Genomic DNA, 57671 nt, shown 5'->3' on the forward strand with positions numbered 1-57671 from the left:
CGCGCAGGCACCGGCGCCGGCTCCCGCCGAGGCCGCTGTCGAGGCTCCGGCCCCGGCCCAGCCCGCGCCCGCCGCCGCTCCGGCTCCGGCTCCGGCCGCCGCCCCGGCCGCTCCCGCCCCCGCCGCCCCTGCCTCGGGCGACGCGGACGGCGCGTACGTGACCCCGCTGGTCCGCAAGCTCGCCGCCGAGAACGGCGTCGACCTGGGCTCGGTCAAGGGCACCGGCGTCGGTGGCCGTATCCGCAAGCAGGACGTCGTGGCCGCGGCGGAGGCCGCCAAGGCCGCCGCCGCCCCGGCTCCGGCCGCTGCCGCCGCTCCGGCGGCCGCTTCCAAGGCTCCGTCCCTGGAGGCGTCCCCGCTGCGCGGCCAGACGGTCAAGATGACCCGCATGCGCAAGGTCATCGGCGACAACATGATGAAGGCGCTGCACTCGCAGGCCCAGCTGACCTCGGTCGTCGAGGTCGACATCACGAAGCTGATGAAGCTGCGCAACAAGGCGAAGGACGCGTTCGCCGCCCGCGAGGGCGTCAAGCTGTCCCCGATGCCGTTCTTCGTCAAGGCCGCGGCCCAGGCGCTGAAGGCCTACCCGGTCGTCAACGCCCGGATCAACGAGGACGAGGGCACGATCACCTACTTCGACACCGAGAACATCGGTATCGCGGTGGACGCCGAGAAGGGTCTGATGACCCCGGTCATCAAGGGAGCGGGCGACCTCAACCTCGCCGGCATCTCCAAGAAGACCGCCGAGCTGGCCGGCAAGGCCCGCTCCGGCAAGATCAGCCCGGACGAGATGTCCGGCGCGACCTTCACGATCAGCAACACCGGTTCGCGCGGTGCGCTGTTCGACACGGTCATCGTGCCGCCGAACCAGGTCGCCATCCTGGGCATCGGCGCCACCGTCAAGCGCCCGGTGGTCATCGACCACCCGGACCTCGGCGAGACCATCGCGATCCGCGACATGACCTACCTGGCCCTCTCCTACGACCACCGTCTGGTGGACGGCGCCGACGCGGCCCGTTACCTGACGGCCGTCAAGGCGATCCTGGAGGCCGGCGAGTTCGAGGTCGAGCTCGGCCTGTAACACTCGTCTCACCAGCACCCGCGCCCCCGTCCGGAGTCATCCGGGCGGGGGCGCCGCCGTATGGTCTAGAGACCGAACACGGCTTGAAGGAGCGCTTCATGACCCCGCCCGTCGTCCACTCGCTGCGCGAGCAGATCCGCGAGCACATCGTGGAGGGGATCGTCAGCGGACGCTGGAAGCCGGGCGAGCGCATCGTGGAGCGCCGGATCGCCACCGAGCTGGAGGTCAGCCAGACGCCGGTACGGGAGGCGCTGCGCGAGCTGGAGTCCCTGCGCCTCATCGAGTCGGCGCCCAACAAGGGCGTACGCGTACGGAACCTGACGGCGGCCGACCTGGAGGAGAGCTACCCCGTACGGGCCGGTCTGGAGCAGATCGCGGCCGAGCTGGCGGCGTCCGCCCTGGCGGAGGACTGCTCGGCGCTGGAGCCGCACGTGGCGGCCCTGTACGAGGCGGACCGCACGGCGGACGGGACGGCGCAGGTGCGTCACACCGTCGCCTTCCACCGGGAGCTGGTGCGCGCGGCGCACAACAGCGTCCTGCTGCACACCTGGGAGGGCCTGGGCATCGAGGTCTTCACCGCGCTGTCCATCCGCTGGCTGGGGACGGTCCAGAAGTCGTACGCGGAAGAGCACGAGGCCCTGGTGCAGGCCTTCCGCCGCCGCGACCCGGCCATCGGCACCCTGGTCAAGGCCCACGTCCTGGGCTGCGCCCCGCGCGCGTAACGCGTACTGCCTGCCGCCCACCCCTCCCTCCTCCGCCCCGTGCCCGAAATGCCGCATACATCTCGGCACCGCGTGCCCCATTTCGCGGCACGGAATGCCAATTTCGTTGTACGGAGAAGTTTTTTCGCCCCAGGCTTTGATCGATCATCGATCAGAGACTTACAGTCGACGACGGGTCCACCCGACCCGTGCTCCACCGCCCTGTCCTGCCAGACAAGGCCCCCCTTTTTCTCCACCCCCCTCCTGTCCGGAAGGCGGCCATCGTGACCGACCCCGTAGGCATTTCTCCGAGCGAGCTCGACCAGCTCCCGGACCGTGACACCGAAGAGACCGCCGAATGGGCGGCCTCTCTCGACGCCGTCACCAAGGCCGCAGGCCCCCATCGGGCCGCGTATCTGATGCGCCGCACGCTCCAGCACGCCGAAGGCGCCGGCATCGCGCTGCCGAAGCTGCTGGAGACGGACTACGTCAACACCATCCCGACCTCCGCCGAGCCCGCCTTCGACGGCGACGAGGCGATGGAGTCCCGCATCACCGCCTGGAACCGCTGGAACGCGGCCGCCATGGTGACCCGCGGCTCGCGCTTCGGCGTCGGCGGCCACATCGCCACCTTCGCCTCCGCCGCCTGGCTGTACGAGACCGGCTTCAACCACTTCTTCCGCGGCAAGGAGGGGGACGGCTCCGGCGACCAGCTCTACATCCAGGGCCACGCCTCCCCCGGCATCTACGCCCGCGCCTTCCTCGACGGCCGGCTGAGCGAGGACCAGCTCGACCGCTTCCGCCAGGAGGCCGGCGGCGACGGACTGCCGTCGTACCCGCACCCGCGACGCCTGCCCTGGCTGTGGGAGTTCCCGACCGTGTCGATGGGCCTCGGCCCGCTCTCCGCGATCTACCAGGCGCGCTTCAACCGCTACCTGCAGAACCGCAACATCAAGGACACGTCCCACTCCCACGTCTGGGCGTTCCTCGGCGACGGCGAGATGGACGAGCCCGAGTCGACCACCGCGATCACCCTCGCCGCCCGTGAGCAGCTCGACAACCTGACCTTCGTCATCAACTGCAACCTCCAGCGCCTCGACGGCCCGGTCCGCGCCAACTTCCGTGTGGTGCAGGAGCTGGAGGCCCAGTTCCGCGGCGCCGGCTGGAACGTCGTCAAGACGCTGTGGGGCTCCGCCTGGGACGAGCTGTTCCGGCTCGACACCCAGGGCGCGCTGCTGCGCCGCCTGCGCGAGGTGCCGGACGCCCAGTTCCAGACGTACGCGACCCGTGACGTCGCCTACATCCGCGAGCACTTCTTCGGCGCCGAACCGGCGCTTGCCGAGCTCGGGAAGCTGCTGACCGACGCGAAGATCGCCGAGTGCTTCTTCACCTCGCGCGGCGGCCACGAGGCCCGCAAGGTGTACGCGGCGTACAAGGCGGCCGTGGAGTTCAAGGGCGCGCCGACCGTGATCCTCGCGCAGACGGTGAAGGGCTACACGCTCGGCCCGGGTTTCGAGTCCAAGAACGCCAACCACCAGATGAAGAAGCTGTCCGGCAAGGAGTTCCGCGCCATGCGGGACCTGCTGGACCTGCCGATCCCGGACGCCAAGCTGGACGAGGAGCTCGTACCGTACGGGCACCCCGGCCCCGACTCCCCCGAGGTCCGCTACCTCCAGGAGCGCCGCGCCGCCCTCGGCGGCCCCGCCCCGGCCCGCCGGGTGCACGCGGTGGCCCTGCCCGAGCCCGCCGAGCGCTCCTTCAGCGCCCTCCTCAAGGGGTCGGGCAAGCAGGAGATGGCCACCACCATGGCCTTCGTGCGCCTGGCCAAGGAGCTGATGCGGGACAAGGAGACCGGCAAGCGCTGGGTCCCGATCGTCCCCGACGAGGCCCGCACGTTCGGCATGGAGTCGCTGTTCCCGTCGGCCGGCATCTACTCGCCGCTGGGCCAGACGTACGAGCCGGTCGACCGCGACCAGCTCATGTACTACAAGGAGGCCAAGGACGGCCAGATCCTCAACGAGGGGATCACCGAGGCCGGTGCCATGGCCGACTTCATCGCCGCCTCGACGTCGTACGCGACGCACGGCGAGCCGATGATCCCGTTCTACATCTTCTACTCGATGTTCGGCTGGCAGCGCACCGCCGACCAGATGTGGCAGCTCGGCGACCAGCTCGGCCGCGGCTTCATCGTGGGCGCGACGGCCGGCCGTACGACCCTGACGGGTGAGGGCCTCCAGCACGCGGACGGCCACTCGCACCTGATCGCGTCCACCAACCCGGCGTCGCTCAACTACGACCCGGCGTTCGCGTACGAGATCGCCGTCATCGTCAAGGACGGTCTGCGGAGGATGTACGGCCCCGAGGCCGAGAACGTCTTCTACTACCTGACCGTCTACAACGAGCCGAAGCCGCAGCCCGCGATGCCGGAAGGCGTCGAGGAGGGCATTCTCAAGGGTCTCTACCGCTTCAAGGAGGCGGCGAACTCCCCCGAGCTCTCGGCTCTGCTCGAGCAGGGAGGCGCCCCCACCGCCGAGACCCCGCGCATCCAGCTGCTCGGTTCCGGTACGGCGATCCACTGGGCCCTGGAGGCGCAGGAACTCCTCGCCGCCGACTGGGGCGTCGCGGCCGACGTCTGGTCCGCCACCTCGTGGGGCGAGCTGCGGCGCGACGCGCTGGAGTGCGACGAGGCGCTGCTGCGCGGCGAACTGCGCACGCCGTACGTCACCCGCGCGCTCGAAGGCGCGCCCGGTCCCGTCCTCGCGGTGAGCGACTGGATGCGTCAGGTCCCCGACCAGATCAGCCAGTGGGTCGAGCAGGACTACTCCTCGCTCGGTACGGACGGCTTCGGCCTCTCCGACACCCGCGAGGCGGCCCGCCGTCACTTCGGCGTCGACGCCCAGTCGATCGTGGTCGCGGCGCTCGCCCAGCTCGCCCGCCGGGGCGAGGTCAAGGCGGAGGCGGTGGCCGAGGCCCGCGAGCGGTACGGCCTGTAGGAACGGTCCGTCGGAGGCAGCGTGCATGATGACGTCATGCGCGCTGCCCGCCTGATCAAGATGGTGCTCCTGCTCCAGTCCCGCCCCTCCATGACCGCGGCCGAGCTGGCCCGTGAGCTGGAGGTCTCCGAACGGACCGTCACCCGGGACGCGCAGGCGCTGTCGGAGGCGGGCATTCCGGTGTACGCCGACCGGGGCCGGACCGGCGGTTACCGGCTGAGCGGCGGGTACCGCACCCGGCTGACCGGGCTCGCCCGCAGTGAGGCCGAGGCGCTGTTCCTGTCCGGACTGCCCGGCGCGCTGCGGGAGATGGGGCTCGACGACGCCGCGTCGGCCGCGCGGCTGAAGGTGTCGGCGGCGCTGCTCCCCTCGCTGCGGGACGCTTCCGACACGGCCGCGCAGCGGTTCCACCTCGACGCGCCCGGCTGGTACCAGGAGCCGAGGACGCCCGAGTTGCTGCCGGCGATCGCGGAAGCCGTCTGGGACGACCGGACGATCACCTGTCGCTACCGGCGCCGCCAGGGCTCCGAGACGGAACGGGAACTGGCACCGTACGGCCTCGTGCTCAAGGCCGGCGTCTGGTACCTGTGCGCCCGCGCGGACGGTGGTTTCCGGGTGTACCGGATCGACCGCTTCACCGCGGTGGTCGTGTCCGAGGAGCGTTTCGTACGGGACGCGGGCTTCGTGCTCCCGGAGTTCTGGGAGGAGCGGGCCGCCGATTTCGCCCGCTCGATCCTGCGCACCGAGGTGGTGGTGCGGCTGTCGGAGGCAGGGGCACGGCAGCTGCCGTACGCGACGGACCGCGCCGCGGCCCGCGAGGCGCTGGACGCGGCGGGGCCGCCCGACGCGCAGGGCCGGATCACCGTGACCCTGCGCGTCGAGTCCCCCGAAGTGGCGCACGGCCAGCTCCTGCCCCTCGGCCCCGAGGCGGAGGTGCTGGAACCGGGCGAGCTGCGCGACCGGTTCGCGCGGACGGCGAGGCGGATGCGGGAGCTCTACGCGTAGGCGCTACCGGTAGTCGTCCGCCGGGGCGTCCTTGTCACCCCAGACGACCTCCTCGAAGTAGAGCCAGGCGTCCGGCCGGGAACCGTCCGCGTCGGTGAAGCCGTACTCCTTGGCGAGCTGTCCGCTGGACAGCGACCGGCCGTTCCAGCGCCGCCTGCCGGGGTCGGCGGCCAGCGCCGCCACCGCGCGCCCCACCAGGACCGGGGACTCGGCGATCGCGAACTCCGGGACCTTCTCGACGGCGTCCCGCCAGGTGTCCTCGGTGACGCCCAGCATGTCGAGCATCTGCTCGGAGCGCAGGAAGCCGGGGGTGAGGGAGACCGCCGTGCCGTCGAAGTCCCTCAGGTCCTCGGCGAGACAGAACGCCATGCGGATCGGGGCGTTCTTGGTGAGGTCGTAGTAGAAGTTCTCGCGGTAGCGCCGGTTGGACTCCGCGGTGCCGTCGGTGACCTCGACGACCAGGCCGCCGGGGTTCCGCACCAGCAGCGGCAGGGCGAGACTGCTGGTGATGATGTGGCTGCGGACACCGAGTTCGAGCATCCGCATGCCCTTGTCGAGGTCGTACTCCCACATCCTGGGCTTGTTCTCGAGGACCTCCCCCACCAGGTGCTCGCCGCCCCAGACGTCGTTGACCAGGACGTCCAGCCGCCCGTGATCCCGGTCGATGCGCTCCACCAGGGCGCGCACCCGGTCGCGCTCCAGATGGTCGGTGGGTACGGCGATCCCGGTGCCGCCCGCCGCGGTGACGAGTTCCGCGGTCTCCTCGATGGTCTCGCCTGGCCGCCCGACCTCGCTGACCTTCTCGCGGGTGGTGCGCCCGGTCACGTACACCGTCGCCCCCGCCGCCCCCAGCTGCACGGCGATCGCCCGCCCCGCGCCCCGGGTGGCCCCGGCCACCAGGGCGATCCTGCCGGTGAGTGGTGCGTCCTGCTCGCTCATGTCCGCTCCTTCGGTACCGCTGTCCGTGCTCTTCGTCCCGTACGGGGAACAACCCTGGCAGCGAAAACCGACATCTCCTGTCGTGATTACTCCTCTCGACGTGTGTCCGGTAACGACACAGCCGCATCCGGGGGACAGGGCGTGCACGGGGCCGGGCCAAGGCCGATGCTTGTCCCGTGATGGACGAGACGGAATTCTGGGAGATCATCGACGCCACCCGCGAGGCCGCCGAGGGCGACCCCGAGGACCACGCCGACCTGCTGGTCGAGCAGTTGCTCCAGCGGGACCCCGATTCCGTGCTCGACTTCGCCAGACACTTCGAGGCCCGCTACAACCGCGCGTACCGCTGGGACCTGTGGGGCGCGGCGGCCGTACTGCTCGGCGGTGCGAGCGACGACGCCTTCGACTACTTCCGCTGCTGGCTGATCGGCCGGGGCCGGGAGGTCTTCGAGGGGGCGTTGCACGATCCGGACAACCTGGCGGGCCTCCTCGACGAGTTCGACGAGGAGGTCGACGGGGACGGCGAGGAGCTGGGGTACGCGGCGGACGAGGCGTACGAGCAGCTCACCGGCGCGGTCGCGCCGGACCTGGGGGTCCCGGCGCAGGCACCCGAGCCGGAGGGCGCCCCCTTCGACTTCGAGGACGACGCGGCCCTGGCCGACCGCTACCCCCGGCTGTGGGAACGGTTCGGCGGGTACCGGTGAAAAGGCGGGTGGGAAGCTACCGGCCGTCGACGTCCCCGGGCTCCAGCACGAGCAGGGCCACGTCGTCGTGCACGTCCTCCGTCCTGCCCACGTAGCGCACCAGGTCCCGGTGCACGGCCTCGTTGAGGGCCAGCAGGTCGTCCTCCGGTACGGAGGCGGCCAGCGCGGGCAGCCGCCGGGCGAGCGGGAAGAAGGCACCCGAGGTGTCGCGCGCCTCCGTCACCCCGTCCGTGTGGGCGAGGATCCGGTCCCCGGGCTCCAGCGGTACGCAGACCACCGGGGCCAAGGCCGCCCTGGCCAGGCCGAGGCCCAGCGGCGGCGCCGGTTCCACCGGGATCTCGTGCGCCGCCCCGTCCCGCAGCAGCAGCGGCGGCGGGTGGCCGCAGCTGACCACCCGTACGACGGCTTCGCCGTCCGGGAACTCCAGCACGACCGCGGTGGCGAAGAGCTCCGCGTGTTCCACGACGGTGGAGTCCACGACCAGCCGCCTGTCCAGCCGCGCCGCCACCCGTGCGAGGTCCTCCTCGTCCAGTACGGCTTCGCGGAAGGCGCCCAGCAGCGCGGCGACCGTGGAGACCGCCTCCAGCCCGTGCCCCTGCACGTCGGCCACCAGGGCCCGTACGCCGTGGGCCCCTTCGCGTACGTCGTACAGGTCGCCGCCCACCAGCGTCCCGCGCTGCGCGGCCCGGTACAGCCCCGCGCACCGCACCCGGCCCACGGCGGCGGGCAGCGGCGGCAGTACGGCGAGCTGGGCGGCCTCGGCCACCGTGCGGACCGTCACCAGCTGCTGTTCGCGGCGGGTGCGCACCCGGGCGATGATCACGCTGAGCACGACGACGACCACCACCGCGAGCAGGTCCGGGGTCTCGACGTCCCAGATCCGGCGGCCGTACGGCAGGCTCAGCGCCACCAGGGTGAGGCAGCCGAGCACCGCGACGGTCACCGGGCCGTAGGCGAGGGCCGCGACCGGTGTCACGGCGACGACGAAGTAGCCCAGTTCGAGGGTCTGGGGGGTGACGAGCTGGGCGAAGGTGAGGAGCGCGAGGATCACCGCGGGCAGAACCCTCAGCCAGCGCGGCTGCGGCGTTCCGCGCAGCCCGCCGGGGGTCTCTTCGACGCCTCTGGCCCGGACCGAACTCATCGGGCGAAGGGCCCGCGGCCGGTCGCGCGGGCCGCCGGCGAGGCAGGGGGAGTGGGCGGCATCCGGAGCTCCTTCATACCTCTCCCACTATGGCTCAGGCAGTCAGCGCCCGCCCCATGAACACGTCGTCGACGTACTCCCCCCTCAGGTGGAACTCGCCCGGCAGCACGCCCTCGACGACGAATCCCTCGGCCTCGTACAGCGCACGCGCGGGCGCGTTGTGGCCGAGCACCCGCAGTGTCATCCGCACGGCGCCCTGGCGCCGCGCCGCGTCGAGGGACGCGCGCAGCAGCGCGCGCCCGGTCCCGCGGCCCCGGGCCCGCTCCGCCACGGCCAGGCCCTGGATCTGCCGGACGTGCGCGTGGGAGGCGAGCGGGGTGGGCCGGACCGTCCGGACGTATCCGACGATCACGCCGTCCGCCTCGGCCACCAGGATGTCCTCGGGGCGGTCGCCCTCGCCGAAGAACGGGCCGTACGGCGGCTGCGGCCTCGGCTGCACGGAGTGCACCGGCGACCAGGTCTCCCGGTCGAGCGCGGCCAGCTCCTCGTCGTCGGCCCGCGTGGCGGGACGGATGGCGGGACGGACGGGTGCGATACGGGGTTCCGTCATGGCTGTCACTGTGCCCCGCGAACACGTCCGGACACGTCCGGGCCCGGACAGGGCCGGGCAGGCCCGGAATGGGGGCAGGATGGACGGCATGCGGATTGCGGTCACCGGCTCGTCCGGTCTCATCGGTACGGCGCTCGCGCGCTCCCTGCGCGCGGACGGACACGAGGTCGTCAGCCTGGTGCGGCGCGCGGCGCGGAGCGCGGAGGAGGTGACCTGGGACCCGGAGCGGCAGTACGTCGACGCCGACGGGCTCGCCGGGTGCGAGGCGGTCGTCCATCTCGCCGGGGCGGGCATCGGCGACCGGCGCTGGAGCGCGGCGTACAAGAAGAAGATCCGCGACAGCAGGGTCCTCGGTACGGCCGCGATCGCCGAAGCCGTCGCCTCCCTGGACGTGCCGCCGAAGGTTCTGGTGAGCGGTTCCGCGATCGGCTTCTACGGGGACACCGGGGAACGCGCGGTCGACGAGGACGCGCCGCCCGGTGTCGGTTTCCTGCCGTCCGTGTGCGTGGAGTGGGAGGAGGCCGCCGCTCCGGCCCAGGATGCGGGCGTACGGACGGTCTTCGCCCGCACCGGGCTCGTGGTCGCACGCGAGGGCGGCGCCTGGGGAAGGCTCTTCCCGCTCTTCAGGGCGGGGCTCGGCGGGCGGCTGGGGTCGGGCCGCCAGTACTGGAGCTTCATCGCGATGCACGACCAGATCGCGGCGCTGCGTCATCTGATCGACACCGAGTCGCTCTCGGGTCCCGTGAACCTCACGGCGCCGCGACCGGTCACCAACCGGGAGGTCACGGAAGCGATGGGGCGGGTGCTGAGACGGCCGACGCCGTTCGCCGTGCCGGCCTCGGCGCTGCGGCTGGCGCTGGGCGAGCTCTCCGTGGACGTGCTGGGCAGCCAGCGGGCCCTGCCGCGGCGGCTGGAGGAGTCGGGCTTCTCGTTCGCCTTCCCGGAGATCGACGACGCGGTGCGGGCGGCGCTGCACCGACCCGAGCCACGCTGACCGATTCGGATCGTCCCTGTCCGCTATGCGACCGTGCCCGACCATTGTGCTCCGGTTGTGCTCCGATGCTCCGGTCGGTGCGCGACTGCGCCCTCCCCCCGTCCGCTTCTACGCTGCACCTCGATTGCGGGCATTCCGTGGACCTGCGAGGGCATGAGTCCCCCACAGTCACGCCGACCTCGGGGAGGGGCACGTGCTCACCACCGCACACCACGCGGACGTCGTCATTGTGGGGGCCGGGGTCGCCGGACTCTCCGCCGCCCATCAGCTGACCAGCGCCGGTGTGACAGTCGGCGTCCTGGAGGCGGCCCCTCACGTCGGCGGGCGGATGGCCACCGAGGAGGTCGACGGATTCCGGCTCGACCGCATCGGCCAGGTCCTCAGCACCGCGTATCCGGAACTGCTCCGCACACCGGGGCTCGAAGGGCTCGCGCTGCGCACCTTCTCCCCCGGCGTCCTCGTGCACAGCGAAGGCCGCCACTACCGCGCCGGGGAGGCAGGCAGTGCGCGGGGCGCGCTCAGCGCCGCGCGCGCCCTGGCGAGCGCCCCGCGGCCCCCCTTCGGCGGCGCACTCGACCAGGCCCGCCTGGGCGCGGCGCTCGGGCGGTTCGCGGCCACCCCGGTGCACCGCCTCACGGCCCGCCCCGAACGGACCACCGCCGAGGCCCTGTCCGGGCGCGGACTGCCGTCCCGTACGGTCGACGGTTTCCTGCGCCCGCTGCTCTCGGCGCTGCTCAGCGACCCGGACCTCACCACCTCCAGCCGGTGCGCCGACCTCGCGCTGCGCGGTTTCGCGCGCGGCAGGCTGTGCGTACCGGCGGGCGGGGCCGCCGCGCTGCCCGAGCTGCTGGCCGCCACGCTGCCGCCGGGAACCGTGCGTACGGGCGTACGGGCGACCTCGGCTTCCACCACCTCCGTCACCACCGAGGAGCACGGCACGTTCGGCTGCCGCTCCCTCCTGCTGGCCACCGGCGCCCGCGCCGCCGCCGGCCTGCTGCCCGGCCTGCGGGTGCCGCCCTTCCACCAGGTGACCGTCCTCCACCACGCCGCGCCCACGACCCCGCTGGCGGACCCGTCCCTCCTGCTGGACGCCGACCGGAGCGGCCCCGTCTCGCACACCGCCGTACTCAGCGAGGTCGACCCCTCACGCGCGCCGCGCGGCCGCTCGCTGATCTCCTCGACGGTCCTGGGCACTCCCCCGCCGGACGCCGACCGCGTGGTACGCGCCCACCTGGCCAGGCTCTACGGCGCCTCCACGGACGACTGGGAACTCCTCGCGGTCCACCACGACAAGGAGGCGGTCCCGGCCATGCCGGCGCCGCACGACCTGCGCCGTCCCGTACGGCTCCTCTCGGGCCTGTACGTCTGCGGCGACCACCGCGAAACGAGCACGGTGCAGGGCGCGCTCCACTCGGGCCGCCGGGCCGCGCGGGAGATCCTCCGCGACTTCGGCATCCAGCCCGGTTACGCGGCCGGGGAGCTGCGCGGGGCCGCCTGAGCCCCCGACGTCCGAGCCGCGGCAGGACCAGGGCCGGCGGCGCGGCCCTGCCCGGCCGAACGAGCCGACGAAGGCTCGGGCAGGAGGGAACCGCACCGACCGGCGGGTGCTCCGGGGTGGTTGTCCCCCGGAGCACCCGCCGGTGTCCGGGGAAGGGCGCTCCTCACCCCAGCGCCGCGACCCGGTCCCGGTAGGTGCGGACCGCCGCCGCGTCCCGGTACGGCTCGAGCCGCTTCTCGAAGTCCCTGACGTACTCCAGAGCCCGGGCCGACCGCATCTCCGTGGCCTGCTGCGCCGACTCCGCCGCCAGCGCGCACGCCTGGTCCAGCTCCCCGAGCCCGAGCCGCGCCGACGCCAGTACCACCCGGCAGAACAGCCGACTGCGCGCGTAGCCGGGCGCCCGCAACTGCAACGACCGCTCCGCGTGCTGCGCCGCCGCCCGGTGCTGCTGGAGGTCCCGGTGGCAGTGCGCGAACTCGTCCGCCAGCTGCGCCTCGTCGAAGAAACGCGCCCAGTGCGGCAGCTCGTCCCCCGGCCGCGCCGCCTCCATCGCCCGCTCCGCCCGTGCGAGCGAGGCCGTGCACGCCCGGACCTCCCCCAGCACCCCGTGCCCGCGCGCCTCCACCGAGTGCAGCAGCGCCTGCACGACGGCCGGCGCCGTGCTGCCCACGCCCTGCTGCGCCACCCGGGCCAGTTGCACCGCCTCCCGCCCGTGCCCCAGGTGGACGGCCTGCCGGCTCATGGTGGCCAGCACGTACGAGCCGTACGGCCGGTCGCCCGCCGCCTGCGAGAGGCGCAGCGCCTGGACGAAGTACCGCTGGGCGAGGCCGTGCGCCGCGATGTCGTACGACGTCCAGCCGGCCAGCCGGGTCAGGTCGGCGGTGGCCGCGAACAGCCTCCGCCCCGTCGCCTCCCCGTACGTGCCGCGCAGCATCGGTTCCGCCTCGTGCTCCAGGTAGCGCACCAGGGCCTGCCGGGCGTGCCCACCGCCGTAGGCGTCGTCCAGCGTCCGGAACAGCTCGCCGACCGAGCGCAGCGCCGCGATGTCCCCCGTCGAGACGCGCTGCCCCGGGCCCCGGTCCGTCTGCCGCTGGCGGGGCATCACGGGGCGGCCCGGGACGGAGACCCGCGCCCCGTGCGTCCCGCCGGTCCCGTTCGCCGGCGGATCGGGGCGCGCGACCCGGTCGTCCGCCCGCCCGATCAGCCAGTCCCGGCTCGGGACGACGAGCCCGGCCGGGGTGAACGCGATCTTGCGCAACTCGGCGTGGCTGCCGGAGTCCTTGCGCCACAGCCCGCTGACGATGTCGACGGCTTCCTCGGGGGTGGCCGCGAACTCCAGTCCCGCGTAGACGGGCGCACAGGCGTCCAGCCCGAGGTCCTGGGCGGACAGCCGCCGTCCGAGGCGCCGGGCGAAGACCTCGGCGATCAGCGCGGGCGTGGTGCCGCGCGGCTGCTGACCGCGCAGCCAGCGGGTCACCGAGGTCTTGTCGTACCGAAGGTCCAGGCCGTGCTCCAGACCGAGCTGGTCCACCCGTCGGGCAAGGCCCGCATTGGAGAATCCCGCTTCCGCGATGAGCGCGGCGAGCTGGCGGTTGGGGGTGCGCTGCGGAGGTCGTTCCGTCATCAGCTGTGCGGTCTCCTGCCTTCTGGGCTCCGGGAGCAGCCCTCATGGAACGGCGCGAATTTAGCTTTACCCGCAGATCGCTCCGGCACCTTCCACCCACATTCATCCGATCGTGTGAGGATTTATGGGAACGCTGACGAACACTGACGAAAACGACCTGCCCGGCGGCCGGAACCCTCACGGCCGTACAGTGGCCGGGGCGCGATACGTGCACGGTGAAGGTTCTAAGGAGGCGTTGCCGTGAGTGAGCTGCGGTTTGTCCGACTGGGGTTCGGCGAGGAAGCCGTCGAGTACCAGGAGGCCTGGCAGAAGCAGCGCGAGGTGCACGCCGCACGGTTCGCGGACGAGATCCCGGACACGTGCCTGCTTCTCGAGCACCCGCCCGTCTACACGGCGGGACGGCGTACGGCGGACAGCGAGCGGCCGCTGGACGGCACGCCCGTGGTGGACGTGGACCGCGGCGGCAAGATCACCTGGCACGGCCCCGGCCAGCTCGTCGGCTACCCGGTCATGAAGCTGCCGCGTCCGGTCGACGTGGTGGCGCACGTGCGCCGCCTCGAGGACGCCCTGATCCGTACATGCGCGGAGTTCGGCGTCGAGACCTCCCGGGTCGAGGGCCGCAGCGGCGTCTGGGTGCTCGGCGACCCGGTGGAGCAGCGCACGCTGTCCGGCGGGCTCTCCCTGGACTTCGACCCGAGGCTCCAGGACGAGGAGTTCGACCCGAGGCTGAACGGCCCCGAGTACGCCCCGTCCAACGCCGGCCAGCGCCGCGAGGACCGCAAGCTCGCCGCCATCGGCATCCGCGTCGCCAAGGGCGTCACGATGCACGGTTTCGCGCTGAACGTGAACCCGGACAACACCTGGTTCGACCGGATCGTGCCGTGCGGCATCCGCGACGCGGGCGTCGCCTCGCTCGCGGGCGAGCTCGGCCGGGACGTCACCGTCGACGAGGTCCTGCCGGTCGTCGAGAAGCACCTGCGGGACGTACTGGAGAACGCTGATCCGGCCCCCCGGGTCATCGAGAGGGCCTCCGCCTAGGACGCCCCGGGAATGCGCGCCTCTGGCCACAGGTTGGCGGGACGTAATCCCCGTACAAATATCGGGCGTACCCTGGTGGGCGCCGAAGAATCGAAGTCGTAGGGAGCCGGACGTGTCCGCAGTCGCACCCGACGGACGCAAGATGCTGCGCCTGGAGGTCCGGAACAGCCAGACGCCCATCGAGCGCAAGCCCGAGTGGATCAAGACCCGGGCGAAGATGGGCCCCGAGTACACCAAGATGCAGGCCCTGGTGAAGGGCGAAGGACTGCACACGGTGTGCCAGGAGGCCGGCTGTCCGAACATCTACGAATGCTGGGAGGACCGCGAGGCCACCTTCCTCATCGGCGGTGATCAGTGCACCCGGCGCTGTGACTTCTGCCAGATCGACACGGGCAAGCCCGCCGCGCTCGACCTGGACGAGCCGCGCCGCGTGGGCGAGTCCGTCGTCACGATGGACCTGAACTACGCCACCATCACCGGCGTCGCGCGCGACGACCTGGAGGACGGCGGCGCCTGGCTGTACGCGGAGACCGTGCGCCGGATCCACGCGATGACGTCGGAGCGCGCGGAGGGCCGCACCAAGGTCGAACTCCTCATCCCCGACTTCAACGCGGTCCCCGAGCAGCTGGCCGAGGTCTTCTCGTCCCGCCCCGAGGTGCTCGCGCACAACGTCGAGACGGTGCCGCGCATCTTCAAGCGCATCCGCCCCGGTTTCCGCTACGAGCGCTCCCTCGAAGTGATCACGCGCGCCCGCGAGGCGGGCCTGGTCACCAAGTCGAACCTCATCCTGGGCATGGGCGAGGAGCGCGAAGAGGTCAGCCAGGCGCTCCAGGACCTGTACGACGCGGGCTGCGAGCTCATCACGATCACGCAGTACCTGCGCCCCTCCCCGCGCCACCACCCGGTCGAGCGCTGGGTGAAGCCGCACGAGTTCGTGGAGCTGAAGGAGGAGGCCGAGGAGATCGGCTACTCCGGTGTGATGTCCGGGCCGCTGGTCCGTTCCTCGTACCGCGCGGGCCGGCTCTTCGGCCAGGCGATGGAGCGGCGCGGCGCACTGTCCGCCGCCCCCAGTGTGTGAATCCAGGCACAAGCGATTACCGGCCAGTAGCGGCCAGGGCGACGCGGCCCGTACAGTCCCCGCAGGTCGGGGGAGTGTACGGGCCGTACGCGTGTCACGGACGTACGGGTCGAGGATTCATGGGCGTTTGACCGCCCGGCCATGCGCTGGTAACACCAATCAGTGATCCTAGGTTTACACACGGCTGCACTCCAGCTGCCCGCGCCTGCGCCCGCACGCGCACCCGCACATCCCGCCCGTTCCCGAGTCACCGCTCCCGAGGGGGATCCCCACCATGCAGGCCGCGACGCCCGTCCACGCAGCGACGACGCCAGTCACCCGCGCCACCGCCATCCCGTCCGTCACCACCGCCCTGCGCGCCGTCGAGTCGCTCCTGATGGGCAGCGGACACCGCACCGCCCGCCGCAACGCCTGGACGTCGGTGCTCGAGGACCGGCGCAGGGCCATGGACAGGGTCGAGGCCGAGCGCGTACTGGAGGCCGGGGCGGCCCGTACTTCCCGGGCAACGTAAACTTCAGGGCATGGCGAGGAAGGAACGCGCAGACAACGCGGACACTGCGAACCCCGGGCGACTCAAGCAGATTGCCCTGACCTACAAGATGACCCGTCGGGCCGACTCGAAGGTGGGTCTTGTCGTCGCGGCTGTGGGCATCGTCACCTTCGGTGTCTTCCTCGCGATCGGCTTCTTGATCGATCACCCGGTCTACCTGGGCATCCTCGGCTTCCTGCTGGCTTTCCTCGCGATGGCGATCGTCTTCGGGCGCAGGGCCGAGCGAGCGGCGTTCGGGCAGATGGAGGGGCAGCCGGGCGCTGCGGCCTCCGTACTGCAGAACGTCGGCCGGGGCTGGTCGACGACTCCGGCGGTGGCGATGAACCGCAGCCAGGACGTCGTGCACCGGGCGGTCGGCAAGGCCGGCATCGTCCTGGTCGCCGAGGGCAACCCGAACCGGCTCAAGGGTCTGCTGGCGGCCGAGAAGAAGAAGATGGCGCGGATCGTGGTGGACGTACCGGTCCACGACATCATCGTCGGCAACGGCGAGGGTCAGGTGCCGCTGAAGAAGCTGCGCACCACGATGCTCAAGCTGCCGCGCGTCCTGACCGGCCCCCAGGTGACGAAGGCCAACGACCGGCTGCGCGCGATGGGCGACCTGATGTCGAACATGCCGCTGCCCAAGGGGCCCATGCCCAAGGGGATGCGCATGCCGCGCGGCGGAAAGATGCGCTGAGCGCCTTCCGCTCCCGTACGACGCCAGAAGCAACAGGACATACGGACATACGCCGAAGGGCGGCCCGGAACCGAGAGGTTCCGGGCCGCCCTTCCCTCGTCCGCCCCTACGGGCCTACGGGCCTACGGGTACATCAGAGCCGGACCTGGACGGCGCGCGCGAGGCGGTCGTGCAGGCCCCGGCCGTCGCGGTCCCAGACCAGGGCCGGGATCGCCAGGCACAGGAGCACGCTGCGGACGAACGTCCGGCCGAAACCGAGACGGTCCCCGTTCTCGGCGACGACGCGCAGGCCGAAGAGGCGCTTCCCGGGGGTGGAGCCGATCGTGCCGACGGTGAGCACGCTCAGGACGAGCAGCACGCCCAGCGCCCAGTTGCCCGACGCCTGCGCGTCACCGCCGGTGAGCAACCCGTATGCGATCAGCATGCAGAGCGCCCAGTCGACGAAGAGGGCGCCGAAGCGCCGGCCGAGCGGGGCGACGGCGCCCGGCCCGTGCTCCGGCAGTCCGAGCCGCTCGCCGCGGTACCCGGTGTCGGCACCCATCTGCTTCACGGCTTCGCCCGGCCCGGAGAGCCACGATCCAATTGCTTGCCTGTTGTCCACCCGTCCACGGTACTGCGCCCGCTTTCGTACCCTGGAGGCCGGGGCGGTCCGGAGCCGGTCCGGTTAACTTGGGCGAAACAAATGGGTCATGCTTGAGAAATCCGGTCTGCCTATGGTCGGGTCCAGCGTGTGCCACCGCACTGGCCGCACGGAGAGCTGCAACCCCATCCCCACCGGGTGGGAGTAGGAGGAGTTGGATGTTCCAGAACGCCGACGAAGCGAAGAAGTTTCTCGCCGAGAATGACGTCAAGTTCGTCGACGTCCGGTTCTGCGACCTGCCCGGAGTGATGCAGCACTTCACGATCCCGGCTGCGGCGTTCGACCCGACCGAGGAGCTGGCCTTCGACGGATCGTCGATCCGCGGTTTCCAGGCCATCCACGAGTCCGACATGGCACTCCGCGCGGACCTGTCGACGGCGCGCATCGACCCGTTCCGCAAGGACAAGACGGTCAACATCAACTTCTTCATCCACGACCCGATCACGGGCGAGCAGTACAGCCGTGACCCGCGGAACGTGGCGAAGAAGGCCGAGGCGTACCTCGCCTCCACCGGCATCGCCGACACGGCGTACTTCGGCCCCGAGGCCGAGTTCTACGTGTTCGACAACGTCCGCTTCCAGACCTCCGCGAACGAGTCCTTCTACCACATCGACTCCGAGGCCGGCGCCTGGAACACCGGTGCGGTCGAGAACAACCGCGGCTACAAGGTCCGCTACAAGGGCGGCTACTTCCCCACCCCGCCGGTCGACCACTTCGCCGACCTGCGCGCCGAGATCTCCCTGGAACTGGACAAGAACGGCCTCCAGGTCGAGCGCCAGCACCACGAGGTCGGCACGGCCGGCCAGGCCGAGATCAACTACAAGTTCAACACGCTGCTCGCCGCGGCCGACGACCTGATGCTCTTCAAGTACATCGTGAAGAACGTCGCCTGGCGCAACGGCAAGACCGCGACCTTCATGCCGAAGCCGATCTTCGGTGACAACGGCTCGGGCATGCACGTCCACCAGTCGCTGTGGTCCGGCGGCAACCCGCTCTTCTACGACGAGCAGGGTTACGCGGGCCTCTCGGACATGGCGCGGTACTACATCGGCGGCATCCTCAAGCACGCCCCGTCGCTCCTGGCCTTCACCAACCCGACGGTGAACTCCTACCACCGCCTGGTGCCCGGCTTCGAGGCCCCGGTGAACATGGTCTACTCGCAGCGCAACCGCTCGGCGGCCATGCGCATCCCGATCACGGGCTCGAACCCGAAGGCCAAGCGCGTCGAGTTCCGCGCCCCGGACCCGTCCTCGAACCCGTACCTCGCCTTCTCCGCGCTGCTGATGGCGGGCCTGGACGGCGTGAAGAACAAGATCGAGCCGGCCGAGCCGATCGACAAGGACCTGTACGAGCTGGCTCCCGAGGAGCACGCGAACGTCCAGCAGGTCCCGACCTCGCTCCCGGCCGTCCTCGACGCGCTGGAGGCGGACCACGACTACCTGCTGGCCGGCGGTGTCTTCACCCCCGACCTGATCGAGACGTGGATCGACTACAAGCGCGTGAACGAGATCGCCCCGATCCAGCTCCGCCCGCACCCGCACGAGTTCGAGCTGTACTTCGACCTCTAAAGATCACGAGATCATGCCCCGAGGGCCGTCACCCCCGCGTCGCGCGGGGGTGACGGCCCTCGGCCGTTCCCGGGTCAGCGGCCGTAGCGGATCAGGGCGCGCACCATCCGGCAGGTCGTGTCCGACGGCGGGCGGATCCCGACGAACTCCGCCATGGTGCGTATCTTGTCGTTGGACGCCTGCGCCGGGTGGTACACACCCGTGTCGAGCAGCGCGATGGCGAGGCGCATCGCCTTGAGACGGCGGTTGTGGGTCTCGTACCACGCGCGCGGCCGCCCGGCCGGCAGTGGGGTCTTCGACAGGGCTTGCGGAGCGATCGGAAGCAGTGCGGCTGCGGCCATGGGCGTCCTCCTGGGGGCGCTCGGGAACCCTCTCTGACTCCCTCGATTTTACTGTCCGGCACTGACAATCGGCCCTGGCCAGACCTTGTTCGGCGAGTGCTGGAAGATACGGTTGGGGCCATGGAGATCTGGATCAATCCCGCCTGCTCGAAATGCCGCGGCGCGGTGCGGCTGCTGGACGAGGAGGGGGCGCAGTACACGGTGCGCCGCTACCTCGAGGACGTACCGACGCGGGACGAGATCCGTGCGGTACTGGAGCGGCTCGGGCTGGAGCCGTGGGACATCACGCGCACGCAGGAGGCCGCGGCGAAGGAGCTGGGGCTCGGGGAGTGGGCGCGGGACGCCGGTTCGCGGGACCGGTGGATCGCGGCGCTCTCGGAGCATCCGAAGCTGATCCAGCGGCCGATCATCACGGCCGAGGACGGTACGGCCGTGGTGGCCCGTACGGACGAGGCGGTACGGGACGCCATGTCGCGGCGGTGAGGTCCCGGGCCGGCGTACGGGCACGGGACCTCACCGCCGGCCGGGTCAGGAGACGCGTTCGTCCTCGCCCGCGATCTTCGCCGTCGCCAGTGCGATGCGGTTCCAGGTGTTGATCGTGAGGATCAGGGCCAGGAGCTGGGCCAGTTCCCTGTCGTCGAAGTGGGCGGACGCCCGTGCGTACACGTCGTCCGGCAGCCCGCCGTCCGCGATCAGCGTCACCGCGTCCGTGAGGGCCAGGGCGGCCTGCTCCTTCGCGGTGAAGAAGTGCGCGGCCTCCTTCCACACCGCGACCATGTGCAGCCGCTCCTCGCTCTCGCCCGCCTTGCGCGCGTCGGAGGTGTGCATGTGCAGGCAGTACGCGCAGTGGTTGAGGTGCGAGGAGCGGATCTGCACCAGCTCCACGAGCGCCGGGTCGAGGCCCTCGCGGGCGGCGGCGTCGAGACCGATCACCGCTCTGAACGCCTTGGGTGCCGTCTTGGCGAAGTTGAGACGGGTGGAGGGAGGGGCTGAGGGGGCGGAAGGGTTCTGGTTGATCTCTGCCGTCGTCATGGATACGAATCTACGAGCGCAGGCGACCGGAGAAGGGGTGCATTCGAGTGGCGAGACCATGGGTCAATTCCGCGGAGGGGCTCGGCAGCGATCTGCACCTGGAGCTGGAGAAGGCGGGTGCCGGCAGCCGGCGTGCCGTGCTCATGCGGGCGCTGCGGGAAGCGGTGCGCGGCGGGCGGCTCGCTCCGGGGACGCGGCTGCCGCCGTACCGTTCCCTCGCCGCCGACCTCGGGCTCGCCCGCAATACCGTCGCCGACGCCTACGCCGAACTGGTGGCGGAGGGCTGGCTGACGGCCAGGCAGGGTTCCGGCACCCGGGTCGCGCAACGGGCGGAGCCGGTCGAGCCCGTGCGGCGGGCACGCACTCCGGCGCGGACCGCCCGCCCGGCGTACGACCTGGTCCAGGGGAGGCCGGACCCTTCCGTGTTCCCGCGCGGCGCCTGGCTCGCTTCGGCCCGCCGGGCGCTGACCGCCGCGCCCCACGACGCCTTCGGGCCCGGTGATCCGCAGGGCAGGGCGGAGCTGCGGCAGGCGCTCGCGGAGTATCTGGCGCGGGTGCGCGGGGTACGGGCGGACGCCGGGCGGATCGTGCTGTGCTCGGGGGCCGCGCACGCGCTGCGGCTGCTGGCGGAGGTGGTGGGCGGGACATGGGCGGTCGAGGAGTACGGGCTGCCGTTCCACCGCGCGCTGCTGGCCGACGAGGGGGTGCGTACCGTGCCGGTCGGGGTCGACGAGGGCGGGGCCAGGGTGGACGAGCTGGCCGGGCCGGGGGCGGTGCTGCTCACTCCCGCGCACCAGTTCCCGACGGGCGGGCCGCTGCGTCCGGAGCGGCGCGCGGCCGTCGTGGACTGGGCGCGGGCGACGGGCGGGCTGGTCCTGGAGGACGACTACGACGGTGAGTTCCGTTACGACCGGCAGCCGGTGGGCGCGGTGCAGGGCCTCGATCCGGACCACGTGGTGCTGATCGGGTCGGTCAGCAAGAGCCTCTCCCCCACCCTGCGGATCGGCTGGATGGTGCTGCCGGAACGGCTCGTGGACGACGTCGCGGCGGCGAAGGGCGAGCGCGAGCAGTGGTCGAGCGCGACGGAACAGCTGACGCTGGCGGACTTCGTCGCGTCGGGCGCGTACGACCGTCATGTGCGCAGGATGCGACAGCGTCACCGGCGCAGGCGCGACCGGCTGGTCGCGGTGCTGGCCGAGCGTGCGCCGCACGTGCGCGTGACGGGGATCGCGGCGGGGCTGCACGCCGTGCTCGAACTGCCGCCCGGCACCGAGCGGGCGGTGGTGAAGGCGGCGGCGTGGCAGGGGCTGGCGGTGGAGGGGCTTTCCGGCTACCGGCATCCGGGGAGCGGGTGCGGGGCGGGTGCGGAAGGCGGTTCCGGGGGCGGCGGGCGCGACGGGCTGGTCGTGGGCTACTCGACGCCGCCCGAGCACCTGTACGCGGGGGCGCTGGACGCGCTGTGCCGGGCGCTGCCGCCCGCCTGATACGCCCGGTACACCTGATACCTCTGACGCATCGGACCAGGAAGGCGCCGCTCAGCCCGCTGTGCCGGGCACCGCCCCGCCTCAGCGTCCCAGTCGCGCCTCCGCGTCGGCCAGGATCTCCGTGACGCGCAGTCCGAAGGCCGCGTCGCACGGATGCGCCTCTCCCGTCCGTACGGAGTGCAGCAGCGCGTCGACGGCCGCGCGGAAGGCCCCGGACGCACTGCCCCACGCAGGCAGTTCGGCCACGCCCGCCGTGCCCCGCAGTTCGACCGCCGCTCCCGCCGCGCCCGCCGGGGCGCTCAGGCTGAGCGTCACCGTGCTCGACGCGCCCGAGGTGTGGCGCAGTACGAGGTGGACGGTGTCTCCGGGGCCCGGTGCCGCGGTCACCGACGTGACGTCGCCGAGCACCGGCAGCAGTACGGACAGGGCGTGCGGCCCGACGTCCCACAGCGCGCCCTTCTCGCCCCGCCACGGCGAGGCTGCGTACGGGCTGTCCGCGCCGGGGGAGAACAGCGCGCCGAGCCACCGCGCGTGTGCGGTGAACCAGCCGCCCGCCGCGCCCTGTTCGGCGGTCCACCGCGCCGTTCCGGCCGCGAAGCGCAGGGTGAAGAACACCACCGACGACACGCCGGCCTTCTCCGTCGCCCCGGCGACCTCCCGCGCCCCCGCCACCGTCGTCGCGACCGGCTTGTCCAGCAGCACGTGGCATCCGGCGGCCGCGGCCCGTACCGCCAGCGGGGCCTGGACGTCGGGCGGCAGGGCGATCGCCACGGCGTCGCACGCGGCGAGGAGGGCGTCGACGTCGTCGTACGCCGTGGTGGCGTGGGCGGCGGCGAGCGCGGCGGCCGCCTCGGGCCTGCGGCCCCACACGCCCGCGAACACGACGCCGGGGTGCGCGGCGAGCGCGGGGCCGTGGGTGCCGGCCGCCCAGGGGCCGGTGCCGAGGAGCCCGACGCGCGGCTTGCTCAACGATTCGGTCATGCCCGCCAGTGTGCCCGCGGGGCCGGATCACGAACGGCAAGCACGTGTGATCCGCGCGGGAAACCTGGGTAACACGGGGTTCACAGTCGGGCAACGGACGGGAAATCAGCGCTTGCGAAGCTGCCCTCATCAGCCGCAGCCCCGCAGCAGCACACCGCAGCACCACAAAGGATGGCGTCCGTGACCTTCAAGGCCGAGTACATCTGGATCGACGGCACCGAGCCGACCGCCAAGCTCCGCTCGAAGACGAAGATAATGCCGGGCTCCGCCGCGGACGTCACCGAACTGCCCATCTGGGGTTTCGACGGATCCAGCACGAACCAGGCCGTGGGCCACGCGTCCGACCGCGTGCTGAGGCCGGTGTTCTCCTGCCCGGACCCGATCCGCGGCGGTGACGACATCCTCGTCATGTGCGAGGTCCTGAACATCGACATGACGCCGCACGAGTCCAACACGCGTGCGCTGCTGCGCCCGGTCGCCGAGCGGTTCGCCGACCAGGAGCCGATCTTCGGCATCGAGCAGGAGTACACCTTCTTCGACGGTGCGCGCCCGCTCGGCTTCCCGGTGGGCGGCTTCCCGGCCGCGCAGGGCGGCTACTACTGCGGTGTCGGCGCCGACGAGATCTTCGGCCGCGAGATCGTCGAGGCCCACCTCGACCACTGCCTGGCCGCCGGCCTGGGCATCTCCGGCATCAACGCCGAGGTCATGCCCGGCCAGTGGGAGTTCCAGGTCGGCCCGCTGGCGCCGCTGGAGGTCGCCGACCAGCTGTGGGTCGCCCGCTGGTTGCTGTACCGCACCGCCGAGGACTTCAACGTGTCCGCGACCCTCGACCCGAAGCCGGTCAAGGGCGACTGGAACGGCGCGGGCGCGCACACCAACTTCTCGACGAGGGCGATGCGCGAGGGGTACGACGCGATCATCACCGCGTGCGAGTCGCTGGGCGAGGGCTCGAAGCCGATGGACCACGTCAAGAACTACGGCGCGGGCATCGACGACCGGCTCACCGGTCTGCACGAGACCGCCCCGTGGAACGAGTACAGCTACGGCGTCTCCGACCGCGGCGCCTCGGTCCGTATCCCGTGGCAGGTCGGCCAGGACCGCAAGGGCTACATCGAGGACCGCCGTCCGAACGCCAACGTCGACCCGTACGTCGTGACGCGCCTGATCGTCGACACCTGCTGCACCGCGATGGAGAAGGCCGGCCAGGTCTGATCCCCGCTCCCGGCCTCCTGCCGAAGGGGGCGCCCGCCGATCCGGTGGGCGCCCCCTTTCGCGTGCCCCGGCCGGGTGTGCCGGAGGCGCCCCGTCGTACGGAGGCGGGGAACCCGTCGTAGGGCGGCGGGGGAAGGGGGCTGCTGGCGACGGCGGGCATCTGCTTCAATGGGGCGCATGACCGGCCACCAGGACACCGCGGCAGCGCGTCGCAGCGACCTCGAACCGTTCTGGCCTTCCCGTCAGCATCACGACTTCGACCGGGCGTGTTGCCGCGCGAGGAACGCGCGGGCCCTCTAAAGCCGTTCACACCGGTCTTCGGTCCGCGCGCAGTACGACGCAGTGACGACGCAGTACGTCCTCGACGACTCCTCCGCGCGAAAGAAGCTGACCTCTCATGGCCAACACCCGTACCTTCTCCGCCGCTTCCCAGCCCTCCGCCGTCATCGGCCGCCACCGGCTGCGGGCCGTCGACCGGGAGGAGGGGGCGCGTACCGGCGGGGCTCTCGACGTGGGTGGCTTCCTGCCGCCGGGCGCCACCTGGCTGCCCGCCCCCGAGCACGCGCTGCCCGCACTGCCGGGCCGGCCGCCGATGGTCGGCTACCTCGTGCTCGTACCGGCCGATCAGCAGCCCGCCGTCGCACCCGTCGCGGAAGAGGCGGAAGAGGCGGCGGGCGGGGCCCGGGGCCGCGGGCCCGTGCGGATCGACGGTGCCCGGCGCACCGCTGCCGTGGACGGGCGGACGCTGGATCTCACGTATCTCGAATTCGAGCTGCTCGCCCACCTGGTGGCGCATCCGCACCGGGTGCACACGCGCGACCAGCTGGTGTCCACGGTGTGGGGTTACGGGCATGTGGGCGACGGCAGGACCGTCGACGTCCACATCGCGCGGCTGCGCCGCAAGCTGGGCGCCGAGCACCGCGGCAGGATCCAGACGGTGCGGCGGGTGGGGTACAAGTTCACGCCCTGAGCAGTCCGGAGGGGCAAGGGGTACGGCGGTGGGGCCGCCCGCCCCGCGACAGCGGGTACGGGCAGCCCCGGGCCCTCAAGTCCCCGTACGGGCCGTACGGGCGCGGAAGCGGGCCACCGCGCCCAGCAGCAGGTCGACCGCCAGGAACGCCAGCAGGCTGATGCCCAGCAGCGGTACGAACCAGCCCACCAGCGCGGTGAGTGCCGCCAGCGGCAGCAGTGCCGTGACCGGCGCCTTCCGCCAGGCGCCGCGCGGTACCGGGCGGCCCCCGGACAGCCTGCGTTCCTTCGTCGGCCTGCGCAGCCACCACATCCGGTAGCCCCAGACGATGAGCAGGATCAGGGACGACGCGAGCGCGGCCAGGGCCAGTTGGTTGACCAGGCCGAGGAGGACGCCGGTGTGGGCGTCGATGCCGAACCGGGTGAGCTGGGCGAGCAGCGGGTAGTCGGCGAAGCGCAGTTCGTCGATGACCAGGCCGTCGGCGGGGTCGACGGCGACCGAGTCCAGGTGGACCGGGAACTGGGTGTCGGTCTCCTTGACGACGTAACCGCTGCCCTCGCTCGGCAGGATCACCGAGAGCTTCCCCCCGATCCCGGCCTGGCGGGCGGCCGCGAGCGCGTTGTCGATGCCGATGTCCGTGCCGGCCGTGCCCTCGGGGGAGCCGGCGCCGCCGTGGCCCCCGTGGCCTTCGTGTTCCCCGCCGCCGTCACCGCCGCCCCCGGCGAGCGCCGCGGAGACGACCGGGGTCGCGCCGCCGAGTTGGTCCTGTACGGCGCCGATGTTCTCGCCCGCGTAACGCGACCAGGTGAGGCCGGTCGCCGAGAGCAGGACGAGTCCGAGCACCGCCACCGTGCCGAGGGTTCCGTGCCGGGACAGCGTCCTGCGGCGGCCCTCCGCCCCGCGCTCGGGGACGACCAGGTCGCGCTTGGCCGCGCGCCTGCGGCCCAGCCACAGGAACAGGCCGCCCAGCGCGACCACCCACAGCCAGCTCGCGGCGAGTTCGCCGTAGTGACGGCCGAGGTCTCCGAGGTGCAGGTCGCGGTGGAGCCCGTCGAGCCAGGTACGCAACGGCAGGGCGCCGGAGGAGCCGTAACTGGTCAGCTCGCCCCGTACTTCCGCGGTGTACGGATCGACGAAGACGGCGAGCGACTTGCCCTCCTCGACCTCGGGTGTCGTCATCAGCACCCTGGTGGTCGCGCCGTCCTCGGCGGAGGGCCAGACGGCGGTCACCGTGCCCTTGGGGTGGGCGGCGCGGGCGGCGGCGAGCTGGTCGCCGAGCGGCAGTGGGCGTTCGCCGACCGCGGTTTCCAGCTCGTGGCTGTAGAGGAACTTCTCCGCCTGGAAGGAGAGCGCGTAGAGGAGTCCGCTGGTGGCGGCGATCAGCAGGAGCGGGGCTATCAGCAGGCCCGCGTAGAAGTGGACGCGCAGGACGAGGGGGCGCAGGGCGCTCCAGGTGGTTCCGCGTTCACCGGCGGCGGGCGCCGGACCGGCTTCCGTGTCCGCTTGCGCTTCCTGTGCGGGTTGTACGGGATCGTCAATGGCCATGACTGTCCTCGGAGTTGTCGACGGGTGACCTGGGTCACGGGGCATGGGAACGGCCCCCCGGTCACGCGGTCGGACAGCGGTCGGACAGCGGTCAGACGGCGGGAGGTGCGGGGGCCGTGGCGCGGGTGCTCCGGCCCCGTGGCGGTCCGCGCCGCGACAGCGTGTGCGCGAGGACGACTCCGTGGCCGCGGCGGCGGGTGGGGCGGGGTCCCCGGGGACGTACCGGCTCCGGCAGTCCGGGGGCCCGTACGACGGCCAGCAGCAGCCGCAGCGGGGTGAAGGCCGACGCGTCGACGGCGCGCGCGAGCCGGAAGAAGGCCGCCTCGCCGCGCGCCAGCCACAGACCGCAGACGAGGGCCGCGGCGAGATGGGCGGCGGTCATCGCCAGCGAGGAGGAGCCCTGGGCGGGGGCGGAGGCCGCGGCCGCCATGGCTTCGGGGTCCATGACCTGCTGGTGCGTGACGGACATCCGGTGGTGACCGCCGCCCGCCCCCTGCGCCGTACCGAGGACGAGGTGCAGTACGCCCTGTACGGCGAGGAGGCCGCCGCCGACGGCGAAGACCCCGCGCCGCCTGTGACCCGCGGCCCAGGCGAACCCGCCCGTCACCGCGAAGGCCGCGAGCAGGCCCGGAACCGGAACTCCGTGCCCGGACATGGAGGAATGACCCACAGCCGCCGCGATGACGCACACCGCCGCGAAGAGTGCGGCTCGCAGTGCGCGCAGGGGCGACCGGGCGTCCGTCATGATCCGCACATGCTGCCACTCCGGGAGCCCCCGTGGGGGCATGGGTGCAGGACACAACGGTGCGGCGAGGAGGGGCCGGGGGTGGTGGCAGGTACACCCCCGGCCCGGGTGCGGAACCCCATGAGACCTCGGAGACCGCCTCAGGCAGGACTGTGCGCAGGCCCGGCGTACGGGCCGCCGAGGAGAGGGCTGAACAGCATGGTGACTCCATCCGCGGCTGGAGTCACGGGTTTCCTGCGCCGGTGGCCAAGCCTCCGCGCAGAGGACCGGCCCGGCCCTGTGCTCGACGTTCAAGGCGCCTACTACGTCGGCGTTTTCGACGAACCCGCACCTGGCGCCCTTGGACTTCGCTCGGGTGACACGGTTCCCCCTGTCACCGAGCGGACGATCGCCAAGCACACGTCGAACATCTCCGGCAAGCTCGGCCTGCCGGTGTCGGACGACGACAACCGGCGGGTGCCGGCCGTACTGGCGTATCTGGCCCGGGGCGGAAACGGGCGCGGGACCGGGACCAGGAGCGGGACCGGGACCGGGCGCGTCGGCGGAAGCCGAGGGCGGCCAGGACCCGGACCAGCCGGCCGCGTCCAGTCGCAGACCGCCGCCCCCGGGCGTCATGGCCCGCAGGTCCGCCTCCAGTGCGTCCACCCGCTGCACACCGGGGGCCCCGCCCCCTCGGGCGCGCAGTGGACGAACAGCTCACGCCGTTCGCCTGGAAGGAATGACGGAGCGGGAGGATGGCCTCATGACCTTCATCGAGGAAGCTATTCCGGTCCTGCACGTCAAAGACGCGGAGGCGGCGGTCGCCTGGTACGTCCGCCTCGGCTTCGAGAAACAGTGGGAGCACCGCTACGAGCCGGGCTTCCCCGCCTTCGTGGAAGTGGCACGCGGCCCCGTACGGCTGTTCCTGTCGGAGCACCAGAGGGACGCGCTCCCCGACACGCTGGTGTACCTGCGGGTGCGTGACGTGGACGCGGTCGCCGCGGAGTTCGGCGTAACGGCGCAGGACCAGCCATGGGCGCGCGAGGTCGAGCTGCGGGACCCCGACGGCAACCGGCTCCGGGTGGGGACGCCGTCCGACTGAGGCCCGGCCCCCGCCGGCCCCCGCCCGGGGCCGGCGGGGGCCGGTGTCCGGGGGCCGGTGTCCGGTAAGAGGTCACGGTCGCCCACGTTCTCCTGGACGAAGACCTGGAGGCGCGGGAACAGGGTGCGCTGCCGGCTCTCCCCCCCCCTCCTCTCCCCCGCATCCGTCCTGCCGTGTCGCACACCCGCGCGACCCGGCGCCTCGCGTCGCCCCGTACGCGGCATCCGCCCCGCTTTGCGAATGAAGACATCTGCGTACGCGAAAGGGGTTTGAACGGAATGCGGTGAGGGCCCGTATGGGAAGGGAGCGCTTCTCCCCTGCCGGGACCCCCCTTACCTTCACCCGGCGACGAAGCAGAGGAGTTCCATGCGACGCGCATCAAGAAAACGTTCCACACTGACGAACCGGGCGATCGCCGCATCGGCCGCTCTGATCCTGGGCGGGGGTGGACTGCTCGCGGTCAATGTCTCCGCATCCGCGGGAGAGGACGGGTCCGGGCCGTCCGGTCCCGGACCGGGTCAGTCCGGCCGGATTCAGAGTGCCGGTCAGCAGTTGTCGACCATCGACTGCCCGGAGGTGGCGAACGACCTGTCCGAGGTACCCGATTCCGCGCGCCGGGAAGTCGATCGGGAGCTCGCGGCTCTCGATTCCCAGATCACGGACGCGTACAAGCGATTCGCCGATTCCAAGGAGCAGATCGCCCGGGACCCGGACCTTGCCGAAAACGCCATTCTCCGGCCGTTGAAGGAGAAGCGGCTGGCTTCCGTCGGCCGGATCGCCACCGCCGTCGACCGTACGGCCGAACGCCCCCAGGGACTCGAAAACCTCGCGCCCTGCACACTGCGCGCCGGCGACGACGCGGGGAACGGCGGGGACGGGCAGGGAGACGACGGCCAGGGCAGTGACCAAGGCGGTGACCAGGGCGGCCAGGACGACACCGAAACCGGCAACGGCGTCGGCAACGGCGGGCAGGCCGGCAACGGCCCCAGCGCCTCCGACTTCGTCGACATCCAGTCCGTCCAGCCGAACGTCCAGCAGCCGCGCAAGCGGCGCGGTGCCTCCCGCGGCGAGTTCACCACCGACTGCGGGCGGAACGAGAACGGGACGTTCAATCCGGACAACGTCATTGTCGCGCCGGGTGTGAGCAATGGCGCCCACCACATGCACGACTACGTCGGCAACCAGGCCAATGACGCCTTCGCGAGCGACGACGACCTGGCCCGCGGTGCCACCACCTGCCGGAATCAGGGCGACAGGTCGACGTACTACTGGCCCGTCCTGCGCCTCCAGAACGGCCAGAACGAGAACGACGCCAATGCCGACGGCGGAGGCAAGGACAGCAATGTCGGAGAGATCCAGACACCCACGCAGGTCTCGCTGAAATTCGTCGGAAGTCCCGTCGGCAAGGTCACCGCGATGCCGCGCTTCCTGCGCATCATCACCGGCGACGCCAAGGCGTTCACCAATGGTGACGCCAACGCCAATGCCTCCTGGAGCTGCACCGGATTCGAGGACCGTCAGCTCAAGGACAAATACCCGGTCTGCCCGGAAGGCAGCCAGGTCGTCCGCACCTTCGCGTTCCAGAGCTGCTGGGACGGAAAGAACACCGACAGCGCCAATCACCGTACCCATGTCGCATTCGCGGAAGAAAACGGTGGCTGTCCCGACGGATTCCGTGCCATCCCGCAGCTGGTGCAGCGGATCGTGTACGACGTCCCGCCGGGCCCCGGGTTCGCGGTCGACTCGTTCCCCGAGCAGCTCCACAAGCCGGTCACCGACCACGGGGACTTCATCAACGTCTTCGACAGCCGGCTGATGAAGAAGGTGGTGTCCTGCGTGAACGAAGGCCGCAAGTGCGCGTAGTGCGCACAGCACGCACAGCACGCAAGGACAGTGGCCGGGCGGGCCCGGTGTGAGCCGCCCGGCCACTGAAGAGATCACCCCCGAGAACCTGCGCGGTCAGCTCCCGTGGTGACCGGAGTGCTCCTCCTCGTTCCCCCCACCGCCGCTCTCCCCCGAGTGGTGCGAGGAAGTCTCCACCGTCCCCCCGAGCCGGCCGCGCAGCGCTGTGACCACCTCCCGGTCGCCCACCGCGACCCACTTCCTGCCGACCAGGTACGCACCCCCGTAGTCCTTCGCCTCATTGATCCACTCGCGCTGCCCCCGGTCGGTCGCGAAGGTGGCCAGCACATAGCGGCCGTCGCCGGTCTCGCAGTTCGCCTGGCGCAGCTCCGCCGCGTCCGTCCGGACGTCCGGCTCGCACTCCGCCCGCGCCGCGAGCTGTTCGAGGCTGCCCTTCGCCGTGTCCGGCACCGGCTTCCCGTCCCCGTCCCCGTCCGCACCACAGCCCGTGGCGAACACGGCCAGGGCGGCCAGAGCGGCCAGGGCGGCCGGAACAACCGGATCCGATGCGGAAGTTGCTGTACGTCGGCCTTGGTAGCGCATCCGCCCATCGTGCCGCGTTGGGCCACACGGTGGGGCGGATACGAACACATCGCATGCCCCGTTGCTGCGCTCCCACGCCGTCATTAACGTGCGCTCCGTACGCGCCTGTCGTCCCACCGGAGGAGCGCCCCGATGCCCGACCACCGTCTGACACGACGCACGCTGCTGGGCACCGCCGGAGCGATCGGCGTCGCCGCCGCGGTCGGCGGCCCCGCCCCGGCCGTGGCCGCGGGCAGTCCCGAGGCCGCCGCCACTCCCGGCCCCGCCACCACTCCCGACCCCGCCGCCCCCGCGCGCGCCGCCCTGGAACGGCTGCTGCCCGACCACGCCGGGCAGTTCCGCCTCAGCTCCCTCACGACGGGCGACGGCCGCCCCGAGCGCTTCCGCGTCGACGGCGCCACCGGCCGCGTCGAGGTCGCGGGCACCGGCCCCGCCGCCCTGCTCACCGGCGTCCACTGGTACCTCAAGTACGTCTGCGGGGCGCACATCTCCTGGTCGGGCACCCAGCTCGACCTCCCCCGGCGGCTTCCCGCGCCCCGCGAGCCCCTGGAGCGGTCGGCCACCGTCCCGCACCGCTTCGCGTTCAACGACACCCACGACGGCTACACCGCGCCGTACGCCGACTGGTCCCGCTGGGAGCGGATGATCGACGTACTCGCGCTGCACGGCTGCAACGAAGTGCTCGTCACGACCGGTCAGGAGGCCGTCTACCACCGCCTCCTCCAGGACTTCGGCTACTCCGACGCCGAAGCCCGCGCCTGGCTGCCCGCCCCCTCCCACCAGCCGTGGTGGCTCCTGCAGAACATGAGCGCGTACGGCGGCCCGCTCTCCCCCGAACTCATCGCGCGACGCGCCGGCCTGGGCCGCCGCATCACCGACCGCATGCGCGAGCTCGGCATGGAGCCGGTCCTCCCCGGTTACTTCGGCACCGTCCCCGACGGTTTCGACGCCCGCAACCCCGGCGCCCGCACCGTCCCGCAGGGCGACTGGGCGGGCCTGCGCCGCCCCGACTGGCTCGACCCGCGCACCGACGCCTTCCGCGAGGTGGCCGCCTCCTTCTACCACCACCAGCACGAACTCCTGGGCCCGGTACGGCACTTCAAGATGGACCTCCTCCACGAGGGCGGCTCGGCGGGCGACGTGCCCGTCCCCGAGGCGGCCCGCGCGGTCGAGACGGCCCTCCAGGACGCCCGCCCCGGCGCCACCTGGGTGATCCTCGGCTGGCAGGCGAACCCGCGCCGCGACCTGCTCGACGCGCTCGACAAGAGACACCTCCTGGTCGTGGACGGCCTCTCCGACCTGGACACCGTCACCGACCGCGAGAAGGACTGGGGCGGCGCGCCGTACGCCTTCGGCACCATCCCCAACTTCGGCGGCCGCACGACGATCGGCGCCAAGACCCACCTGTGGACCGAGCGCTTCACCGTCTGGCGCGACCGGCCCGGCTCCGCCCTCGTCGGCACCGCCTACATGCCGGAGGCCGCCGAGCGCGACCCGGCCGCGCTGGAGCTGTTCTCCGAGCTGGCGTGGCGCAGGGAGGCGGTGGACCGCGAGGAGTGGTTCGAGGGGTACGCCGATCTGCGCTACGGCGGCCGGGACGCGGACGCCCGCACCGCCTTCGCCGCGCTGCGCGAGACGGCGTACCGCATCACCAGCCGCGACGGCCGCCCGCACGATTCCGTCTTCGCCTCCCGTCCGAGCCTGTCCGCCGCCTCCGGTACGCACTACGCCACCCACACGCCCGCCTTCGACCCGGCGGACTTCGACAAGGCGTTCGGCGCGCTGCTCGGCGTACGCGAACCGCTGCGCCGCTCGGACGCGTACCGCTACGACCTCACCGACCTGGGCCGCCAGGCCCTCGCCAACCGCTCCTGGCAGCTGCTCCCGCAGCTCAAGGCGGCGTACGCGCGAAAGGACCTGCCCGCCTTCCGCGCGCTGTCCACCCTCTGGCTCAAGCTGATGCGGCTGAGCGAGGACATGGCCGGCTCGCACCGCGCGTTCCTGCTCGGACCGTGGATCGAGGACGCGAAGCGCCTGGCGTCCTCGCCCGCCGAGGCCGAGCGGCTGGAGCACACCGCACGCGTCCTCGTCACCACCTGGGCCGACCGGCCCACCGCGGACGGCGGCCGCCTCGCCAACTACGCCAACCGCGACTGGCAGGGGCTCATCGGCGACTTCCACCTCCCGCAGTGGCAGGCGTACCTGGAGGAGCTGGAGGACGCGCTCGCGGCGGACCGCGCGCCCAGGTCCTTCGACTGGTACGCCGTCGAGGAGCCGTGGACGCGTGAGCGCACGGCCTATCCGCTGCGTGCGCCGAACGATCCGTACCGCACGGCCCGGCGCGTCCACGACGTGCTCGCCCGCGCGCCCTACCAGGGCGCGGTCACCGTCACCGCCGAGCCCGCCGCCTTCCCGCCCGGCGGCTCGGCGCTGGTCACCGCCGCCTTCCGCAACGTCAACGGACTGCGGGCGACCGGCCGCGTCGACTTCGCGCTCGACTTCGCGCCCGGCGGCGTGGAGGCGGAGCCCGTGGGCCCGGTGACGCTGGCGTCCGTTCCGGCGGCGGGCAGGGGGAGCGCCTCCTGGCGCGTGAAGGCCCCCGCCGGGCCGCTGACCGGCCCGCTCGAACCGATGCCGTACGAACTGGGCACGGCGTACGGCCCGCAGGGCGAGGACCGGGTCACCGCCGTCCAGGAGGGCAGCCTGTACGTCGCCGGGCCGTTGGCCGGGGGCTGGCGGACGTACACGAACAGCGGCGCGGTCTTCGGGCAGCTGGAGGACCAGGACCGGTACGCGATCAACGGGGCGGGCCAGGACCTCTGGAAGGCGACCACGGAGTTCGGCGCGCTGTACCGGCAGGGGGCGCTGCGGGACGGCGGCGGCATCACCGTGCGGGTGGACGCGCAGGAGGAGACGGGCGCGTGGGCGCGCGCCGGCATCGTCGTCCGCAACAGCCTGGACACACCGGGGTCGCGGGGCTTCCTCAACCTCGCGGTCACCCCGGCGAACGGTGTGGTGCTGTCGTACGACACGAACGGCGACGGCACGGTGGACACCTACCGACGCGTCACCGGCGTCGAGGCACCGGTGCTGCTGCGGCTCTCGCGGACGGGCGGGGCGTTCACGGGGGCCTGCTCGACGGACGGCGGGACGACGTGGCGGACGGTCGCGACGGTGCCGGTGGCGGGGGCGGCGGGGGCTCAGGACGCGGGGATGTTCATGAGCGCGACGCACGGGGGGAGCGGGGCGCGGGGCACGGTGGAGTTCAGCGGGTGGCGGGTGTCCTGACGGTGCGGAGCGGGCGCGCGGGTACGGGGGCGGGACAGGGACCGGGACCGGGCCGGGGCAGGACGAGGACCGGACACGTGCCGGTGCGGCGCCCGACGAGGTGACCATCGGACGATTCGCTCGTTTTGCTGAACGTGCGCCCACAGGATGTCATCACTCCCCCTGCCCCCGACCCCATCGATGTCGAGCAGGCCGAGGCCGCGCTCGTCGAACACTATCCGCGGCTCGTGCGGCTGGCGTACCTCGTGCTGCCGCCGCGCCTCGGCCGCAACCGCCGTGTCCTGACCGCCCATTCGCTCGTGCAGCGCTCGCTGCCGCGCAGCCGCACCCCGGGCGTGTCCGGCCTTCCGCTGCCGCGCCGCGAGGGCGCCCGCCCCGACCCGGGGTACGCGTACGTGCGGCAGCGGGTGCTGCGCCAGGCCCTGGAGGCCGGGCTGCCGCTGCGCCGCAGGGCCTGGCCCAGGCGGGCCCAGCTGCCGCCGCTGCTGCCGCAGGTGTGGGGGCTCCGGCTGTTCCCGCGCTCCGGCGGTGCCGACGAACTCGCCCTGGACCAGCGGCTCTCGGCGCTCAGCGGTCCCGGCCGGGCCGCGTACGTACTGCGCGGCCTGGAGCACCTGCGGGACGCGGAGGTGGTGCAGGCGCTCGCCGCCGCCGGGGCCGCCGACCCGGACGCGGCACTGGCCGAGGCGGACGGCCTCGCGGCGGGTACCGGAGTCGCGGGCGGCGCGCGTGCGGAGGAGCTGCTGAGGTCCGCCGAGTTCGACCCGTGCTCCCTCCAGGCCAGGCCCACCGACCTGATGCGGCGCAGGCAGCACACGAAGGCCGCGCTCGCCGCGACCGCCGCCGTCGTGGTCTGCGGGACACTGCTCGGGCTGCCGGGCGAGGGCTGGGGCCCCGACGGCGCGGCCGCGCCCCCGTACGCCCGCAACCCGGCTGCCGAGCGGGCCCTCGACCCGGCGAAGACGGTCCGGGTCGGCCCCGCGGTGTGGAAGCGGTCCTCCCGTACCGACTTCTCCGTCTGGCCGTCCCGCGGCGACCTCACCGACGACAACGCCCTGCTGCGCCGCGCCCTCGCCGTCTGGGCCAGGCCGGGCCCGTCCGTGCGGACCTCCGCGACGCCCGCCACACCGGTGGGCCCGCCGACGGGTTCGCCGCAGCTGCTCTTCGCGGGCGACGTCGACCAGACCAGGGTGGTGCTGCTGTACGACGGTCTGCGCGTCGTGCGGTACGCCGAGCCGCGGAGCGGCACGGCGGGCGCGGCGCTCGACTTCGCGCGCGTGGACGGCGCGGACGCGGCCGCGGCGAACGCGCTGGTGGTGGGCCGCACCGACGGCAACGTCCGCTATCTGACGGCCCCCTGGGTGCGCAAGGCGTCCGTACGGGACCTGCTCGACCCGACCGGGGCGCCGGCGCCCCTGGGCCGCACCCGGGACGGTGTGACGGACCCGCTCGCGAGCCCCGCGCAGGCCCGCGACTGCCGTTCCTGGGACGCGCTCGAACTGCGCGACGACGTGGGTCCCCGGCTGATGACCGACCTCGGCGAACTCGCCCCGGCCCGGCTGACCTCGGGCCCGCCGTCCGCGCCGCGCGACGTGACGGGCGCGCGCGAACGGGCGCGCTGGGCCCGTACCGCCTGCCTGCTGCCCGCGGTGCGTTCGCACGGCGTGCGCAGCGTGAACTCGTGGGCGTACGCCGAGCAACCCCTGCCCGAGGACAACGGCACCGCCCAGTGGCTCTGCACCCGCGCGGAGACGTGGCGGGGCCCGGGCAGCAGGGTGCTCGCGCAGTTCCAGGCGCCGTCCGCGAAGAAGGGGGCGCCGGGCGCGATCGTCGCGCGCGCCGAGCACTCGCCCGCGTGCGGGGTGCGTGAGCCGCAGGTGCTGGCGGGTGTGCTGTGGAAGTCGCGGGGCGGCAACTGGTACGTGCTCGCGGCCGGCAGCGAGCAGTTCACCTCGGTCACCACCTCGGGCGGGGTGGAGGGCACCGCGCAGGGCAACCTCCTCGCCGTACGGGCGGAGGCGGGCGCGCAGGCGGACCTGGACGGGCAGGTGGAGAGCGGCGCCCGGGTGGGGGCCCTGCGCTGAGGACTGCGCCGAGCCGGTCCCGGCCCCGGCCCTGATCCCGGCCCCGGCCCCGGGATTCCCGGCGGGCGACGACGGTTACGCTGCTCGCATGACGACCGGGGTGCGCCGAAGAATGGGCGTCGAGGAACGCAGACAGCAGCTGATCAGCGTCGCACTGGAGCTGTTCAGCCGTCGCTCGCCCGAGGACGTGTCCATCGACGAGATAGCGGCCGCCGCCGGCATCTCGCGGCCGCTCGTCTACCACTACTTCCCCGGCAAGCAGAACCTGTACGAGGCCGCGCTGCGCCGGGCGGCCGACGAGCTCGCCGCCCGGTTCACCGAACCGCGCGAGGGCCCGCTCGGCGCACGGCTGTTGCGGGTCATGGGGCGCTTCTTCGACTTCGTCGACGACCACGGGCCGGGGTTCTCCGCGCTGATGCGGGGCGGGCCCGCGGCCGGTTGGTCGACGGCGAACGCCATGATCGACGAGGTGCGCCAGGCGGCGTACGAACAGATCCTCGCGCACCTCGGGGTCACCGACCCGCCGGCGAGGCTGGCGATGGTCGTGCGGTCGTGGGTGTCGCTCGCCGAGTCGACGGCGCTGATCTGGCTGGACGGGCGGCGGATCCCGCGCGCCGAGCTGGAGTTGCAGCTGGTGCACGACTTGGCGGCGCTGGCCGCCGTGAGCGCGGCGTACGACGAGGAGATGGCGCGGATCGTGCTGCGCGTCCTCGCACTGGAGCCGGCCGACGGGCCCTTCGGCGATCTGCTCGCGCGGCTGGGCTCCCTGGCGCAGGCGTCGAAGAGCGCGCCCGGTCAGCGCCCGCCGTCGCCGTAGTGGACGGTGACGTCCTTGAAGCCGAGTGAGTGCAGCAGGCCCTGGAGCATGCTGGTGGTGTTCTTCTCGGCGCGCGCGGTCAGTTCGCTCTCCTCGGCGGCCTCCCCGATGTGCCGGGCGGCGAGACGGTTGACGGCCCGCTCGTCGGCCGGGTTGTCGGAGAAGAAGTCCCCGAGCCGGTCGAGCAGACCGCGCTCCTTGGACACGGCGTACGAACGGTCCGCGTCCAGCGCGGGCTTGCCGAGCCGCGCGTGCGGCAGCCGCAGGGTGGCGGCGGTGCGGTCCTCGTTCACGGTGACCTGCCCCTCCCCCACCTCGCCGAGGTCGACGTACGCGCCGACGGTGCCCGCGCCGACGTACAGCGTGCGGGTGCCGCGCAGCGCGTCGGGGAGGAACCTGGCGTCCTTCTCCAGGTCGACGACGACCTGGAAGTTGCCGGTCGCCGCCTCGTAACGGCTCATGTCCTGGACGGACTTCAGGAGCGCCGGGCCCGAGCGGTCGTGGGTCTCCTCCCCGAAGACGTCGTCGAGGCCCGGCAGCAGACTGAGCCTGCTGCCGGCGAACAGCAGCGCCACCACGACCGCGAGCACGCCCGCGACCTTGGCCCAGCCGGGCAGGCCGGTGCGGCGCGGGGGCTTGCCGGGCCGCCGCTGTGCGGCGTCGGTGAGAGTCATACGGTACGGATTCCCCCGTACCCCTTGGTCACTCAGCGCTTGACGTACGACGCCTCGAGGTCCCGTACTTCGGCGGACAGGTGCGGCTCCGCCGTGCCGTCGACGGGCCGGACGTACTGGGCGACGAGGTCGAGGGCGGCGGCCGAGAGCTTCGCCTTCACCTCGGGGGTACGGCCGGGCAGGAGGGCGATGCCTATGTGCACGAGGGCGTTGCCGGTGGCCTCTTCGGCGACCACGGTGTCGTCGGTGCGGCGAAAGCGCGTCTTGCAGGCGGCGAGCCGGGTGTCGACGATGTCGGCGACGAGCGGGTGGAGGGCGAGCGCGAAGCTGCGGCGGTCGAAGGTGTCCGCCAGGGAGTCGGAGTAGTCGACGGTGATCTGCGGCATGGCACACACTCCAGGTGGGGGCGCTCAGGTGCTGTCCCGGCCACCTTTACGGTGATCGGCATGACGACACAAGTGCGCTTCCGGATGGCGGACGCCGGGGCCGGCGCCGACCTCGTCCGTCTCGTCGGCCTCTACGACGGGGCCGCCCGCTGGATGCGGAGCCGGGGCATCGAGCAGTGGCAGCCGGGCGGGAAGGACGAGGAACACTTCCGGCTGCGGATCGGGGAAGGGGAGGTGTGGCTGGCCGAGGCGGGCGGGGCGACGGTCGGGGCGTTCGAACTGTGGTGGGACGACGAGCCCGCCTGGGGGGCCCGGCCGCCGGTCGCCGGGTACGTGCACCGCCTGATGAACGACCTCACGGCCGCGCCCCCGGGCTCGGCCGTGTGATGCTCGCCCGGGCGGAGCGGCGGATCGCGGAGGCCGGACGGGAACTGGCCCGGCTGGACTGCCTGACGTCGAATCCGCGGCTGCGGACGTACTACGAGGCGGCGGGTTACCGGGTGGTGGGCGAGCAGCCGGCCAAGGCCGGCGGGCGTGGCGGAGCTTCTTACGGGGTGACTCTGCTGGAGCGGCGGCTCTGACTCCGGGCCCCCGCCCCCGCACGGGCCGGGGGCGGGCCCCGGCCCGTGCAGGGCCTCGTTACTCCTTGGTGAAGACGGCGACCGACCGGGCCGGGACCGTGAAGGTGCCTGTGGCCGGGTCGTACGCCGACTTCCTGACCGTCGCGTCCGCGCCCGCCGCCTGCACCGGGTGCAGGGCGTACGCCGTGTCCGCGAGGCCGGCGGCCCTCTGCTTCTGCTCCGACGGGGTCGCGTTGAAGACCACGACCAGGTCGCCGGCGCGCATGGTGATGACGCCGGGTGTCTCGTCCTTGCCGGAGAGGGGGAAGGAGACCGCCTTCTGCACCTGGTCGGCCGACGTGAGGCTGAAGGTCTTCTCCGTCGTGCGGATCTTCAGCAGGTCCGCGTACGCCGCCGATGCCCCCTCGATGTCCCGGCAGTCCGGCGACAGGGCGGCCCCGGTCAGCAGGGGCTCGGCGTAGGGCCACTTGTCCTTGTTGTCGGCCGCCGGCGGCAGGCCGCGCCCGAAGCCGTTGCCGTCCCCGCAGTCCCAGTGGATCGCGTTGAACCAGTCACCGCTGTCGTAGGAATTGCGGTCGAGCGACTTGGAACGGAGGAGGTCCGTCCCCGCCTGGGACAGCGCCGGGCCCTGCGAGAGCGCGGCCGTCGCCATCGCCAGTACCTGCATCCGCGCCCGGTCGGCCGCCGGGGTCCCGCGCGGCAGTTTGAAGGCCAGGGCGTCGTACAGCGTCTCGTTGTCGTGGGCGTCGGCGTAGGCGAGGGCGTCGCCGGGAGCGGAGGCGTAGCCGGCCGGGGCGCCGTTGTAGTCGACCTCGGAGCCCTTGACCGTACGGCCGGAGGTGTCGGTGAAGGTGTACGACGCCAGGTTGCCGGTCAGGCCCACCTTGATCAGGTCCTGGTAGTGGAGGAGGCGGGCCTTCTGCTCGGCCTCGGTGCCGTTGGCGGCGGACGGGTTGGGGTCGGTGTAGAGGCCGGAGGCGAAGCCCTGCACGCCCGGGTCCCCGTCGAAGGGCCCGCCGCCGCGCACGGCGTCGCGCGCGCGGTCGGAGAAGGTCGCGATGCCCGTGCCGGCCATGTTCTTCTGGGTGGCCTGTTCGAAGCGGGCGTCGTCGGCGATCTCGCCGAAGTTCCAGCCCTCGCCGTACAGGACGATCTTCTTGCCGTCCACGCCGTCGCGGGCGGGCGTCAGCTCGTCCAGCGCCTTGCGGACGGCCAGGATGTTGGCCTTCGGGTGGTGGCCCATGAGGTCGAAGCGGAAGCCGTCGACCTTGTAGTCCTTCGCCCAGGTGACGACGGAGTCCACGACCAGCTTGCCCATCATGGCGTTCTCGGGCGCGGTGTTGGCGCAGCAGGTGGAGGTGGCCACGCTGCCGTCGGCCAGCAGCCGCTGGTAGTAGCCGGGGACGATCCTGTCGAGTACGGACTTGTCGGCCTGGCCGGACGCGACGGTGTGGTTGTAGACGACGTCCATGACCGTGCGCAGGCCGGAGTCGTTCAGGCCCTTGACCATCTGCCGGAACTCCACCGTGCGCCGGGTGCCGTCGGGATCACTGGCGTACGAGCCCTCGGGGACGGTGTAGTGCAGCGGGTCGTAGCCCCAGTTGTACGCGTCCTTCGCCGCCGCCTTCGCCACGCACGCCTGCTGCTCGTCGGAGTCGGGTGCGTACACGGAGAGGTCGCAGGCGGGGCGCCGCTGGTCGGCCTTCTTCTCGGGAACGGTGCCGATGTCGAAGACGGGGAGGAGGTGGACGTACGACGTGCCGGCCTCGGCCAGTCTGCCGAGGTGGGCCATGCCCTTCGAGCCGCGGTCGGTGAAGGCGAGGTACTCCCCCGGGTGCTTGGCGGTACGGTCGGCGACCGAGAAGTCCCTGACGTGGAGCTCCTGGATCTGGGCGTCGCGCAGCGGGGTCGCGGCCGGCTTCTTGAGCGTCGACCAGCCCTGGGGTGCCAGCTTCGGGTCGGTGAGGTCGACGACGAGGCTGCGGGCGGAGTCGGCGGTGAGCGCGGTGGAGTAGGGGTCGGTGACCTTGTTGGTGACGGCCTTCTGGACGCTGGGCGCCCAGACCTGCACGACGTACCGGTACGGCTTGCCCGCCCAGGACTTGGTGCCCGTGACGGACCAGACGCCACTGCGCTCGTCGCGCCGCATCGGGACGGTCCTGCCGTCGAGTTCGAGGGCGACGCGCTGGGCGGTGGGGGCCCAGAGGGAGAGGGTCGGGCGGCCCTTGCGGAAGACGGGGCCGAGGGACGCCTTGGTGGCGGAGGTGCTGTACGTGTCGTCGAGCACGCCCGGCAGCTGGACAGTCGTGGCGGCGAGCAGGGCGCCGTTCGCGGCCCGCTGGGTGGCGACGATCTGGCCGCGCAGGGCCTCGCGGACCCGGTCCCGGTCGCGCGGGTCGACGGTGAAGGCGGGGTGGTCCTTGAGGTGCGGGTACTTCGCCTTCTGCGCGTCGGTGAGGGCGGAGGGGGAAAGGCGCAGCCAGCGGCCCTCGTCGGAGAGCGCCCCGTCGACGACGGAGATGCCGCCGTCACGGGCGTACACGAGCTGCTGGCTGGTGGCGTCGGTGGCCTTGACCTTCCAGACGACCGTGTCCCTGTCGATCCACTGCGCCTCGGCCTTGGCCAGGTCGAGCGAGGCCGCCCCGGCGGCCTGCGGCAGCAGGTACGCGGGCTGCCCGGCCAGCGTCCACACCTCGTGGCCGTGCGTCGCCAGGTCGAGGGACTGGTCGCCGGGAAGGTCCTTCTCGTCGCCCTTGTGCAGGATGTAGGAGAGGGAGGTGGCGCCCGCGGCGAGCGGGACCTCGAAGGTCGCGCCGTACGTGTCCTTCCTCACCGGCATCAGCGGCTTGGACCAGTCGGTGGGCTCCTTGGCGCCGGTCCAGGTGTGCAGGCCCCAGCCGTCGTAGTTCCCGTCGGCGCGCTGGTAGTGGAGTACGGCCTTCGTTTTGTCCTGGGGCGGGTACGCGCCGTCGGGGGCCTTCGTGGCCTGGCCGTCCTTGCCCTGCTCGATCCAGACCTCGCCGGTCCTGCCGAGGTCGACGGTGCGCTGCGGGCCGTCCGCCGTGCCGTTCTTCTCGACGGTGTAGCGGAAGGAGGAGGACGAGGCGCCCCCGGCGAGCTTGATCCAGGCGAAGGCGCCGTACGCGTCGCGGCCGGTGAAGGCTGCGGCCTTGTCTCCGGACTTCAGCTGCCAGCCGTCGTAGTCGCCGTCGGGGCGCTGGTAGTGGACGACGGCGTGGTCGCGCTCGACGGCCGTCGGCCGGTCGGGCGCGGGGGCCTGTCCGGCCGTCGTCGAGGCGAGGGCGCTCGCGGTGCGTCCGGCCCTGTCCACCACGACCGCCTTGTAGCGGAGGGGGGTTCCGGCCTTCACGTCATCGCCCAGGTGCTGGGTGACCTTGTACGGGGCGTGGTCGGCGGAGCCGAGCGTGCGCCACGCGCCGTCGCCCCTCTGGGCGGCGAAGACGACGCGGTTGAGCTGTCCGCCCTCGACGTCCGCACTGACCTCGACGGTGCCGGTGGCTCCGGCGGCCGGTGCCTCGAGGGTGAGGGACGGCGCGGCCGTCGGCGCGGGCAGGGGCTCGGCCGCCCGGAGCACGACGGACGACAGCGCGGGCACGGTGATCTTCACCTTGCGGCCGGCGTCACTGCGTACCGTCCCCGAAGTGCCGTACAGGGTGCGGAAGTCGGCGTTCGCCGTGCCGGCGGTCAGCTCGACGGTCTTCGGTCCGGCGGCGTTGTTGGTGGCGACGAGGTACTCGGTGCCGCGCTCGGCGTCCGTGCGGGAGAAGGCGTAGACGGGGCCCTCCGCGTGCAGCTCCTGCTGTACGCCGTCGCGCAGCGCGGGGTGGTTCTTCGTCAGCTTCGACAGGGCGGCGATCGACCGGTAGAGGGGATGCGTGGTGTCGTACGCGTCGGAGGCGTGCGTACGGTCCGTGCCGAGCTGGTCGTCGTCGAGGTAGTCGGCGGTCTTCGACGCGAAGAGGGTCTGGCGGGCGTCCTTGTCGCCGCCCGCGCCGGTGAAGCCCTGTTCGTCGCCGTAGTAGACGACGGGGTTGCCGCGCGAGAGGAACATCAGCTCGTTGGCGAGGCGGGCGCGCCCGAGCAGCTCGGCGTCGTCGGCCTTCGGGTTGTCCTGCCTGAGGAAGGTTCCGATGCGGCCCATGTCGTGGTTGCCGGTGAAGGAGACCTGCTGGTAGGCGTTGGCCTTGTCGGTGGTGTAGCGGTAGTCCTCGGCGAAGACCTTGGCCGGCCGGCCGGCCGCCGCGCCCTGGGAGGCGTACGCGCGGATGGCGTCCTGGAGCGGGAAGTCGAGGGTGGAGTCGAGGCGGCCGCGCGTCACGTAGGGCGAGGTGACCCGGGGGTCGGCGGAGTAGACCTCGCCGAACATGAAGAAGTCGTCGCGGCCCCGCTTCTTCGCGTACGCGTCGAGGGCGGTGGCCCACTGGGTCCAGAAGTCCAGGTCGACGTGTTTGACGGTGTCGATGCGGAAGCCGTCGATGTCGAAGTCGCGGACCCACTTCTCGTAGATGTCCGCCATGCCGTCGACGACCTCGGGACGCTCGGTCCACAGGTCGTCGAGCCCGGCGAAGTCGCCGTACTCGGAGCTCTCGCCGGCGAAGGTCGAGTCGCCCCGGTTGTGGTACATCGTGGGGTCGTTGAGCCAGGCCGGGACCTTCTTCCCGCCGCCCCCGGACCGCTGGGGCGTGTACGGGAAGGCGTCGGCGTCGATCCCCGGGACGCCCTCGCGGTCGTCGAAGGGGCGGCCGGACCTGTCGAGGTAGGGGTACGCGCCCTTGGAGCGGTAGCCGTACTTCTTCTCGGCGTAGTCGACGGTGTCGGCGGTGTGGTTGGTGATGACGTCGAAGAAGACCTTCATGCCCTTGGCGTGGGCCTTGTCGATCAGCTTCTCCAGGTCGGCGTTGGTGCCGAAGTGCGGGTCGACCTGGGTGAAGTCGGTGATCCAGTAGCCGTGGTAGCCGGCCGAGGCGTCCTTGCCGGTCCCCTGCACGGGCCTGTTCTTGAAGATCGGCGCCATCCAGAGGGAGGTGGTGCCGAGGCCCTTGATGTAGTCGAGCTTCCGGGTGAGGCCCTTGAGGTCCCCGCCCTGGTAGAAGCCCTTGTCGGTGGGGTCGAAGCCCGTTTCGAAGCGTGAGCCGGTGAGCCCGCCCCTGTCGTTGGCCGTGTCGCCGTTCGCGAACCGGTCGGGCAGTACGAAGTAGAACTGCTCCCGGGTCAGGTCGTGCCGCGCGGGCTCGGCGGCCAGGGCCCTGTCCGACGGCGGGGCGGGCGGTTTCGCGGCGGCGGCCGGTGCGGCGGGTGCGAGCGCGGCGCACAGCGCCACGCTCACGACGCCGACGGCCGCTCTTCGCAGGGGCGGGCGTATCACAGCGAGAACTCCTCAAAGGTGCAGGGACGTACGGGAGACGGGCGGGCGGGTCAGCCGCGCCAGGCGTCGTTCAGCGTGACCCTGCCGCTCGCGGGGACGGTCGCCGTGCGGTTGGCGCCGCTCTCCCAGGTGACGTTGCCGGAGGCGTCCTTGCGGATGTACTTGTACGCGAAGGACGTGCCGGCGGACAGGGACACGTCGAGCTTCCACACCGGGTAGCTCGCCGGGTCCAGCTTGATCGCGGCGGCGGTGTTCCAGTTGCCGAGTGCGGACTGGTCGCCGGTGACGTAGATGTTCTGGCCGACCGTGGTCGTGGCGTCGACGTTGAAGGAGGCGCCGTCGGTCACCGGGGCCGGGCCGGTGCCGCCGCCGGCGCAGGTCTTGGCGTTCACGTGCAGGGCGACGGCGGTGTGGGCGCCGAGGGTGGCCGTGAACCGACCGGAGCCGTCGACCGTCACGGCGGTGTTGTTCTGGACGTCGCAGTAGGTGCCGGCCGCGAGCGAGGTCTGGAAGGTGCGGGTCAGCGAGGAGCCCTCGTGGTTGATGGCGACGTACGCCTTGTCACCGCGCCCGAAGGCGATCCGGTCGCCGCCGTTGTCCCACCAGTTCGTGACGCCCTGACCGCGCGCCGCGTTCCGGAAGCCGACCATGCTCCTGATCTGGGTCCAGTCGTGCTGGCACTTCCACCCGTCGCTGTGACAGGCGTTGACGGTTCCGCCGTTCGGCGGCCCCGCGTCGTGGGCGGAGAACGCGTACCCGGAGTGGACGTCCGGGGAGCCGTACGGCCAGGCCAGCATGAAGACACTGGCGAGGGTGTAGGTGGCGCCGTCCTTGTAGCTGAGGGTGTCGCCGCCGCGCTCGGTGTCGTGGTTGTCCACGAAGACGGCCGACTTGCCGCTCTCCATGAAGCCCCAGCCCTCGCCGTAGTTCCTGAGGTTCGCGAGGTTCTCGTTGTTGAAGACCTGCTTGAGGCCCCGGCCGTAGCGGAACTCCTGCACGTCGCCCGAGCCGAGGTACTCGCCCGGCGAGACCGCCTCGCCCGCGCCGTGGATGGCTTCGTGCTTCCAGTACACGCCCGGGTTGCTCAGCCGGGACTTGATGTCGGCGAGGTCCGCGGCCGGCATGTGCTTGGCCGCGTCGATCCGGAAGCCGTCGACGCCCAGGGAGAGCAGGTCGTTCAGGTACGCCGCGATCCGGCCGCGCACGTAGCTCTCGCCGGTGTCCAGGTCGGCGAGCCCGACCAGCTCGCAGTTCTGTACGTTGCCCCGGTCCCCGTAGTTGCTGACCTGGGAGCGGCAGTCGTCCAGGTCCGCGCCCGAGTAGATGCCGGGGTAGGCGTACTTCTCGTACGAGGAGCCGCCGGTGCCGGTGCCGTTGCCGGCCGCCATGTGGTTGATGACGCTGTCGGCGACGACCTTCACGCCCGCCCCGTGGCAGGCGCTGACCATGTTCGCGAACGCGGCGCGGTCACCGAGCCTTCCGGCGATCTTGTAGCTGACGGGCTGGTACGACGTCCACCACTGGCCGCCCTGGATGTGCTCCTGCGGAGGGGATACCTGGACGGAGCCGTAACCGGCCGGTCCGAGGGTCCGCGTGCACTCCTTGGCGACCGAGTCGAACTTCCACTCGAAGAGGACGGCGGTGACGTCCTTGACGCCGGGCGGGGCGGCCTGCGCGGTGCCCGCGGGAGCCACCAGGGTCCCCGCGCCGGCCACGAGGGCGAGGGCGAGGGTGGCAGAGAAAGGTCTGCGAGCCATGTGTTCCTCCTGCATGGGGGGAGGTGCGGGTGCGACGGTGCAGCCTCGCGCGGCAACGCGCCTTGCCCTCAAGGCTTGAATGTTCTTGCAGCAATAGTTGAAAACTTGCCGCGGGGCAGACCGTACGAGCCCTCACCAGCGCGGTCAACCCTTGTGACACACTCCGCTCACCTGCGGGAAACCTGGCGAATTTCTTCTTGCAAGCCCTTTCGCAAGGTGTTGCGGAACTGCTAGGTTCTCCACGACTCCGGCCCGGCCGGCCGGGGGTCCGGCAGGTCCGGGCCCCACGCGCCCGACCGGCCGGGTCGGGTACGACAGGGGACCCCCCGGACCGTCGACTCCCCGCGGCCCTCCCTGGGCAGGCCCGGGGTTCCCCTGCCGCCCGCCCCCTGCCGCCCGCCCCTCGGCGGGGCGTTCCGCTACGCGCGCTTCTGCGCCGTGGAGCCCCGCACCACCAGCTCCGGCTGGAACACGTACTCCGTGCGCTGGACCGGGCTGCCGCCCAGCTCCTCCAGCAGCGCCCCGACCGCCGCCGTCGCCATCGCCTGCACCGGCTGGCGGACCGTGGTCAGCGGCGGATCGGTGAAGGCGATCAGCTGCGAGTCGTCGAAGCCCACCACCGAGACGTCGTCCGGCACGTCGAGCCCGCGCTCGCGCGCCGCCCGCACCACGCCCAGCGCCATCATGTCGCTGCCGCAGACGATGCCCGTACACCCCTTGCCGAGCAGTGCGCCCGCCGCCGCCCGGCCGCCCTCGACGCTGAACAGCGTGTGCTGGACCAGGGATTCGGCTTCGTCCCGCGACGTCCGCGACAGGCCGGCGAGCGCGTCGGTGAACCCCTCCCGCTTGCGGCGCGACGGGACGTACCTCCGCGGGCCGACCGCGAGGCCGATCCGTTCGTGGCCCAGCTCGGCGAGGTGGCCGACGGCCATCCGCATCGCGGCGTGGTCGTCCGGCGACACGAAGGGCGCGCTGATCGCCTCGTTGTAGCCGTTGATCAGGACGTACGGGACCCCGCGCTCGGCCAGCCGGCCGTACCGCGCGGGGTCGGCCGACAGGTCGGCGTGCAGCCCGGACAGGAAGACGATGCCGCCGACCCCCCGCTCCACCAGCTGCTCGACGAGTTCGTCCTCCGTCGCCCCGCCCGGCAGCTGGGTGCACAGCACCGGCGTGTAGCCGTGCCCGGCCAGGACCTGCTCGACGACCTGGGCGAACGCCGGGAAGATCGGGTTGGTCAGCTCGGGCGTCACCAGCCCGATCAGGCCCGCGCTGCGCCGGCGCAGCCGCACGGGCCGCTCGTACCCGAGGACGTCGAGCGCCGCGAGCACCCGCTGGCGCGTGGTGTCCGCGACGCCCGGCTTGCCGTTCAGGACCCGGCTCACGGTGGCCTCGCTGACGGAGGCGTGCTCCGCTATGTGCGCCAGCCGGGGCGGCGCGGGAACGGTCACACCGTCCACCACACCGTGGTGTCCGCCGGCAGGTCGACATCGCCCTCGCGCACGGTCGTCTCGGCGCTGGCGAGCAGCGCGCGACCGGGTGCGGGGATGCGCACCGCCGTGCCCGTCGTGTTGACCGTGCAGACGAACCCCTCGCGCGCGAAGGCGACCACGCCCTCGGGCGCGTCCAGCCACGCCACGTCCGTGCCGGCGCCCAGGCCGGGGTGTTCGCGGCGTACGGCCAGCGCCGAGCGGTACAGCTCCAGGGTCGACGCCGGGTCGCCGGTCTGCGTCTCGACGCTCAGCTCGCCCCAGCCGGCCGGCTGCGGCAGCCAGCTGCCGCCCGTGCCGAAACCGTGGGACGGCCCCCCGGCCGTCCACGGAATCGGCACGCGGCACCCGTCGCGGAAGCCGTCCTGGCCCTCCGCGCGGAAGAACGACGGGTCCTGGCGGGCCTCGTCGGGCAGGTCGGTGACGTCGGGCAGCCCGAGTTCCTCGCCCTGGTAGATGTACGCCGATCCGGGCAGCGCCAGCATCAGCAGCGTCGCCGCGCGGGCCCGGCGCAGGCCGAGCTCGCGGTCGCCGGGGGTGCGGATCTGCGTGCCGAGGCCCGGCGGGTTGGCGAACCGGGTCGCGTGCCGGGTCACGTCGTGGTTGGACAGCACCCAGGTGGCGGGCGCGTCGACCGGTCGCATCGCGGCGAGCGAGACGTCGATGACCTCGCGCAGCGCGGCCGCGTCCCAGTCGGTGCCCAGGTACTGGAAGTTGAACGCCTGGTGCAGCTCGTCGGGGCGCACGTAGTTGGCCGTGCGCTGCACGGTCGGCGTCCACGCCTCGGCGACGCCGATGCGCTCGCCCGGGTACTCGTCGAGGATCTGCCGCCAGGAGCGGTAGATCTCGTGGACGCCGTCCTGGTCGAAGAAGGGCATGACGTCATTGCCGAGCAGCTTCAGCTGGTCGTGGCCGCCGAGGTCGGGCAGGCCGTCCGCCTTGACCAGGCCGTGCGCCACGTCGATGCGGAAGCCGTCGACGCCCATGTCGAGCCAGAAGCGGAGGATGGAGCGGAACTCGTCGGCGACGGCCGGGTGTTCCCAGTTGAAGTCGGGCTGCTCGGGCGCGAAGAGGTGCAGGTACCAGTCGCCGGGCGTGCCGTCCGGGTCCGTCGTACGGGTCCAGGCGGGGCCGCCGAAGATGGACTCCCAGTCGTTGGGCGGGAGTTCGCCGTTCACGCCCTTGCCGGGGCGGAAGTGGTAGCGGTCGCGCAGCGGCGAGCCGGGGCCCTCCTTCAGCGCGCGCTTGAACCACTCGTGCTGGTCGGAGGAGTGGTTGGGCACCAGGTCGACGATGATGCGCAGGCCCAGGGCGTGGGCGTCGCGTATCAGGGCGTCGGCGTCGAGGAGGGTGCCGAACATCGGGTCGATGGCCCGGTAGTCGGCGACGTCGTAACCGGCGTCGGCCTGCGGCGACGCGTAGAAGGGGCTGAGCCAGACGGCGTCGACGCCGAGCTCCTTGAGGTACGGGAGCCGGCCGCGCACCCCTTCGAGATCGCCCATGCCGTCGCCGTTGCCGTCGGCGAAACTGCGCGGATAGACCTGGTAGATCACCGCGTCACGCCACCAGCCGGTGCGGTTTCCGCGGGCGGGGGCGGTGGGAGCAGCGAGGTGCTGGGTCATGTCGTCCCTGGAAGTCATGGAGGCGGGAGCGGCGCCGGGTCCTCGGTGCGGGCCCGGCGCCGGCATACGGAAAAGGAGAGGGCGGTCAGCCCTTGACGGCTCCGGCGGACACACCGGTCACCAGGTGGCGCTGGGCGAAGAGGAAGACGAGCGCCGCCGGGATCGCGATGAGCACGGAGGCCGCGGCCATCGGGCCCCACTGGGCGCCGTACTGGTTGACGAACTTCTGGAGGCCGCCCGCGAGGGTCATGTTCTCGTCGCCGACCATGAAGGCGGAGGCGTACGCCACCTCGCCCCAGGCGGTGACGAAGGAGTAGAACGCGGTCACCGCGATGCCCGGCTTGGCGAGCGGCAGGATCAGCCGCCAGAAGGTGCCGAACGGGGTGAGGCCGTCGACCTGGCCCGACTCGTCGATCTCGCGCGGGATGGTGTCGAAGAAGCCCTTCATCATCCAGGCGCAGAACGGCACGGAGATGGTGAGGTAGGTGATCACCAGGCCGGCCGGCCGGTTGAGCAGGCCCATGCTCGACATGATGTTGTAGATCGGCACGATCAGGACCGCGACCGGGAACATCTGGGTGATCAGCAGGGTCCACATCAGGCCGCGCTTGCCGGGGAACCGGAAGCGGCTCACGGCGTAGCCGGTCGTGGCGGCGACGAAGACGCCGAGGACCGTGGACAGGCCCGCGACGAGCAGCGAGTTCCCGAACCAGGTGAGGAACGGCGTGTCACGCAGCAGGCCGGTGTAGTTCTCGAACGTCGTGTCCTTGAAGAAGTCGGTGGACGTCGCGTACGCCGCCGGCTTGAGCGAGGTCAGCAGGACCCACAGCACGGGGAACACGGCGATCACCGACGCCACGACGAGCGTGACGTGCAGACCGGCCGAGGCCAGCGGGGAGCGCCGGCCGCGGAGCGGGGCGTTCACCGGGACGTTCGCGGAGGCCGGGGCGGGGGCATGGGGGGCAGTGGTCACCAGACGTCTCCCTGCTTGCGGAGCACTCGCCGGTAGACCGCGGCGAAGAGCATCAGGAGGATCAGGATCAGTACGCCCCAGGTGGAGGACTGCGCGTAGTCGCGGGGGCTGATCTCGAAGGAGAACTTGTACGCCTGGGTGACCAGGATCTGGGTGGCGTCGCCGGGCCCGCCGCGGGTGAGCAGGAAGATCACCGGGAACATGTTGAAGGTCCAGATCGTGGACAGCAGGATCACGGTGGAGCTGACGGGGCGCAGTCCCGGCAGGGTGATGTGCCGGAAGCGCTGCCAGGCGCTGGCCCCGTCCATCTCGGCGGCTTCGTACTGGGCGCTGTCGATGGACTGGAGGCCGCCGAGGAGGGCGACCATCATGAACGGCACGCCGAGCCAGACGTTGACGGCGATGACCGAGACCTTCGCCATCGTCGGGTCGTTGAGCCACGGGACCGCGTCGATGCCGCCGCCGGCCAGGATCCGGTTCAGGAAGCCGCGGTCCTCGTTGTAGAGGAAGCGCCAGGCGAAGACGGAGACGAAGCCGGGGATGGCCCACGGCAGGATCAGCATCATCCGGTAGACGGACCGGCCGGCGATCCTGCGGTTGAGGATGTTCGCGAGCCCCAGGCCCAGCAGGAAGGTGATGCTGACGCAGGAGACCGTCCACACCAGCGTCCAGCCGAGGGTGTCGAGGAACTGGGAGCCGGTGAGCGCGTCGGCGTAGTTGTCCAGCCCCACGAACTCGTACGTGGCGGGGAGGTGGTTGACGCCGATGCTGCGCGCGACGTTGCGCTCGTCGGCGTCGGTCAGCGACAGGTAGACGCCGCGGACCAGCGGGTACCCGATGATCACGCCGATCACGATCACCACCGGGGCGACCATGGTCCAGGCGTACCAGTGGGTCGAGAGCGATCGCCGGAGCCTGCCCGGAGCTTTGCCAGCACCGCGGCTGGGGCCGCGGGCGACGTCGTCGCCCGCGGCCTTCGCCACCGACTGGCTGGTGTGGACAGCCATCAGTCGGCCTGCCTTTCTGTTACTTCCAGCCCTTGAGGAGCTTGCGGTACTGGTCGCCGGTGGTCCTGGCGCCCTTCTCCGGGGTGGTCTGGCCGGTGAGGACCTTGGTGTACTCGGTGACCAGCGGCGCGAAGAGGCTGCCGGTCTCGGGGATCCAGGGGCGCTCGACGGCCTTGTCGACGACGGGCTTGAAGAAGCCGACGATCTGGCTGCCGGAGGCGCCCGGCCGGGAGTAGACCGAGGTACGGGTCGGGAGCAGGTTCAGTTCCTTGGCGACCAGGTCCTGGCTCTCGGCGGAGGTCATGTACTCGCTGAAGGCGTACGAGGCCTCGAGGTTCTTGGAGCCCGCGTAGACGGCGAGGTTGTGGCCGCCCTGCGGGGCGCCCTGGCCCTTGCTGCCGGCCGGGACCGTGGTGATGCCCAGGTTGGCCTTGTCCTTGAACTCCTTGCCGGCGAAGGTGTCGGCGACGGCCCACGGGCCGTTGATCATCATGGCGACCTTGCCGTCCTTGAACGCCGCCTGCATGTTCTCCCAGCCGTCGGTGGCGTCGGTCTTCGCCGCCCCGGAGTCGACCAGCTCCTTGACGACCTTCATCGCCTTGACGCCGGGCTCCTGGTCGACCGTGACGGTCTTGCTCTTGGCGTCGACCAGGTCGCCGCCCTCGCCGTAGAGGAAGGACAGGAACCAGTACGCGTCGTCGCCGCGCAGGTAGAGGCCGGTCTTGCCGGTCTTGTCCTTGATCTTCTTCGAGACGGTCTTCAGCTCGTCGATCGTCTTCGGCACCTCGACGCCGGCGTCCTTGAAGATCTTCTCGTTGTAGAAGAGGCCCATCGAGTCGATGACCTGCGGCACCGCGTACGTCTTGCCGTCGTACCTGGTGCTGGCCGCGGCCTGCGCCAGGAAGTCCTTGTCGTCCTTGAGCGCGGCCGTGCCGTCCAGCGGGGCCAGCAGGCCGAGGTCCGCGAACTCGGGGGTCCAGGCGACCTCGGAGCGGATCACGTCGGGGGCGCCGGAGCCGGACTGGGCGGCGTTCTTGAACTTGTTCTGCGCCTCGCCGAAGGGGACGTTGACGTACTGGACGTCGACGTCCGGGTGCTTCTTCTCGAAGCCTTCGGCGAGCTTCTTGAAGACCTTGTCCTCACTGCCGACGGTCGAGGTGTCCCACCAGGTGACGGTGCCGGACAGCTCGCCCGAGGCCTTCTTCTCACCGGTGCCACCGCTGTCGCCACCACAAGCCGTCGCCGCGAGCGCCAGGGTCGCGACCAGGGCGGTGGCCGTTGTGCCACGTCGCATCTGAACTCCTTCAACTGCCGAACCGCTCCGTCGCGGCGCCGGGTCGTCGAGGAACGTAACAAGGATGAAAGAAGTCCGAAAGAGCTTGCGAAGATTTTCCGCAAGAGCAGCCGATCGTTACATCGGCGTGTCCTCACAGTTGCCGTCGAACCCCTTGTCAGGCGGGCGGCAGAGGACTTAATGGACTGCGGCCGCTCCTGCAAGCACTACCGCAAAGACTTGCAGGACTGTTACTTTCAGGATCTGTCCGCGTTGATCTCGTAGTGACCGATCCGGCCCGCCCGTACGAGAGGGACCTTCATGACGCAGGAGCTCGCAGCCACCCGGACGACCCCGGCGCGCGGCTGGTGGCGCGACGCCGTCATCTACCAGGTGTACGTGCGCTCCTTCGCGGACAGCGACGGCGACGGCATCGGCGATCTGCGCGGCATCCGCGAGCGCCTGCCGCACGTGGCCGCCCTGGGCGCCGACGCGGTCTGGCTGACCCCCTTCTACGCCTCGCCGCAGGCCGACGGCGGTTACGACGTCGCCGACTACCGCACCGTCGACCCGCTCTTCGGCACCCTCGACGACGCGGCGGAGCTGATCAACGCGGCGCACGACCTGGACCTGCGGGTGATCGTCGACGTCGTCCCGAACCACACCTCCGACCAGCACGCGTGGTTCCGCGCCGCCCTGGCGGACCGGCAGGGCGGCCCGGCCCGCGACCGCTACCACTTCCACCCCGGCCGGGGCACCGCCGGCGAACTCCCGCCCAACGACTGGGAGTCGGTCTTCGGCGGCCCCGCCTGGACCCGCGTCCCCGACGGTGACTGGTACCTGCACCTCTTCGCGCCCCAGCAGCCCGACCTCAACTGGCACAACCCCGAGGTCCACGAGGAGTTCGAGTCGATCCTGCGCTTCTGGCTGGGCCTGGGCGTGGACGGCTTCCGGGTCGACGTCGCCCACGGCATGATCAAGGCGGAGGGGCTGCCCGACATCGGCGCGCGCGAGCAGGCCAAGATGATCGGCTCCCAGGTCCTGCCCTTCTTCGACCAGGACGGCGTCCACGACATCCACCGCTCCTGGCGCAGGCTCCTCGACTCGTACGACGGCGAGCGGATCGGCGTCGCCGAGGCGTGGGCCCCCTCCCCCGAGCGCCTCGCCCTGTACGTGCGCCCCGACGAGCTGCACCAGGCGTTCAACTTCCAGTTCCTGAACTGTCCGTGGGACGCGCAGGCGATGCGTGCCGTCATCGAGGCGTCGCTCGCCGCGACCACCCTGGTCGAGGCCCCCACCACCTGGGTCCTGTCCAACCACGACGTGGTCCGCCACCCCACCCGGTACGGCGGCGGGGACGACGCGCTGGGCCTGCGCCGGGCCCGCGCCGCCGCGCTGCTGATGCTGGCGCTGCCCGGTTCGGCGTACCTCTACCAGGGTGAGGAGCTGGGCCTGCCCGAGGTCACCGGCCTGCCCGACGCGGTCCGCCAGGACCCGTCCTTCTTCCGCAGCGACGGCCAGGACGGTCTGCGCGACGGATGCAGGGTGCCGATGCCCTGGTCGGGCGACGCGCCGCCGTACGGCTTCTCCCCCGAGTCCGCCGCCCCGTCCTGGCTGCCGCAGCCCGACACCTGGAAGGACCTGACCGTCGGGGCCCAGACCGGTGACCCGCACTCCACCCTGGAGCTCTACCGCTCCGCGCTGGCCCTGCGCCGCGAGCTCCCGGGCCTGGGGGACGGACCGATCACCTGGCAGCAGGCCCTGGGCGGTCACCCCGACGGCCTGCTGGTCTTCGGCCGCCCCGGCTTCGTCTGCACGCTCAACACCACGGCCCGCCCCGCCGGACTCCCCGCCCCGGGGCGCCTGCTGATCGCCTCCGACGCCCCCGCCGTGCACGACGGCGCCGTCACCCTCCCGCCCGATTCCTGCGCTTGGTGGGCAATCTGACATGCGCCCGGTACAGTCCACTCCCATGACCGCACGGCTTGCCGACATCGCAGCCCAGGCGGGGGTCAGTGAAGCGACGGTCAGCCGCGTGCTCAACGGCAAGCCGGGGGTTGCCGCGGCCACCCGCGAATCCGTACTCGCCGCGCTCGACGTCCTCGGATACGAGCGCCCCGTCCGGCTGCGCAGGCGCAGCGCGGGGCTGGTCGGCCTCATAACCCCCGAGCTGGAGAACCCGATCTTCCCGGCGCTCGCCCAGGTCATCGGCCAGGGCCTGACCCGCCAGGGCTACACCCCCGTCCTCGCCACCCAGACCCCCGGCGGGTCCACCGAGGACGAGCTCACCGAGATGCTCGTGGACCGCGGCGTCTCCGGCATCATCTTCGTCTCCGGACTCCACGCGGACACCACCGCCGACATGCAGCGCTACGAGCAGCTGCGCGCCCAGGGTGTCCCCTTCGTCCTGGTCAACGGCTTCTCCCCGAAGGTCCAGGCGCCCTTCATCTCGCCCGACGACCGGGCGGCGATGCGGCTGGCCGTGACGCACCTGGCGTCGCTGGGCCACACCGGGATCGGCCTGGCCGTCGGCCCGAAGCGGTTCGTCCCCGTACTCCGCAAGATCGAGGGGTTCCGGACCGCCATGCAGGAGCGGCTCGGCCTCACCCCCGAGGAGGCCGAGGAGCGGATCCAGCACTCCCTCTACACCCTGGAGGGCGGCCAGGCCGCCGCCTCGGCCCTGATCGAGCGGGGCTGCACGGCGATCGTGTGCGCCAGCGACATGATGGCGCTGGGAGCGATCCGCGCCGCCCGCCGCCTGGGTCTGGACGTACCGCGTGACATCTCGGTGGTCGGCTTCGACGATTCGCCGCTCATAGCGTTCACCGACCCTCCCCTGACGACCATCAGACAGCCGGTGACGGCGATGGGGCAGGCCGCGGTCCGCACCCTCCTCGAAGAGGTCGGCGGCACCCCCGCCCCGCCCAGCGAGTTCGTCTTCATGCCCGAGCTGGTCGTCCGTGGTTCCACGGCGTCGGGGCCCCGTCCGTAGGGCTCAGCGCGTGCGAGCACCCCCCGACCGGAGGATGATCGGAGGGGTGGTCCTCATCTGGCAGACTCTCTCCCCATGGGTGAACTGACCGTGAAGACTGTGGAAGGCCGGGCGGCCGCCGCCCCCTCACCCAGCGCGGACGACGGGCAGCATCGGCCGTCCGTCCGGTCGGCGGCCCTGAAGCGGCTTCGTTCGCCCCGCCGTCCGCGGATCTGGTTCGAGATCCTGCTGATCGCGGTCAGTTACTGGACGTACTCGCTGATCCGCAACGCCGTGCCGGAGCAGAAGGCCGCGGCCCTGCGCAACGCGGACTGGATCTGGCAGGCCGAGCAGACCCTCGGGATAGCGGTCGAGGAGACCGTCAACCGCGCCGTGAACTCGGTGACATGGCTCGTCGTGTCGATGAACTACTACTACGCGACGCTGCACTTCATCGTCACGATCGGCGTCCTGGTCTGGCTTTTCCGCTGGCATCCCGGCCGTTATGCGGCGACCCGCCTCGTCCTCTTCGCGACCACGGGAATCGCCCTGCTCGGTTACTACCTGTACCCGCTGGCGCCGCCCCGCCTGATGAACGGGCAGGGCTTCATCGACACGGTCCTGGTGCACCAGACGTGGGGCTCGATGGCTTCGGGCAACTTCAAGAACATGTCGAACCAGTACGCCGCGATGCCCTCGATGCACATCGGCTGGTCCCTCTGGTGCGGCCTGACGATCTTCGCCGTGGCCACCGTCCCCTGGGCTAAGGTCCTCGGCCTGCTCTACCCCACGGCCACCCTGGTCGTGATCGTCGCCACCGCCAACCACTTCTGGCTGGACGCGGTCGGCGGCATGCTCTGCCTCTCCTTCGGCTACGCCCTCAGCGGCGCCTGGTACGGCGTCCTGCCGCACCGCCTGCCGAAGCTGGTCGACGGGGACGTGTCGCGGCCCCGGACCGGCCGCCGGGCGTGGCCGGTCCGGGCGTAGCCGAAAGATCCGGGCGCGGCCGCAGGAGCGGCGCCCGCGCCGGGTCCGTCGGCCCCGGCGCGTGATCCAGCCGCCGGTCACGTCCAGGCGTACGGGCGCCCGGGCCACCTCGTCGGCCGGGGCCTCCACCGGGTCCGGGCCGAAGGCCGTCAGGTCGGCCCGCAGACCCGGGGCGATGCGGCCCGGGACGGTCTGCTCGCCCGCCGCCACCGCCGCGTGCGTGGTGCAGCCCCCCAGCGCCATCAGACCGGTCAGCGCGCGGCCGGCCCCTGCGGCGCCGCGCGGGGCGCGGGCGGTGGCCAGGACCTGGCGGGCGTCGTAGTGGGCGATGGGCCGGTCCGAGCCGAGGGCCAGGACGGCCCCGGCGTCGCGCAGGTCGCGGCAGCGCCAGGCGCGGGCCGCGCGTCCGCCGCCGAGGCGCTTGGACCGTTCGCCGGTGTGGCCGGCGCGGGTGTACGCGGTGTGGGGCGGCTGCATCGAGGCGATCACGCCGAGCTCGGCGGAGCGGGCGGTCCGGTCCCCGGGGACGGTCTCGACGTGCTCGACGCGGTGGCGCAGCCGTCCGACCGCGCCGGGGGTTTCGACGGTGTCCAGGACGTGGCGCACGGCGGCGTCACCGTCCGCACGAGGCCGAGGTGAAGGTGGGCACCTGGCCGGCCCGGATGCGGGGCCGGCGGGCGGCGCCCCACTGGCAGGAGGCCGACTTCTTCCTCTCCGGGTCCGCCGGGCGCGGGCGGTCCGGGCCGGAGGCCGTGTCCGTCGCCCGCGAGGACGCCGTCGATCTGCACCCGGGCGGCTGCCCGCCGGTCACCTTCGGCTGCGCGGACATGGACCTGGCGCAGTGGACCGCCGCGCTGGACACGCGCCTCTCGGCGTACTGGACGCGGCAGGTCTCAGCCGCCGTAGAACAGCTCCTCGACGACTGCCCGCGCGCGCCGCGTCGTGCGCCGGTAGTCGTCGAGCATGTCCCCCATGTGCCCCGCCTCGTATCCCAGGTACCGCGCCACCGCGCCCAGTTCGCGCGCGTCCGAGGGGAACGTGTCGCCCGCCCGCCCCCGGACCAGCATCACCGCGTTGCGCACCCGCGTCGCCAGTACCCACGCCTCGTCCAGCACCGCCGCGTCGTCCGCCGCGATGAGGTCCGCCGCCCGGGCTGCGGCCAGCGCCTCGCGCGTGCGGGTGGTCCGCAGGGCCGGCTCCGCCGCCCCGTGCCGCATCTGGAGCAGCTGGACCGTCCACTCGACGTCGCTGAGCCCGCCCCGGCCCAGCTTCGCGTGCAGCGTCGGGTCCGCCCCGCGCGGCATCCGCTCGGACTCCATGCGCGCCTTGAGCCGCCGGATCTCGCGCACCGCCTCCTCGCCGAGCCCCGCCCGCGGGTACCGCAGCGGATCGACGAGCTCGACGAACCGCCGCCCGAGGTCCGCGTCCCCCGCCACCGGCTCCGCGCGCAGCAGGGCCTGGCTCTCCCAGGCCAGCGACCACCGCCGGTAGTACGCCGCGTAGGAGGCGAGCGTACGCACCATCGGTCCGCTCTTGCCCTCCGGCCGCAGGTCCGCGTCGATCAGCAACGGCGGGTCGGAGGTGGGGAGTTGGAGCAGCCGCCGCATCTCGGCGACGACCGTGTTCGCGGCCCGCGCCGCCTCCTGCTCGTCCGCGCCCTCGCGCGGCTCGTGCACGAAGAGGACGTCCGCGTCGGATCCGT

General features: G+C 72.2%; 45 protein-coding genes and 3 pseudogenes (1 of these 48 running past the window's edge). 26 read left to right on the plus strand and 22 right to left on the minus strand.

From position 1 onward, the window contains the following. The 4 genes from sucB to ABD374_RS05320 all read left to right on the plus strand — a co-directional run. A partial coding sequence (gene sucB, locus ABD374_RS05305; RefSeq protein WP_344491440.1) for a 2-oxoglutarate dehydrogenase, E2 component, dihydrolipoamide succinyltransferase occupies positions 1 to 1081 on the plus strand: 1081 nt, incomplete at its 5' end. Between the two features lie 98 nt (positions 1082 to 1179). Then, entirely contained in the window at positions 1180 to 1803 is a 624-nt protein-coding gene (locus ABD374_RS05310) for a GntR family transcriptional regulator (protein ID WP_344491443.1), read from the plus strand. A 263-nt stretch (positions 1804 to 2066) separates the two neighbouring features. Then, positions 2067 to 4775: a pyruvate dehydrogenase (acetyl-transferring), homodimeric type gene (gene aceE, locus ABD374_RS05315; protein ID WP_344491446.1), complete on the plus strand. Its 2709-nt coding sequence runs from the start codon at positions 2067 to 2069 to the stop codon at positions 4773 to 4775. Positions 4776 to 4811: 36 nt separating this feature from the next. Beyond that, positions 4812 to 5780 (plus strand): helix-turn-helix transcriptional regulator, encoded by a 969-nt coding sequence (locus ABD374_RS05320; protein ID WP_344491449.1) that lies wholly within the window; start codon positions 4812 to 4814, stop codon positions 5778 to 5780. Positions 5781 to 5783: 3 nt separating this feature from the next. Here ABD374_RS05320 and ABD374_RS05325 read toward each other — a convergent pair whose 3' ends face one another. Continuing rightward, a complete protein-coding gene (locus tag ABD374_RS05325) occupies positions 5784 to 6719 on the minus strand; it encodes an SDR family oxidoreductase (RefSeq protein ID WP_344491452.1) in 936 nt (311 codons plus the stop codon). Between the two features lie 179 nt (positions 6720 to 6898). Here ABD374_RS05325 and ABD374_RS05330 point away from each other — a divergent pair, with 179 nt between their 5' ends. Beyond that, positions 6899 to 7423 carry a DUF4240 domain-containing protein gene (locus tag ABD374_RS05330; protein ID WP_344492420.1) on the plus strand — a complete coding sequence of 175 codons (525 nt, stop codon included), beginning with the start codon at positions 6899 to 6901 and terminating at the stop codon, positions 7421 to 7423. Positions 7424 to 7439: 16 nt separating this feature from the next. On the opposite strand, the gene ABD374_RS05335 is transcribed toward ABD374_RS05330, so the two are convergent. Both ABD374_RS05335 and ABD374_RS05340 read right to left on the minus strand, forming a co-directional pair. After that, positions 7440 to 8564: a PP2C family protein-serine/threonine phosphatase gene (locus ABD374_RS05335; protein WP_344491455.1), complete on the minus strand. Its 1125-nt coding sequence runs from the start codon at positions 8562 to 8564 to the stop codon at positions 7440 to 7442. A gap of 94 nt (positions 8565 to 8658) precedes the next feature. Then, positions 8659 to 9174: a GNAT family N-acetyltransferase gene (locus ABD374_RS05340; protein WP_344491458.1), complete on the minus strand. Its 516-nt coding sequence runs from the start codon at positions 9172 to 9174 to the stop codon at positions 8659 to 8661. A 79-nt stretch (positions 9175 to 9253) separates the two neighbouring features. Between ABD374_RS05340 and ABD374_RS05345 the strand changes: the two genes are divergently transcribed. Continuing rightward, positions 9254 to 10168, plus strand: a complete 915-nt coding sequence (locus ABD374_RS05345; RefSeq protein WP_344491461.1) for a TIGR01777 family oxidoreductase — start codon at positions 9254 to 9256, stop codon at positions 10166 to 10168. 193 nt (positions 10169 to 10361) lie between these two features. Continuing rightward, positions 10362 to 11666: an NAD(P)/FAD-dependent oxidoreductase gene (locus ABD374_RS05350; RefSeq protein WP_344491464.1), complete on the plus strand. Its 1305-nt coding sequence runs from the start codon at positions 10362 to 10364 to the stop codon at positions 11664 to 11666. Between the two features lie 163 nt (positions 11667 to 11829). Here ABD374_RS05350 and ABD374_RS05355 read toward each other — a convergent pair whose 3' ends face one another. Next, positions 11830 to 13290, minus strand: a complete 1461-nt coding sequence (locus ABD374_RS05355) for an NsdA family TPR-like regulatory protein (protein ID WP_344491467.1) — start codon at positions 13288 to 13290, stop codon at positions 11830 to 11832. Between the two features lie 240 nt (positions 13291 to 13530). On the opposite strand from ABD374_RS05355, the gene lipB reads away from it, so the two are divergent. The 4 genes from lipB to ABD374_RS05375 all read left to right on the plus strand — a co-directional run bounded on the left by lipB (position 13531) and on the right by ABD374_RS05375 (position 16632). Beyond that, entirely contained in the window at positions 13531 to 14328 is a 798-nt protein-coding gene (lipB, locus tag ABD374_RS05360) for a lipoyl(octanoyl) transferase LipB (protein WP_344491470.1), read from the plus strand. 112 nt (positions 14329 to 14440) lie between these two features. Next, entirely contained in the window at positions 14441 to 15406 is a 966-nt protein-coding gene (gene lipA / locus ABD374_RS05365) for a lipoyl synthase (protein WP_344491473.1), read from the plus strand. Between the two features lie 274 nt (positions 15407 to 15680). Continuing rightward, positions 15681 to 15917 carry an SCO2195 family GlnR-regulated protein gene (locus ABD374_RS05370; protein ID WP_344491476.1) on the plus strand — a complete coding sequence of 79 codons (237 nt, stop codon included), beginning with the start codon at positions 15681 to 15683 and terminating at the stop codon, positions 15915 to 15917. A gap of 10 nt (positions 15918 to 15927) precedes the next feature. Continuing rightward, on the plus strand, positions 15928 to 16632 hold the full coding sequence (locus ABD374_RS05375; protein WP_344491479.1) for a DUF4191 domain-containing protein: 705 nt from the start codon (positions 15928 to 15930) through the stop codon (positions 16630 to 16632). 133 nt (positions 16633 to 16765) lie between these two features. On the opposite strand, the gene ABD374_RS05380 is transcribed toward ABD374_RS05375, so the two are convergent. Then, complete coding sequence (locus ABD374_RS05380) at positions 16766 to 17233, minus strand: RDD family protein (protein WP_344491482.1); 468 nt, start codon at positions 17231 to 17233, stop codon at positions 16766 to 16768. 197 nt (positions 17234 to 17430) lie between these two features. Between ABD374_RS05380 and glnA the strand changes: the two genes are divergently transcribed. Beyond that, positions 17431 to 18840: a type I glutamate--ammonia ligase gene (gene glnA, locus ABD374_RS05385; protein WP_344491485.1), complete on the plus strand. Its 1410-nt coding sequence runs from the start codon at positions 17431 to 17433 to the stop codon at positions 18838 to 18840. 74 nt (positions 18841 to 18914) lie between these two features. Here glnA and ABD374_RS05390 read toward each other — a convergent pair whose 3' ends face one another. Continuing rightward, on the minus strand, positions 18915 to 19181 hold the full coding sequence (locus ABD374_RS05390; protein WP_344491488.1) for a hypothetical protein: 267 nt from the start codon (positions 19179 to 19181) through the stop codon (positions 18915 to 18917). Positions 19182 to 19301: 120 nt separating this feature from the next. Here ABD374_RS05390 and ABD374_RS05395 point away from each other — a divergent pair, with 120 nt between their 5' ends. Beyond that, positions 19302 to 19664 (plus strand): arsenate reductase family protein, encoded by a 363-nt coding sequence (locus ABD374_RS05395; protein WP_344491491.1) that lies wholly within the window; start codon positions 19302 to 19304, stop codon positions 19662 to 19664. Positions 19665 to 19709: 45 nt separating this feature from the next. On the opposite strand, the gene ABD374_RS05400 is transcribed toward ABD374_RS05395, so the two are convergent. Further along, the gene (locus ABD374_RS05400; protein ID WP_344491495.1) at positions 19710 to 20213 is read right to left on the minus strand and encodes a carboxymuconolactone decarboxylase family protein; all 504 of its coding nucleotides are present in this window, start codon (positions 20211 to 20213) and stop codon (positions 19710 to 19712) included. A gap of 47 nt (positions 20214 to 20260) precedes the next feature. Between ABD374_RS05400 and pdxR the strand changes: the two genes are divergently transcribed. Then, positions 20261 to 21697, plus strand: a complete 1437-nt coding sequence (gene pdxR, locus ABD374_RS05405; RefSeq protein ID WP_344491498.1) for a MocR-like pyridoxine biosynthesis transcription factor PdxR — start codon at positions 20261 to 20263, stop codon at positions 21695 to 21697. Positions 21698 to 21778: 81 nt separating this feature from the next. Here pdxR and ABD374_RS05410 read toward each other — a convergent pair whose 3' ends face one another. Beyond that, positions 21779 to 22678: a Gfo/Idh/MocA family protein gene (locus ABD374_RS05410; RefSeq protein WP_344491503.1), complete on the minus strand. Its 900-nt coding sequence runs from the start codon at positions 22676 to 22678 to the stop codon at positions 21779 to 21781. A gap of 180 nt (positions 22679 to 22858) precedes the next feature. Between ABD374_RS05410 and glnII the strand changes: the two genes are divergently transcribed. Then, positions 22859 to 23890: a glutamine synthetase gene (gene glnII, locus ABD374_RS05415; RefSeq protein ID WP_344491506.1), complete on the plus strand. Its 1032-nt coding sequence runs from the start codon at positions 22859 to 22861 to the stop codon at positions 23888 to 23890. Positions 23891 to 24287: 397 nt separating this feature from the next. Next, positions 24288 to 24860: a winged helix-turn-helix domain-containing protein gene (locus ABD374_RS05420; RefSeq protein ID WP_344491509.1), complete on the plus strand. Its 573-nt coding sequence runs from the start codon at positions 24288 to 24290 to the stop codon at positions 24858 to 24860. Between the two features lie 75 nt (positions 24861 to 24935). Here ABD374_RS05420 and ABD374_RS05425 read toward each other — a convergent pair whose 3' ends face one another. Both ABD374_RS05425 and ABD374_RS05430 read right to left on the minus strand, forming a co-directional pair. After that, positions 24936 to 26405, minus strand: coding sequence for a PepSY-associated TM helix domain-containing protein (locus tag ABD374_RS05425; protein ID WP_344491512.1), 1470 nt, complete (start codon positions 26403 to 26405; stop codon positions 24936 to 24938). A 91-nt stretch (positions 26406 to 26496) separates the two neighbouring features. After that, positions 26497 to 27150 carry a hypothetical protein gene (locus tag ABD374_RS05430; RefSeq protein WP_344491515.1) on the minus strand — a complete coding sequence of 218 codons (654 nt, stop codon included), beginning with the start codon at positions 27148 to 27150 and terminating at the stop codon, positions 26497 to 26499. A gap of 372 nt (positions 27151 to 27522) precedes the next feature. Here ABD374_RS05430 and ABD374_RS05435 point away from each other — a divergent pair. From ABD374_RS05435 to ABD374_RS05445, 3 genes and pseudogenes are all read left to right on the plus strand, one after another. Then, positions 27523 to 27639 (plus strand): annotated as a pseudogene (locus ABD374_RS05435) (DNA-binding response regulator); the annotation flags it as partial. 253 nt (positions 27640 to 27892) lie between these two features. After that, positions 27893 to 28231, plus strand: a complete 339-nt coding sequence (locus ABD374_RS05440) for a glyoxalase superfamily protein (protein WP_344491518.1) — start codon at positions 27893 to 27895, stop codon at positions 28229 to 28231. Between the two features lie 366 nt (positions 28232 to 28597). Next, on the plus strand, positions 28598 to 30094 hold the full coding sequence (locus tag ABD374_RS05445) for a DUF1996 domain-containing protein (protein WP_344491521.1): 1497 nt from the start codon (positions 28598 to 28600) through the stop codon (positions 30092 to 30094). A gap of 96 nt (positions 30095 to 30190) precedes the next feature. Here ABD374_RS05445 and ABD374_RS05450 read toward each other — a convergent pair whose 3' ends face one another. Further along, the gene (locus tag ABD374_RS05450) at positions 30191 to 30676 is read right to left on the minus strand and encodes a hypothetical protein (protein WP_344491523.1); all 486 of its coding nucleotides are present in this window, start codon (positions 30674 to 30676) and stop codon (positions 30191 to 30193) included. A 132-nt stretch (positions 30677 to 30808) separates the two neighbouring features. On the opposite strand from ABD374_RS05450, the gene ABD374_RS05455 reads away from it, so the two are divergent. From ABD374_RS05455 to ABD374_RS05465, 3 genes are all read left to right on the plus strand, one after another. Further along, positions 30809 to 33964, plus strand: a complete 3156-nt coding sequence (locus ABD374_RS05455; protein ID WP_344491526.1) for an alpha-N-acetylglucosaminidase — start codon at positions 30809 to 30811, stop codon at positions 33962 to 33964. 134 nt (positions 33965 to 34098) lie between these two features. Beyond that, positions 34099 to 36048 (plus strand): hypothetical protein, encoded by a 1950-nt coding sequence (locus ABD374_RS05460; RefSeq protein ID WP_344491529.1) that lies wholly within the window; start codon positions 34099 to 34101, stop codon positions 36046 to 36048. Positions 36049 to 36136: 88 nt separating this feature from the next. Continuing rightward, entirely contained in the window at positions 36137 to 36865 is a 729-nt protein-coding gene (locus ABD374_RS05465) for a TetR/AcrR family transcriptional regulator (protein WP_344491532.1), read from the plus strand. Here ABD374_RS05465 and ABD374_RS05470 read toward each other — a convergent pair. Together ABD374_RS05470 and ABD374_RS05475 are read right to left on the minus strand one after the other, a co-directional pair. Next, complete coding sequence (locus ABD374_RS05470) at positions 36844 to 37539, minus strand: DUF4230 domain-containing protein (protein ID WP_344491535.1); 696 nt, start codon at positions 37537 to 37539, stop codon at positions 36844 to 36846. The genes ABD374_RS05465 and ABD374_RS05470 overlap by 22 nt on opposite strands. A 32-nt stretch (positions 37540 to 37571) precedes the next feature. Then, complete coding sequence (locus tag ABD374_RS05475) at positions 37572 to 37925, minus strand: 5-carboxymethyl-2-hydroxymuconate Delta-isomerase (RefSeq protein ID WP_344491538.1); 354 nt, start codon at positions 37923 to 37925, stop codon at positions 37572 to 37574. A 60-nt stretch (positions 37926 to 37985) separates the two neighbouring features. Here ABD374_RS05475 and ABD374_RS05480 point away from each other — a divergent pair. Continuing rightward, positions 37986 to 38506, plus strand: a pseudogene (locus ABD374_RS05480) (GNAT family N-acetyltransferase). 58 nt (positions 38507 to 38564) lie between these two features. On the opposite strand, the gene pulA reads toward ABD374_RS05480, so the two are convergent. The 7 genes from pulA to ABD374_RS05515 form a co-directional block, all read right to left on the minus strand. Next, the gene (pulA, locus tag ABD374_RS05485; protein WP_425577153.1) at positions 38565 to 43853 is read right to left on the minus strand and encodes a pullulanase-type alpha-1,6-glucosidase; all 5289 of its coding nucleotides are present in this window, start codon (positions 43851 to 43853) and stop codon (positions 38565 to 38567) included. Between the two features lie 89 nt (positions 43854 to 43942). After that, complete coding sequence (locus ABD374_RS05490; RefSeq protein ID WP_344491541.1) at positions 43943 to 45649, minus strand: carbohydrate-binding module family 20 domain-containing protein; 1707 nt, start codon at positions 45647 to 45649, stop codon at positions 43943 to 43945. A gap of 419 nt (positions 45650 to 46068) precedes the next feature. Then, entirely contained in the window at positions 46069 to 47109 is a 1041-nt protein-coding gene (locus ABD374_RS05495; protein WP_344491544.1) for a LacI family DNA-binding transcriptional regulator, read from the minus strand. Continuing rightward, on the minus strand, positions 47094 to 48758 hold the full coding sequence (locus tag ABD374_RS05500; RefSeq protein ID WP_344492426.1) for a glycoside hydrolase family 13 protein: 1665 nt from the start codon (positions 48756 to 48758) through the stop codon (positions 47094 to 47096). The genes ABD374_RS05495 and ABD374_RS05500 overlap by 16 nt, the downstream gene beginning before the upstream one ends. Before the next feature lie 85 nt (positions 48759 to 48843). After that, entirely contained in the window at positions 48844 to 49731 is an 888-nt protein-coding gene (locus ABD374_RS05505) for a sugar ABC transporter permease (protein WP_425577140.1), read from the minus strand. Continuing rightward, positions 49728 to 50738 (minus strand): carbohydrate ABC transporter permease, encoded by a 1011-nt coding sequence (locus tag ABD374_RS05510; RefSeq protein ID WP_344491547.1) that lies wholly within the window; start codon positions 50736 to 50738, stop codon positions 49728 to 49730. The genes ABD374_RS05505 and ABD374_RS05510 overlap by 4 nt, the downstream gene beginning before the upstream one ends. 19 nt (positions 50739 to 50757) lie before the next feature. Continuing rightward, positions 50758 to 52032: an extracellular solute-binding protein gene (locus ABD374_RS05515; RefSeq protein WP_344491550.1), complete on the minus strand. Its 1275-nt coding sequence runs from the start codon at positions 52030 to 52032 to the stop codon at positions 50758 to 50760. A gap of 300 nt (positions 52033 to 52332) precedes the next feature. On the opposite strand from ABD374_RS05515, the gene ABD374_RS05520 reads away from it, so the two are divergent. From ABD374_RS05520 to ABD374_RS05530, 3 genes are all read left to right on the plus strand, one after another. Then, positions 52333 to 53958, plus strand: coding sequence for a glycoside hydrolase family 13 protein (locus ABD374_RS05520; protein WP_344491553.1), 1626 nt, complete (start codon positions 52333 to 52335; stop codon positions 53956 to 53958). Positions 53959 to 53983: 25 nt separating this feature from the next. After that, complete coding sequence (locus ABD374_RS05525; RefSeq protein WP_344491556.1) at positions 53984 to 55003, plus strand: LacI family DNA-binding transcriptional regulator; 1020 nt, start codon at positions 53984 to 53986, stop codon at positions 55001 to 55003. 75 nt (positions 55004 to 55078) lie between these two features. Next, positions 55079 to 55969: a phosphatase PAP2 family protein gene (locus ABD374_RS05530; RefSeq protein WP_344491559.1), complete on the plus strand. Its 891-nt coding sequence runs from the start codon at positions 55079 to 55081 to the stop codon at positions 55967 to 55969. 51 nt (positions 55970 to 56020) lie between these two features. Here the strand turns inward: ABD374_RS05530 and ABD374_RS05535 are convergent. Together ABD374_RS05535 and ABD374_RS05540 are read right to left on the minus strand one after the other, a co-directional pair. Beyond that, positions 56021 to 56593, minus strand: a pseudogene (locus tag ABD374_RS05535) (amidohydrolase family protein); the annotation flags it as partial. Between the two features lie 269 nt (positions 56594 to 56862). Next, positions 56863 to 57671: the final stretch of a bifunctional [glutamine synthetase] adenylyltransferase/[glutamine synthetase]-adenylyl-L-tyrosine phosphorylase gene (locus tag ABD374_RS05540; protein WP_344491562.1), read on the minus strand. The gene runs 2188 nt beyond the window's last position; 809 of the gene's 2997 nt are visible here — the last part of the coding sequence; the start codon falls outside the window, past its right edge; its stop codon occupies positions 56863 to 56865.

Origin of the sequence: Streptomyces enissocaesilis (assembly GCF_039533765.1) — a bacterium.
In the GTDB taxonomy this organism is placed as follows: domain Bacteria; phylum Actinomycetota; class Actinomycetes; order Streptomycetales; family Streptomycetaceae; genus Streptomyces; species Streptomyces enissocaesilis.

Excerpts from the sequence above, each read along its gene's own strand:
- ABD374_RS05310 (WP_344491443.1), top strand. The coding sequence starts at position 1,180 with ATGACCCCGCCCGTCGTCCACTCGCTGCGCGAGCAGATCCGCGAGCAC.
- ABD374_RS05320 (WP_344491449.1), top strand. The coding sequence starts at position 4,812 with ATGCGCGCTGCCCGCCTGATCAAGATGGTGCTCCTGCTCCAGTCCCGC.
- ABD374_RS05325 (WP_344491452.1), bottom strand. The coding sequence starts at position 6,719 with ATGAGCGAGCAGGACGCACCACTCACCGGCAGGATCGCCCTGGTGGCC.
- ABD374_RS05330 (WP_344492420.1), top strand. The coding sequence starts at position 6,899 with ATGGACGAGACGGAATTCTGGGAGATCATCGACGCCACCCGCGAGGCC.
- ABD374_RS05335 (WP_344491455.1), bottom strand. The coding sequence starts at position 8,564 with ATGAGTTCGGTCCGGGCCAGAGGCGTCGAAGAGACCCCCGGCGGGCTG.
- ABD374_RS05340 (WP_344491458.1), bottom strand. The coding sequence starts at position 9,174 with ATGACGGAACCCCGTATCGCACCCGTCCGTCCCGCCATCCGTCCCGCC.
- ABD374_RS05345 (WP_344491461.1), top strand. The coding sequence starts at position 9,254 with ATGGACGGCATGCGGATTGCGGTCACCGGCTCGTCCGGTCTCATCGGT.
- ABD374_RS05355 (WP_344491467.1), bottom strand. The coding sequence starts at position 13,290 with ATGACGGAACGACCTCCGCAGCGCACCCCCAACCGCCAGCTCGCCGCG.
- ABD374_RS05370 (WP_344491476.1), top strand. The coding sequence starts at position 15,681 with ATGCAGGCCGCGACGCCCGTCCACGCAGCGACGACGCCAGTCACCCGC.
- ABD374_RS05375 (WP_344491479.1), top strand. The coding sequence starts at position 15,928 with ATGGCGAGGAAGGAACGCGCAGACAACGCGGACACTGCGAACCCCGGG.
- glnA (WP_344491485.1), top strand. The coding sequence starts at position 17,431 with ATGTTCCAGAACGCCGACGAAGCGAAGAAGTTTCTCGCCGAGAATGAC.
- ABD374_RS05390 (WP_344491488.1), bottom strand. The coding sequence starts at position 19,181 with ATGGCCGCAGCCGCACTGCTTCCGATCGCTCCGCAAGCCCTGTCGAAG.
- ABD374_RS05395 (WP_344491491.1), top strand. The coding sequence starts at position 19,302 with ATGGAGATCTGGATCAATCCCGCCTGCTCGAAATGCCGCGGCGCGGTG.
- ABD374_RS05400 (WP_344491495.1), bottom strand. The coding sequence starts at position 20,213 with ATGACGACGGCAGAGATCAACCAGAACCCTTCCGCCCCCTCAGCCCCT.
- ABD374_RS05410 (WP_344491503.1), bottom strand. The coding sequence starts at position 22,678 with ATGACCGAATCGTTGAGCAAGCCGCGCGTCGGGCTCCTCGGCACCGGC.
- ABD374_RS05420 (WP_344491509.1), top strand. The coding sequence starts at position 24,288 with ATGGCCAACACCCGTACCTTCTCCGCCGCTTCCCAGCCCTCCGCCGTC.
- ABD374_RS05425 (WP_344491512.1), bottom strand. The coding sequence starts at position 26,405 with ATGGCCATTGACGATCCCGTACAACCCGCACAGGAAGCGCAAGCGGAC.
- ABD374_RS05430 (WP_344491515.1), bottom strand. The coding sequence starts at position 27,150 with ATGACGGACGCCCGGTCGCCCCTGCGCGCACTGCGAGCCGCACTCTTC.
- ABD374_RS05440 (WP_344491518.1), top strand. The coding sequence starts at position 27,893 with ATGACCTTCATCGAGGAAGCTATTCCGGTCCTGCACGTCAAAGACGCG.
- ABD374_RS05445 (WP_344491521.1), top strand. The coding sequence starts at position 28,598 with ATGCGACGCGCATCAAGAAAACGTTCCACACTGACGAACCGGGCGATC.
- ABD374_RS05450 (WP_344491523.1), bottom strand. The coding sequence starts at position 30,676 with ATGCGCTACCAAGGCCGACGTACAGCAACTTCCGCATCGGATCCGGTT.
- ABD374_RS05455 (WP_344491526.1), top strand. The coding sequence starts at position 30,809 with ATGCCCGACCACCGTCTGACACGACGCACGCTGCTGGGCACCGCCGGA.
- ABD374_RS05465 (WP_344491532.1), top strand. The coding sequence starts at position 36,137 with ATGACGACCGGGGTGCGCCGAAGAATGGGCGTCGAGGAACGCAGACAG.
- ABD374_RS05470 (WP_344491535.1), bottom strand. The coding sequence starts at position 37,539 with ATGACTCTCACCGACGCCGCACAGCGGCGGCCCGGCAAGCCCCCGCGC.
- ABD374_RS05475 (WP_344491538.1), bottom strand. The coding sequence starts at position 37,925 with ATGCCGCAGATCACCGTCGACTACTCCGACTCCCTGGCGGACACCTTC.
- ABD374_RS05490 (WP_344491541.1), bottom strand. The coding sequence starts at position 45,649 with ATGGCTCGCAGACCTTTCTCTGCCACCCTCGCCCTCGCCCTCGTGGCC.
- ABD374_RS05500 (WP_344492426.1), bottom strand. The coding sequence starts at position 48,758 with ATGACCCAGCACCTCGCTGCTCCCACCGCCCCCGCCCGCGGAAACCGC.
- ABD374_RS05510 (WP_344491547.1), bottom strand. The coding sequence starts at position 50,738 with ATGGCTGTCCACACCAGCCAGTCGGTGGCGAAGGCCGCGGGCGACGAC.
- ABD374_RS05515 (WP_344491550.1), bottom strand. The coding sequence starts at position 52,032 with ATGCGACGTGGCACAACGGCCACCGCCCTGGTCGCGACCCTGGCGCTC.
- ABD374_RS05520 (WP_344491553.1), top strand. The coding sequence starts at position 52,333 with ATGACGCAGGAGCTCGCAGCCACCCGGACGACCCCGGCGCGCGGCTGG.
- ABD374_RS05525 (WP_344491556.1), top strand. The coding sequence starts at position 53,984 with ATGACCGCACGGCTTGCCGACATCGCAGCCCAGGCGGGGGTCAGTGAA.
- ABD374_RS05530 (WP_344491559.1), top strand. The coding sequence starts at position 55,079 with ATGGGTGAACTGACCGTGAAGACTGTGGAAGGCCGGGCGGCCGCCGCC.